Origin of the sequence: Arthrobacter sp. SPG23, assembly GCF_000876655.1 — a bacterium.
In the GTDB taxonomy this organism is placed as follows: Bacteria; Actinomycetota; Actinomycetes; order Actinomycetales; family Micrococcaceae; genus Arthrobacter.
This window is the reverse complement of sequence record NZ_JYCN01000016.1, coordinates 1-57,671: the sequence shown is the minus strand read 5'-3', so window position 1 is coordinate 57,671 and position 57,671 is coordinate 1. Positions and strand designations below refer to the sequence as shown.

The window sequence follows — 57,671 nt, the reverse complement described above, 5'->3', positions numbered from 1 at the left end:
TTCGGGATGAAGGAACGTGCCATGTCCAGGTCGTGGATTGTCATATCCCTGAAGATGCCGCCGGAGCCGGCGATGTAGTCGCGTGGGGCGGGTTCCGGGTCGCGGCTTGTGATGGTGAGCTGCTCGAGCTTGCCGATTTCGCCCGCCTCGACCCGGTTCCGAACGGCGGCGAAGGAAGGATCGAAGCGTCTGTTGAATCCGAGCATGATTGGAACGTTGGAGTCTTTGATCTGTTCGCGGCATGCCAGGACCGTGTCGATGTCCAGGTCGATGGGCTTTTCGCAGAGGACGGCGAGGCCCTTGGCGACCGAGCGTGAAATAAGGTCGACGTGGGTGCTGGTCGGCGAGCCGATGATGACACCGTCGAGTCCGGTTTCGGCGAAGACTTCCTCGGGGTCCTGCACCGCCCGCGCGCCGGTGTCCTCTGCCAGCCGGCGTGCCCCGTCAATGAAGGGATCGGCGATGAGGACGAGGTCGATGTCCGGGTGGGCTGCGATGTTGCGGGCGTGTACCTGCCCGATGCGGCCGGAGCCGAACAGGGCCAGACGCAGGCGTCGGTCTTTAGACATGGTGTGTGAACCTTTCAAGATGGTTGGTGAGGCGAGCCGGGTTGTCAGCGCTGGTGCTGTGCGCCGGGAAAGCAGCCGATCGCGGTTTCGTAAGCCCGTTTGAGGCCTTCGGTGAGGGGGAGGCTGCGGTGTTCTGCCGAGATGATCTCAACGCCCCACGGACCTTGGTACCCGGCGTCGAGGGTCCGCTGGATGAACGTGCGGGTGTCGAAGTCACCCTCGCCGCAGTAGGCGCGGTTGTTGATTGTGTCCTCGAAGAGGGTGCCGACGACGTCCTTGTAGCCGTCGTCGATCTCAACAGCGGCAACCCTTTCCATGGGTACGACGTCCCACAGGTCGTTGTGCGACAGGCCGCCCCTGTAGGTGTGCCAGATGTCGATCATGAGTCCAGCAGCGGGGCTGTCGGACTGGGTGACTACTTTGACCGCTTCCTGTGTGGTGCGCAGGTGGGAGAAGGGCGTCGCCTCCAGTGCCAGGCGGATGCCGGATTCGGCGGCCTCATCTGCGAGGTCGGAGAAGGCGCTGGCAATGGTCGAGAGCGGAAGCGGGTCATCCGCCATGCCGGCGCCGACCTTGATGTGCCGGGCACCCAGGGCGCTGGCTGCCTCGAAAAGCTCTGCACGATGGACGTCGGATTCGGCGCGTTCGGCTCCGGTGGCCCACCAGCCGTTGAGGAACTCGACCTCCACGATGTCGATGCCTGCCTCCCGGATCAAGCGCGAGAGTTCGGCGTACCCGATGGTGTCGCGGGCATGGACCAGGTCTGCGTGGACGAGTCCGACGCCGGACCATCCGGTCTGCGCGATGGAAGCGATGCGCTCGGCGATTGGCAGGGGGCTGCGTTCGTCCGGGCGCCCCGGTGCGGCATCGCCGGCGCTGATCCAACAGGATGCAATCAGCTGCGGTGTCATCGTTTTCTCCTTGGTCATGCTGATTCCACCTCGATGGAGGCTCCCAGCTCTTTCTCTGAGCGGTAGCAGGCGTCGACAATCTGGGCGACGGCCAGTGCATCCGCGACGGGTGCCACAACCGGAGAACCGGTGCGGATACTGTCGACCCAACCGCGCATTTCGGGGTGGAAGTTGCTGATGTTCTCCAGCTCGGGCAGCTCGGAGAACTTATTCGACTCGGTGCGGGCAAACGGGGGCGTGAAGTAGCTTTCGGTCCATTCGGTCCAGCCGGCCTTCCATCCTACACGGTCCTGGTCGACATAGACCCGAAGTTTCTGCGGGAGGATGCCGATCTCGATCATGCCGGCGGTGCCATACACGGAAATACGTGAGCTCTCGAACCACTCAAGACGATCGTGGCCGTCGAAACTGAATGTCACGGACATGTCAGGGTAGTTCAGCAGGACAGCTGCGGAGTCCTCGCGGCTGGTTTCGTCGGAGAGGCGGGCTGACTTGTGCACGCGGGCGTTGACGGAGTCCGGGGCGCCGAACATGTGCACGAGGGAGTCGAGCATGTGGCATCCGATGATCCACAGCGCCCCGCCCATGTCTGCCGGCTGGTTGAGGTGCGCGGTGAGATGTTCGCCCACGAGCGCGGCGCCTCGGGCAGAAACACTGACCACATCCCCGATCACGCCGGCTTCGATCAGCTCCTTCGCCTGGCCGATGGACCGGGCCAGCCGCACGTTGTAGCCCACTTGTACGACCAGGCCGGGCTCGGCCTGCGCTTCGGCCTGGGCAAGCTGCAGAAGGTCCTCGACGGTACCGCCGCCGGGCTTTTCCACGACGACTGATTTCCCGGCCGCCAGCGCCCGGAGTGCATGCGGGACCATGTCTTTGCTTTTGGAGTGAACCATGACCGCGTCGATGCGGTCGTCCTGGAGCACTTCGTCGATGGTCCGGGCCTCCACGCCGTATTTCTCGGTGAAGTATGTCAGGCGCGGGTCGTCGTCGGCAGCGGCGACTACTTCGACTCCTTCAATCTCTCGCAGGGCGCGAACCCTGGCTGAGGCGTGCGGGTGAGTTATTCCCAGAAGTCCTACGACAATCGGTTTCAAGGCATTGTCTCCTGTCGATTGAGCCTGCGGCTCGGTCGGGATGTTGTGTGGTTGTGCTGGTTGGCCAGCGCTGTCTCTGCTCCGGTGGAAGGGAAATACAGGGCGCCAAGTTGGTGTCATCTAATGGACAAGCTGTCCAGATCATGTCATGCCGGGGATGCGCGGTCAACTATGGCGCGAAACACATCGGCGTCATTCGCGGCCGGGAAGGGCGGGGCGCCCAGATAGTCTGACAGCGCCCGCGCTCCCCGGACAACGAGTTCAGCTATAGGATCCCCGTCGGGGGGCGCGAGGAGCCCTTCGCGCATTCCGCTAACCGACAGCGAGGCGGCCACTTCACCGCGGTGGTTGAAGATGGGCGCGCCGACGGCGGCTATGCCCGGGGTCACCTGGTTATCGCTGAGCACGAAGCCATGCTCCTTGATCTCTTCGAGCTCCGCGTAGAACTCAGACCGGGACCGCCCCCGCAGCCATGGTTCGCCGGTATTGGCTGCGATCGCGGCGTATTCCTCCCATGACTCACGCCCCTCAAATGCAAGGAGCGCCCGGGGCGCAGCACCGACGTGCAGCGGAAGTGACTCCCCTAGCTGCAGGACACGGCTGTTAACCCGAATCCCATCGATACGGTCGATGCAAACGGCCCGCGTGCCGCGCCGGATGCACAAGAAGGTTGTCTCGCCGGTTGCTTCATGGATTGCCCGGAGAATCGGGGCTGCAGCCCGCCGGATATCTGCCCGACGGGAGAACTCGCCCGAGAGCGCGACCAGCTTGCTGCCAACGCGGTAGGCCCCACGGTGACCGATCTGTTCCACCCAGCCCGCTTCCGCCAAAGTGGCTAGCATGCGGTAGACCGAACTTACAGGCTCTTCGAGGAGTTCGGTCAACCGGGCCGAGGTGGCGATCCGCTCTTCCGCCAGCGCCGCCATCAGAGCACTGGCCTTGGCGATGACGGCGGGAGTCCGGGGAGCTTCCCGCTCGGACCCCTGCGGCTCTTCCGATCCGGCGGTATCCCTGGCGTCATTGGCGCCATCCTCGGCCGTAAACGCTGTGATGGCCTGCGCGGCGGCATCCAGCGTTTGCCTGGCGATCGCCTCGTGGCCCAGAACACTTCCCCGAAGTCCGGCAACGGCTACGGCGCCCAGCAGGCTGCCGTCGCGTCGGAAGACCGGGACACCAACCGAGGCGACACCTTCTGTTACTTCGCTGTCCTCGACGCTCCACCCGCGCACGGCCGCCTGCTCGATCTTTTTTCTCAGCGCCTCGGCAGTGAGGGGCGTCTGTGATGCGATGCGCCCGTAGGGGCCACTCTGCAGCACGGCTGCCTGAAATTCCGCGGAGGCCGAAGCAAGAAGGGCCTGGGACGCTGCCCCCGCATGAAGCGGAATGGTGCGCCCCGGGGCCAGGTCAAGCAAGGTGACGTCGGAACCTTCAACCTGGTCGAGGCACACCGCTCCGTTCTCGCGCAGGACACAGAAGTACGCGCTCATACCCAACTGCCCGCGCACCCAGCGCAGCTGGGAATGCAGCTCGGCCCGATCGACGAGGGCGTCGGCCGCCGCGTCGCCAAGCTTGAGGATGGCCGTACCGAGTTCAAGCCTGCCGTCGCCCGCCGAACGGACCAGTTTGGCCTGTTCCAACGCAGCAACGATGCGGTAGACGGTTGGCCGCGGCTCCGAGATGACCTTCGCCAATTCCGCCGGCGTCGATTGCCCGATGCGGGCAAGTTCGTCCACCATCTGGCTGGCCTTCTTCAACAACTGAATGGTGCTCATTGACCGACTCTTCCATTGCCCTGCAGGGCGCTAGCGCTTGTACTTCCCGGCCACGCGGCTGGGCCGGACCGTGGTCCGAATCCCTGTTCCATACGGTCGCACCACTTTGCATCACCCTGGGCGCGGCTGACGCTGCCCGAATGTAATGCAGAACACCACTAGCTTTCTTAGGTGGTACTGTGCGAACATGTTGTCCATTGTACAGCACTAGGTGCTGGCCATCACAGACAAAACTTAAGCGCGGCAACTACGACGTGCGGAAGTGGCCCCAAGGGCCACTCGGGCTCCAAAGGAGGAGAACGGTGCAAAAGAAAATTTTCCTGATCGCTGCAACTACTGCGGCTTCACTGGTACTGGCGGGGTGTGCCGGCGGCGGCGCGGGCGGCGGCAACGGATCCAACGGATCTCCCGCAGCGCCCAAAGACACCCGGATCGGCGTTTCCCTGCCGAGCCAGGACGAGGAACGGTGGATCACCGATGGTTCTGCCATCAAGGAGGGCCTCGAAAAGATCGGCTACCAGGTGGATCTGCAGTACGCCAACAACGACATCCCCACCCAGCAGCAACAGGTTGACCAGATGATCACCCAGGGCGCTGACCTTCTGCTCCTGGCGCCTTTGGACGGGACGGCGCTCACCCCTCAGCTCCAGGCAGCTGCCGGCGCAAACATCCCGATCGTCTCCTACGACAGGTTCGTGCGGAACAGCGCTGACGTCGACGTTTACGTCACCTTCGACAACTTCAAGGTCGGCGCCCAGCAGGCAACATCGCTCCTCATTGGCCTGGGCGTACTCAACAAGGATGGTTCGGAGGGCAGCGCGAAGGGCCCGTTCAACATCGAACTGTTCGGCGGCTCGCTGGACGACAACAACGCGACGTTCGTTTTCAACGGAGGCATGTCCGTCCTGCAGAAGTACATCGATAACGGCACGCTCGTCATCACGTCAGGGCAGAACAAGCTCGCCCAGGTCGCCACGGAAAACTGGTCCCAGCAGAAGGCCCAGGAACGCATGGATAACCTGCTGACCGCCAGCTACACAGGCGGGCCCGCGCTCCACGGAGTCCTTACGCCTAACGACAGCGTCGCCCGCGGCGTCATCACCTCGCTGCGCAACGCCGGCTACGGCCCCACCCTTGGCTCCGGGCAGAAGCCCATGCCGGTAACCACCGGCCAGGACGCCGAGGTCGCCTCGGTGAAGCTGATCAACGACGACGTCCAGTTCTCCACTGTCTTCAAAGACACCCGCACGCTTGCCGCGCAGGCGGTAAGTGCCGCAGAGGATCTCCTGGCCGGCAAGGACCCGGAGGTCAACGACACCAAGTCCTACGACAACGGATCCAAGATCGTCCCCTCGTTCCTCGTGCCCATTCAGCCGATCTATAAGGACAACATCAAAACCGCTCTGATCGACAGCGGCTACTACACCGCTGCTGAGGTTGAAGCCGGCCGCCTTCAGTAGCACCCCGGGAGGGGTGCCCAGCATGCGCTGGCGCCTCCCCTCCCCAAACCTTTCCCTTCAAGACCCCTGAATAGGACGGCGTGCCATGGTCGAACACATCCTGGAAATGCAATCCATTACCAAGTCCTTCCCCGGCGTCAAGGCGCTGTCCGGCGTGTCCCTCGCCGTGGAGCGCGGCGAGGTCCATGCGATCTGTGGCGAGAACGGCGCCGGCAAGTCCACTTTGATGAAGGTGCTCTCCGGCGTCTACCCGGCCGGGAGCTACGGCGGCGAGATCCTCTTCAAGGGGCAAACCTGTTCCTTCTCCGGTATCCGGGATTCCGAACACGCCGGCATCGTGATCATCCACCAGGAACTGGCTCTCGTGCCCCACCTGTCCATCGCCGAAAACATCTTCCTCGGCAACGAGCGCCGCGGCAAGTCCGGACTCATCGATTGGCATAGGACAAACGCCGAGGCCGGCGTGCTGCTGGACTCGGTGGGCCTCCGCGAGGAACCCACTACGCCGGTCGGGCAACTTGGTGTCGGCAAACAGCAGCTTGTCGAGATCGCCAAAGCCCTGTCCAAAGAGGTGCAGCTGCTCATCCTCGACGAACCCACGGCAGCTCTGAATGACAACGACTCCGCCCACTTGCTCGGCCTTGTCCGCGACTTGCGCACCCGCGGCATCACGTCGATCATCATCTCCCACAAGCTCAACGAGATCGAAGCGATCGCGGACCACACCACCGTCATCCGCGACGGAAAGACCGTGGAAACACTCGACATGGCTGACCCCGACGTCAATGTCGACCGGATCATCCGGGGAATGGTTGGCCGCGACCTGGAAGCGTTTTACCCCTCCCGAGACTCGAAGCCCGGAGAAGTTGTGCTCCGGGTAGAGGACTGGACAGTAAGACACCCCACCCAGGACCGCCTGGTAGTAGACCAGGCGACCTTCGAAGTCAGGGCCGGAGAGGTTATCGGGATCGCCGGGCTCATGGGGGCAGGGCGCACCGAACTGATGATGAGCATCTTCGGCCGGTCCTATGGCCGCTACATCTCGGGCCGGGTGTTCATGCACGGCAAGGAAACCAGGACCCGCACCGTGGCGGAAGCCATCGAAGCACGGATTGCCTACGCAACCGAAGACCGCAAGGCCTTTGGCCTCAACCTCATCGACGACATCGCACGCAACATTTCCGGCGCCGCACTGGGCAAGCTGTCGAGCTGGGGTTTCGTCAATCATCACGAGGAGGCCGCCGCGGCCGAGTTCGCGATGAAATCGATGAACATCAAGGCTCCGAACGTTAGGTCCATCGTCGGGAAACTCTCGGGCGGCAACCAGCAAAAGGTCGTGCTGTCCAAGTGGCTGCTCACCGACCCCGAGGTATTGATCCTGGATGAGCCGACGCGCGGCATCGATGTTGGCGCCAAGTTCGAGATCTACACGCTGATCAACAGTTTCGTGGACGCCGGGAAAGCAGTGGTGGTCATCTCCTCCGACCTGCTCGAATTGCTCGGCACCTGCGACCGCATCTACGCCCTTTCGACAGGCCGGATCACCGGGGAACTGCCGGCGGCCGATGCCACCGAGGAACGCCTCATGACACTCATGACCAAAGACAAGGAACTCATCGCATGACCATGACAGCCCCCAAGGGATCCCAAAAAGGGAAAGCCTCGCCTCCCGCATCAGTCGTCACCGCAGGCACCAGCGAAATCCGCGAACTGTTCACCCGCAACATGCGCACCAGCGGCATCTACGTCGCACTCGTAGCGCTCGTCGCGCTCTTCGGAGTCTTGACCGGCGGAGCCTCGCTCGGACCGGGAAACATCACCAACATCGTCCTCCAGTACTCGTACATCCTGATCCTGGCGATCGGCATGGTCATCGTGATCATCGCCGGCCACATCGACCTCTCGGTCGGCTCCGTGGTCGCCCTCACCGGAGCTGTCTCGGCGGTGGTCGTCATCCAATACGGCCAGCCATGGTGGGTGGGCGTCATCGCCGCCCTCGTAACAGGCCTGCTCATCGGGGCCTGGCACGGCTACTGGGTGGCCTACGTCGGGATCCCGGCCTTCATCGTCACCCTCGCAGGCATGCTCCTGTTCCGCGGCCTGACCCTGGTGGTGCTGGACAACGTCTCGCTCTCCCCGTTCCCTGCCGAGTACGGCCAGATCGCCTCGGGCTTCCTCAACGGGCTCCTGGGCGGCGCCGGCTACGACGTCTTCACCCTGGTCATCTTCGCCATCGCGGTGGCCGGTTACGCATTCAGCCAGTACCGCACCCGCAAGGCGCTCATCAGCTACAACCAGCTGGTCCCCTCCTTCCCGCTGTTCATCGCGAAAATCGTCGTCGTCGCCGTCGCGGTCATGACCTTCGCCTGGCAGCTGGCCACGGCCCGCGGCATGCCGATCGTCCTGATCATGCTGGCCATCCTGATCCTGGCCTACAGCGTTGTGATGCAGCGAAGCGTCTTCGGTCGCCAGGTGTACGCCATCGGCGGCAACGTGGTCGCGGCCGCCCTCTCAGGCGTCAAGGTCCGCACCGTTAACTTCTGGATTTTCGTGAACATGGGACTCCTCTCGGCCCTGGCCGGCATCGTGTTCTCCTCGCGCTCCAACGGCGCCCAGCCCGGTGCCGGCAACATGTTCGAACTTGATGCGATCGCCGCAGCCTTCATCGGCGGCGCCGCCGTCACCGGCGGCGTCGGCAAAGTGGCCGGGGCCATGGCGGGCGGCCTCATCATGGCCGTCATGAGCAACGGCATGCAGCTGATGGGCATCGACCAGTCCGTGCAGTCCGTGATCAAGGGCCTGGTGCTGCTGCTGGCCGTCGCATTCGACATCTACAACAAGCGCCGCGCCGGCTCACGCTGACCGCCCGCCCCACCCTTTCAGGGACACCCCGCCTGCGCACAATGTTCACCGAAAAGAATCTACAAAGGAGCTCACCCCTATGACTCGCCAGTTTGTTTACGAAGCCCTTCCCATGCGGGTACGGTTCGGCGCCAACTCACTCTCGACCCTCCCCGAGGAACTCGACCAGATCGGGCTCAAGCGGGTCCTGGTCCTCTGCTCCCCCGAACAGGAGGAGACCGGCCAGCGGGTGGCCGAGGCACTGGGTGACCGCTGCGTGGGTGTGCTGCCCGAAGCCGTCATGCATGTCCCCAACGAGGTCGCCCAACGCGCCAGCGACGAGGCTGCAAGGGTCGGCGCCGACGGCTGCGTCGCCGTCGGCGGTGGATCAGCCATCGGACTCGGCAAGGCAATCGCACTCAAGCACGGCCTTCCGATCGTCGCCGTGCCCACCACCTACGCCGGCTCCGAAATGACCCCCGTGTGGGGCCTCACCACCGACGGGCGTAAGGAAACCGGCCGCGACCCCCGGGTACTGCCCCGCAGTGTCGTCTACGACCCCGAACTGACGGCAACACTGCCAGCCTCCATGTCGGTGACCAGCGGCATCAACGCAATCGCACACGCCGTCGAGGCCCTTTATGCCCCGGACGCCACGCCGGTCATCTCGCTGATGGCCGAGGAAGGCGTCAAAGCCCTCGCCGCCGCTCTCCCCGCGATAGTCGCCGATCCCTCCGACCCAGAGGCCAGAAGCAACGCCCTCTACGGATCCTGGCTGTGTGGCGCGTGCCTGGGCGCCACCACGATGTCCCTGCACCACAAGCTGTGCCACGCGCTGGGCGGAACCCTCAACCTTCCGCACGCCCAAACCCACACCGTTGTGCTCCCCCACGCCCTCAGCTTCAACCAGCCCGCAGCACCAGAGGCCACCGCAGCCCTTTCACGGGCGCTGGGCGGCGCAGCCGATCCGGCCGAACGGCTGTGGGAGATCGCCGGCGAGCTTAACGCGCCACGGTCCCTCGCGGAACTTGGCATGCGGGAAGAGGACATCCCCCGAATCGCCGAAGAGGTAACCAGCCGCTCCTACGGCAACCCGCGCCCAATCACGTACGACGACGTCGTGGGAATCCTGAACGCCGCCTGGGCAGGAAAGCCGCCAAGCTCCAACCCCTCCGCCTGAACATCGAACATCCGGAATTCCGTTCCGCAGAACTACCTAGGAGATCGACCTTGCCCACCATGCGGACCATCGCCCCAGGAATCGAAGTATCTCCTCTGGCGCTTGGCACCAACGTTTTCGGCTGGACCGCCGACACCGCGACCTCGCACTCGATCCTCGATGCCTATCTCGATGGTGGCGGGAATTTCCTGGACACCGCCGATTCCTATTCCTTCTGGGGAGAGGGAAATTCCGGCGGCGAGTCCGAAGCCATCATCGGCAAGTGGCTGGCCGGCCGTTCGGACCGGGATGACCTCGTGCTGGCAACAAAGGTCAGTCACCACCCCGAACTCCAGGGGATGGCCCCCCACACAATCCGTGCCGCCGTCGATGGCTCCCTCACCCGCCTCGGTGTCGACACCATCGACATCTACTACGCGCACTTCGATGACCCCGGGACACCCCTGGCCGACAGCATCGCTGCGATGTCCTCGCTCGTGGACGAAGGAAAGGTGCGGTCCATCGGGATCTCCAACTACTCAGCAGAGCGGATCGAGGAATGGCTGAGGATCTCCGAGCGGGAAGGATTCCATACGCCTGTCGCGCTGGAGCCCCAATACAGCCTCATGGAGCGGGGCATCGAAGCAGGCATCCTGCCCTTGGCGATCACCCACCGCCTGGCGGTCATGCCCTACTACTCCCTGGCACACGGCTTCCTGACGGGAAAATATGCCGGCACGGCAACGATCGAGGGTCCTCGAGCCGCCGACGCCTCGAAGTACCTCACGCCTCAAGGACTCAGGGTGCTGGACGTTCTGCGCCTCGTGGCATCGAACCATAATGTCCAGCCCGCCTCCATCGCCCTCGCATGGTTGGCTGCACAACCCGGGGTCGTCGCCCCCATCGCCAGTGCGCGGACCACCGGGCAGGTACCCCCGCTGCTGGAGGCCATGGACATCAGACTCACAGACGCCGAACTTCAGGACCTCGACGACGCATCCCAGCCCCTTGTCCGCGCCTAGAGAACCGACCCATCGCCACCCCTCCCAACAGGCACCACCACCGACGCCCACCACGTACAGCTAGGAACCAATCGTGACCAACCAGACCCGAGTCATTGAAACCGGCTCTCATTCAGGCCCGCACCCCGTCTCCGAGGCCCAGCAAAGGGTCGAGGAGAAATTGGTGCAGAATGTGTTGGACTCCTTCGAAAGGTGCCAGGACCCGAGACTCAAGCAACTCATGCAGTCATTGACCCGGCACATCCACTCCTTCATCCGTGAAGTGCGCCTGACAGAAGCCGAATGGAACGCCGCAATCAGCTTCCTGACGGCGGCCGGCCACATCACTGACGACAAACGGCAGGAATTCATCCTGCTCTCCGACGTGTTCGGAGCATCGATGCAGACGATCGCCGTCAACAACGAAACCATCGACAACGCGACCGAGGCCACAGTTTTTGGCCCTTTCTTCGTCGAGGACGCACCGGAAATCGAGAACGGTGGGGACATCGCCGGCGCCGCTCCCGGCCAGCCATGCTGGGTCGAGGGCAGTGTCAAGGACACCGCCGGCAACCCCATCCCAAATGCGAGAATCGAAGTATGGGAAGCCGACGAGGACGGCTTCTACGACGTGCAGTACTCTGACCAGCGAGTGTCGGGCCGCGCCCATCTCTTCAGCGACGCGGATGGTAACTACCGGTTCTGGGGGCTGACCCCCACCCCATACCCGATCCCCCATGACGGACCGGTGGGGGAAATGCTGGAGGCCGTCGGACGGTCACCCATGCGAGCCTCGCACCTTCACTTCATGGTCACCGCGCCGGGCCTGCGGACATTGGTAACGCACATCTTCGTCCGCGGCGACGAACTGTTGAAGCATGACAGCGTTTTTGGGGTCAAGGAATCCCTCATCAGGAACTTCGAAGAACAGGCACCCGGTACGGCTGCGCCCGACGGACGCGACCTCGGGGGCCTGTCCTGGGCCCGAACCCGCTTCGACATCGTCCTCGCCCCGACCGGGAGCTAGACCGCTGCTCCTGCCACCGGTAAGACCGTGGGTGCGCTGCACCCACGGTCCGGGCAGCGCACAGCTGCCAGTGGTTCACGAGCTGACCGTATTCACCAAGGGAATGACAGTACTTCCTGACTCCCCTTCCCACATACCCGCCGGGCATCACCCGTATACCCCGACCCTGGATAAGGACAGCCACATGCACTCCGATGACAATGGCAGCCCGAGGGTTTCGCTATTCTGCGCCGCCGCACTCAAGTCGGCCGTAGAAAGCCTCGGTCTGGAATCCCTCAGCACCGAAATCGGTGCCACCGTGGACATCATCTACGCCTCAACCAACCTGTTGGTGCAGAGGATCGACGCCGGCGCACTACCGGACGTGATGATCGGCATGTCGGGCTCCCTCCAAGCTCTGGCAACCTCGGGCATTCTGGCGCCCGGCACAATCGTCCCTTTAGCGAAATCCGGAATAGGCATCGCGGCATCCCCCGGCAGGAAACAGCCGGACATCTCCACTGTCAGGACGCTGGCGGGAACCCTGACCGCCGCCGGCTCCGTAGCCTACTCACGCAACAGCCCCAGCGGGCTGTACTTCCAGACCCTGATCACGAAGCTCGGCATTGCCGAGGAGGTAAATTCGCGAGCCACGCTCATCGACCACGGACCCACCGCGGCAGCCGTCATCGACGGACGCGCAGACCTCGCCGTCCAGCAGATAAGCGAACTCCTGCACGTACCCGGCGCACGGGTCATTGGCCCGCTGCCGGACCCCGTCCAGCACTACACCAGCTTCTCAATTGCCCTCGCAGCGCCGGCGGCCGGGAAACCGGCAGCTGAAGCACTCATCCGCTTCCTCACCGGGCCGCGTGCCAGGACCGCCTATGCCGGTGCGGGCCTGGAAGTTTCATAGCTTCCAACACCAAACCCATGGGTGCTCCAATGGGGCATTAAGGGATCGCGGCGAAATGGGCGTAGCGCAGTCGCCCTCGACTGCAAGTCGCATATACTGGACAGGTTGTTCATGAAAGGCGACATCCTGCCCGGTCCCTCGATTCATGTCGCTTGGGGCGCGAGGCAGTTCGATTCGAGGGGTGCAACCATGACGCAGACAGCCAAGCTCATTCAGCTGGTGCTCAAGGCGACACAAGTGGTTGATGAAGCGTCCGCCCTCGGCCCCTCGACTCCGGCGGACCTGGCGAAAGCTGTCGACGAACCGCGGCCGTCCATCTACCGGATCGTCACCGCGCTGGAACAGTCAGGGATTCTCCGCCGCTCCCCGGGCGGCCTCGTTGAATTGGGCATTGGGATCTTGCGGTTTGCGGAGGCGGCAACCGACGCCCTCCTCGACCATGCGGCCCTCAATACCGTGCTCGAGGGCATCCAGTCCGAGCTTGGTCTAACGGCGGCATTCTGGATACCGCGCAACGGCACCGCCGTCTGCTTGGAACAGGTCGACTCCACAGAAGTCGATCTCCACGAGCTTTCATCCGGGCGGATCCTTCCACTCCATGCCGGCGCCGCATCCCATGTGCTGCTGGCATGGCAATCCCCCGAAGTACTCGACGGGCTCCTGGCCCAAGCCCCCTATACGCAATGGGCGTCAAGGACGCCCGTTGACGCCGAGACACTCCGCCAACTGGTCGCCGACACCAAACGCGATGGTTGGCGAATGGAATCCAACGAGGTTGTTGACGGGATCGCGGCCTTGGGATTTCCCGTATTCAACGCGGACGGCAGCATCTTCGGTGCCCTGACAGCAGCGGGTCTGGTCGACCAAGTCGTCAACCAGCAGGAAGAAGCAAAAACCGTTCTCGCGGCTGCCGCGCAGACCCTGACCGATCTCATGGCGGAATTCAAGCCGCTCCCGACCGCCCATGAGTTCAATGCCCCCGCATCGAACGATTCGGTATTGGCCAAGGCCAGCTCCCTCATGGATGCGCTGGCTGTCGAACGCGTCTCAACCTCGGCGAGGCTCGCCGACCTCATAGGCGAACCCATCAGCTCCGTCTACCGCATGTTGGGAACTCTTGTTGAGACCGGTTGGGTAGAACAGCTTGGCCACCGCGGTTCCTATCGAATCGGCAGTAAGATGATCTCCCTCGCGGGGAATCTGTTGAACCAACTGGATTTGCGGCGGGCTGCGCTCCCTGTGCTTCGCGAAATCCACGATGCAACCGGGGAAACGGTATTCCTTTGCATCAGGAGCGGTACCCGTGCTGTATGCATCGAGCGGATAGACGGTAAGCGAGTGAACAGTCGCCGCCTGGCCCTTGGAAGCTCGTTGCCCCTGCATCTCGGCGCCGCACCCCGCGCTTTGTTGGCTTTCGACACCCCCAAGTCCTGGGAAGACTACGCTGCCGTCGTGGGCCAGAGCTCGGACTTCAGTCTCGGCGCGCGTTCCCGAGCAGAATTCTATGGAAAGCTCAAAGAAATCCGCGATGCCGGCTTCGCCCTGAGCGACGACGAAGTAACCATGGGAATGGCCGCCGTCGCTGCCCCAATTTTTGATCACCGCGGCCATGTGATGGCGTCCCTATCGGTCAGCGGCCTACGAGACGGCATCCTCCATCAGCCGGATTCCTCACCTAGCATCATCGACTTGGCCTGCGATGGGGCACGACGGCTTTCAACCTATTTCGGTGCCCCAGAATCATGCATCTAGCGGTCCGCCCCGCCCTACGCCCTGGAAAAAGCGAAACTGCCCCGGCTTTGGTGATATTTGCCGAGGTCCTAAGATGACCACCGCGCTAGTCCAGGAGGAGCTTTTCAAACAAGTTCGCACCAAAGTCGACTTCATCAGGTCGTACCCCGAACCATGAATAAGTGCTGGCCGTCCACGACCAACCAGGCAGAAACGGAACGGCGAACCAGACAGCCCCAGATCCCAGCAGGCGGAGGGCCACTAGTCAGACCCGCGTCCCATACGCCCGAACAGGCCACCGCGCCGCTAGGCACGGACCGCTGCCAGTGTCGGAGGGACCCGCGGAGGGTCAATGTCCATACATTAAAGCAAAAACCCCTCTTACGAGGGTTTATGCCTTCCGGCACCGGGGCCTCGAAGCCTCCTAATGCGCATTATAGGGATACGGACGACGACGGCAGGACGTTCCGGAGCCAGTCCTCCACCGCCGCGTCCCGACCGTCCGGATCGGAATTCCACTCCTGCGTATGCTCCGCGGAAGGGAAAGTGAGCAGCGTTGCCAGCTCAGGGCCCAAAGTCACGCGGGATCAACCAAATCTGGGCTACCCGGAAGAAGAGTCCGGATCCCACACACCTGCACCCTGTCGACGGATCTTACGCCAGCCCCAGGAGGCCCAAAAGACATTCCCACTGAACCCGGAACTTCCTAGGAAACCTACCGATCCCGGCCGCAAAATCATGTCGCCTGAAACATTGAACTTCGTGAAGTTGTAAAGGCAGAACCAGGCGGAAGGGACCAAAATACAGGTCCAAAAGCCGCCCGTGCACAAACGTGTGCACAATGTGCACACCCCCTTTAGCCGGACAGATTAGCCAGGTTAACAACCAAGTCCCGGAGTGGATGTCGAAAGGCTCATTGACCGCTGTGTTGGCCGTTTTAGGTCGGAGTTTAATCGAAAAGAAAGTCGGCTATTAGTCAGGCTGCATTGAATTCCGCCGGGCTGGACCCCAGTCTTTCCACGCCCGTCCTAACCGTCTGACATCCAATGCCAGGGTGCTCCGTGGCTGCACTTTCCAAAGGCGGCCCGGCAGAGGATCTGTCTACAACCTTCGCTGCGGGGATCCAGTTGCCGTCAAGGAAGCCTTGCGCGTCCAGTTCGGCCACTGCGACAGCGAACGCTATCCATGACGTTGGAAGCATTGTCAGTCCCCCTGCCGCAGCCAAAATCTTCACAGCGTCCCTGACGTCGATGCCGCGATGCCCGATTGGCCTGAAGCCGTTCTTGACGAAAGGCGCGCGGAATTGAACCCGAGTCAGTCTGGCCGTGTAGCCCGGCGCCTAGTCGACCAGTTTGACCGAGTAGAAGACCCGGTCGTCCTTGCCGGCGTGTTCATGCCTGAAGTACGACGTTCGTCGAGAAGGTTTTTGTTCGTGATGGCCCTAATGTAAGGCTCGTGTTCATCAAGTTCACTTACCCCAGGCGGAAATTACCCTTGTACCCGATGTTCTTTCAGCAGGCACGGCACCAATTCACTCGGGAAGTGTACCTTTGCAGGGCAGTTCACCAACAGTCCCGAGAGCGCCTTTTCAGGCACATGGGGGCTGAGGCTTTGGCGAACCAGCGGGGATGACCACAGTCGCCCGGCGGCGGGACTCACCATCCGTTCCCGTTATCCAAAAAGGGGGGAGCATTGGCTTTCTGGCGTCTCTTGCGGTCAGTGTTGGCCCGGCGTAACGTCCGCAGCATAAGGGTTGCCTTTGGAGGCCTCCATGCGTGTGCTGCTACGCCATTTCATCACCATGACATCAGTCTTGTCCGTTTGCCTCGGTCTTTCGGCATGCACTGCCACCGAGGCGCCATCCCCCGCGCCGACTACGGAGGCTCGCACGGTCCCACCGCTGCCCACGGTCCCACCGCTGCCGGACAGCGGCGACATCGACCCCGGTACATACCTCGTCACCAGCTTCGCAGAGAATTTCGAGATCACCGTCCCAGACGGCTGGTCGGCAGACGGCGAGGGCCTGGGCAAGGACGACCCGGAACACCCGGATGACATGGCGGTCTTCGTGGGTTGGTGGCCCTCCAACCATGTACCGACGGACGCATGCAGGTGGCAGGGCGCGCTCGTCGAGGTCAATCCATCGGCTCAGGCTTTCGTCGACGCGATGACGGCGCAGACGTCAACGGCCAGCACCCCTCCCGTCGAGGTCATGGTGGGCGATTACCCCGGCGTCGAGTTCGACCACTCCGTCGAGGGCGACGTGGACATCAAAGCCTGCGACAACGGTCAGTTTTGCGTTCACTCAGAATATTCGAACCTATGCACACGCTGGTACTCGAGCACCGCTGAGCGCGAAACCTACCGGGTGGTCAACCTGAACGGCCAGCGCGCTATGTTCTGGGTGGTCCAATTCCACGAATCGATCAATCCGGAGCTGACAAGAGAGGCACGCGCCGTCTTCGACTCGATCGTGTTCAAGGTCCGACAAGTGACCAGCTGATGCGATAGGCGATCCCGCCCCCGGCCGCCGACTCCTTCTCTGCCACACCGGGTTATCTCATCGACAGCCGGTGGTGGAAACTGTCGTCTTCAGAAGTCGTCTGCACTCGCTCCCGCGGAATTCCGTAGTAGTGCAGACGAGTACGGACATGGAGATGTCACAAGTCCCCTGCACGGAATTGCATTCCGCTGATTTCCCAGGTGATGGAGAAGGTGTAATCGGTTGCGCCGTCAAGACCCAGGGTGGCGAGTGCCGTTGATGTGGGGGCAGATCCCCCATTACTTATGTGAACGCCATTAGCATCCATGCTCTGTCCCGAGGCGAGAGTAAACCTCGTTCTGGGCTCCCTACGATTCGCATCTGAACGGATAACAGCCCTCCCGGTTCCCGTGGATTCCGGAATACGGGGTTTCCTGTCCGGACTACGCCCCGATATTCAGAACGAGGAGGGACGTTTGTGACACTGTCAATCGTTTCGCGGGGGCGGGGCAGACGCATCCAATGGGAGCGGCAGAGATGGTATTTTGGCGCCGAAGGGATGGCGGTACTTCACCAGTAGCGTCAATTTCGTCATGCAGGTGCTGAGCGGAGGGCGGCCGGTTCCTAAAATGGCTCCACGGGGGTATTTCTGGAATCCAAGATGATTGGAGGATCCAGCGATGATGGCTTTGGCTGTGGTCTCCACGGCGCAGCTTGCCCTCGGCCTGATCGGGCTCCGGCAGGCGCTCCGGGAGGGGACCACCAACTATGTCTGGAAGCTCAAGGGGACCCCGGGCGCATCAAACGAGACCAGTGGGTGCTGGGAACGGGATTGTCTGCCTCTGGCGTGATGCTGATCCTTCAGGGCGTAGCAACGGCTGGTCTGCTGAGCCGCAGGAGGCGGCGGGCGGCAGCGAAGACCCTCGGCGTCCTCGGCGCCGTAATGTGCGGTGGCTACCCGGTTGAGAAGTCCATCCGCCAGGCGTGGCAGGGGAATTCGCCCGGCAGATCGATCATGCCGCTGACGGCCGCTGCGACCGGGCGTGCTGCGGTGGTGGCCGAGCTGGGCCGTTGTGGAGTGGGACTGGGCTAAACGCTTCTCAGCTGATGTTGTCCATTGGTAGGTTGCTAACCCATTCCTGCCGGCCCGGCCCACGCTCCTGGTGCGCCCGTTCCGCCGCCGCCGCGGTCATCATCCTTCCCGCAGCGCAGACAGCGCTTGTAGAGGCTGCCGTCTTCGGTGTGCTCGACGTGCCATTCGTGGCGAATGTTCAGCTTGCACAGCAGGGCCTGGATCATGGCAATCTCCGATCTTTATTTCCAATAATGGCCCTGACGCGACCGCCGGAGAAGAGGGAAACTGCCGGGTCGGCAGGTACTACGCGTCGCGCGAAAGGTCCCAGGCCAGCGCCCACCATTAAGGGAAAGTTTGTGATGGCCAAAGTCCTAGGTCCTCCACCATCGACGGGTCAACGGACAAGTGAGTCGTTGATGATGGCTCGACTTCTGACATTCCGTGCAGAGGAATTCGACTGCACTGGCGCCCGCGGAATTCCGGGGTAGTGCGGATGAGTATGGACATTGAAGTGTCAGCGGGAAAATCCTCTGGTCCTGCAGCCTGTGTAGGCGTATATTCCGACCATGGCGGAGGATCCTGTTGAGACGAACCCGATGAATTACCGGGTGGCTTTTGAAAATGAACGCGTCCGCGTGCTTGAGTACACCGACTCACCCGGGCATAAGACCACAGAGCATAGTCACCCCGACAGTGTGATGGTTACTGTCAATGGTTTCCGTCGCCGTATTTCTTCCGAGGGAAAGTCCATGGATGTGGAGCTACCCGCCGCTGTCGCCCGGTGGTTGCCTGCCCAGCGCCATTCCGGAGAAAACATCGGGGAAACAGACACGCATACCTTCTTTGTGGAGCTCAAGGAATCCCCGCTGCCTACGAACGATGAGGCGGAGCATCTAGGACCACGGGATTCGTAGGAGTTCCCTGCGAGCCCAATTGGTTCCCTGGTTTTGTTCACTCCCGCTATCCCTTTGACGAGTAGAAGGAACAGTTGATGGCTGTGCCACCACCGACGAGCGATGACCTGCCCCTGGATTCCGATATGCCGACTCCGGGGCACAGTGTTGTCGCAGGGATCTTCTATACCTCCGGCCGGTGGTCGGTTAAGCCGGGTCATGAGGAGGCATTCGTACGGGCGTTTGCGGAATCGGGGGTAAAGGATGTGGATCCTCCAATTCGTGGCCTTCTTCAGCGTCCACGGCTACTTCGCGATCTCAATCAGCCGCGGAGCTATCTCAGCTACGCCGTGTGGGAGAGCCGGGAAGCGATCGAGGAGTTCAGGTCACGGCCAGATTTCCAGGCAATGATCGCACGGATGAAAGAACATCTGGATGACATGCAAATCTCCACACTGGAACTGGTTCGGGGTCAGGAACTAACGACCATAGGGCTGGATTCCTAACAACTACGGCGGGTGTAACCCGCTCCTGACTGAGTCCGACGAACATCGGAAGACCTGCCAGTGGATAGCCCGCGGCCGGCCACGCTCACGGCAGATCGGGACTGCCCCGGCTTTGACAGGCTCCTGTCCGACTGGGACGGCAGTCGGAAGCGTGCAAACGAGTCCGAACATTCCGTGCCGATGAATTCGAAAATGACATCGTCCCCACGGCGGTCTTCCGCAGAAAGACGCCCCTTTGCAGCCGCTCGCCCGGAACTACACGATTCTCAAATCAACCTGTTCTCGAAACCTTTCGTTTTCAAGAACTCCAGTCGAGACCCTCTGGACTGCAAGCTCAGCGACCTAATGATCGGCGCCGGAATTGTGGCCGGCCGGAACATGGACAAGGACCGGGCCTTCCGGCCCTGGGGCCTCGAAGCGTCATAGGCCCGCAGTTACAGCGATACGGACGACGACGGCGGAACGTCCCGGAACCAGTTCCCCACCACCGCGTCCCATCCATCCGAATCGGAATTCCACTCCTGCGTGTCCTCCGCGGAAGGGAAAGTGAGCAGCGTTGCCAGCTCGGGGCACCAAAGTCAGGCGGATCAACCAAACCAGGGCTGCCCGGAAGAGGAGTCCGGATCCCACACACCTGCATTCTGTGCGCCGGCCACAGACGCCCCCGGAGACGTTCCCGCTGAACCCGGTCTTCACGGCGGTTCAAACTTTCTTCAGCTCGTCCATGGCCTGATTGGCCTACGTTCCTAGACCGTCGCGCAGTCAACGAATCTCTCACCGGGCGTTCGACGGTCGGGCGACCGGGCGTCGCAGGGGCGAAATGTCGACGTTGGCCACCGGAACGCGAGCTCCATTTGTGGACCCCTAATTCATTGAATTATCCGACCCTCCCATACACGGCTGACACCCACGGACGTGAGCTCGGCTCCCAGGGATTGATGGATCAGCCGATTACCCAAGCGGGTGGTAGCCGGCCTGCGCTACCACCCGATTGAGCACGAGCCAGCCGTCCGCCGGCGCCCCGGTGGGATGGGTGCGTTTGCTGTGCACCCATCGGTGTTACCAATGCCGGCGGACAGGTGAGTTGCGCTGATGCCCGCGGCCATCTGACGCCCCGTACCGGCGCTCCGGCCCACACCCGGCCGGGTTCCCGATCGGACCAAAGACGCCGTGGCCCCGCAGTTTGCTTATGCGGCATTCGGTCCGATGCGGTACGTCCGCCGGGCGGTTTCGGAGAACAACTTTTGGCGTTCGTCCATGGACATCCGGCGGGTTATTTCGTCAAAGGCCGCGTATAGGGCGGCGAAGCTGGAGTAGAGGCTATCCACCGGGAAGTTGCTTCCGAACATGGTCCGGTCCGATCCGAAGGCGTCGATGGTTTCCAGGACGATCCGGCGGATTGATGCCGTGGTCCAGGAATGATCGTTCGTTCCGAGGGCCGATATCTTCGTGACCACGTTTGGCTGCGCAGCCATCTCGGCCATGCCTTCCCGCCAGCGGTGCAGGGACGCCGCGTCCCGTTCGATCGGCATCCCTGCATGGTCCAGGACGATGAGTGTTTCCGGGTGGGCTGCTGCCAGTTGTGCGGCCTGTTCCAGCTGATCGGGGAAGACCTGCAGGTCAAAGGACAGGCCTAGTGGCGCAAGGTGGGAAAATCCCTTTAGCCATGCCGGGTCGGTTAGCAAGTCGGGCCGGGCGGTGTGCGTGTATCGCGGGTCTGGGTGCCAGTTGAGGATGTCCCGCACCCCCCGCACTGTCGGGAGAGCGGCCAACTGTTCGAGGTGGGCCTGCACGGCTGGATCTGCCAGGGATGCTTTAGCTACCTGAACTGAGGGCTGGCCGTGGGTGTCGTGTATTTGTTCTATCCAGCCGGCTTCCCAGAGCGGGTCAGCTGCGCCGTTTTCGATGTGGACGCAGCCGACCAGTTTGAACCCTCGGGCGTCGGCGAGGTAGTCGTCCGGAAGATAACTTCTTCGAAGCGGACGGTCGTCACCGTGGTAGCGGAAAGGCTGTGCGGGTCTTTCCAGCCACGGGTATGACTGCGAGAAATCGCATAGATGGAAATGCGCGTCGATGATGTCAAGGTCAAGCATTGCCGCCGCCGCCGCCCCACCGCCGCGCGCCCTGCTGTCCCCGGAACAGCGGAAACAACAGGGCATCGGTAGCCGCGACCCATTCACTCATGGCCGCCACCGGTTCCGTCGAGGGACCGACGGCCAGCGGCGGACAGAGCCTCCCTTCAAGAGACCGGACGCCATCAGGTTGTTGCCTCTTTCTTCTCGGACTTCTCGGTGGACCGTTTTTTCAGCAGTGGCCAGCCTTTGCTGCCCTGGTCCAGGGCCACGGCGATGACGACGACGAGCCCGGTGACGATCTGTTCGTAGAAGCTGGGGACGTTGAGCAGCACCAGTCCGTTGGTCAGGGCGCCCAGGATCAGGGCTCCGACGAGGGTCCCGGCGATGCGCCCTTCACCGCCCATCAGGTTGGCTCCGCCGATCACGGCCGAGGCAATGGCGGTCAGCAGGTAGGGGCTCCCGGCGTCGGTCTGTGCCGCGTTAATTCGTGCGACGATGACCAGTCCGCCGACTCCGGCCAGCACGCCGGAGAGGGCGTAGACGGCGATCTTGACCCTGTCGACACGGACGCCGGAGAGCCAGGCAGTTTCTTCGCTGCCGCCGGTGGCGATGACGTTCTGACCGAATACCGTGCGGCGAAGCAGCAGCCAGCAGAGAACTGCCAGGACGGCGACGAGGATGACTGCCACGGGAACTCCCCCGACATAGCTGTTGAGCATGAAGACGAAGTCCTTGGGCACGTTGTAGACGGGGCGGCCGTTGGTGACGACGTACGCGCAGCCCTGGTAGATGCTCATCGTCCCCAGCGTGGCGATGAAAGGCGGCAGCTTGAGTTTGGTGATGAGAACACCGTTGATGGCACCGCAAACCAGGCCGAGGGCGATGCCGGCGAGCAGGGCGAGGAATGGTGAGGTTCCGGCATTAACCATGAGCGTGGCCGAGACGATCCCGACAAAGCTCGCGATGGAGCCTACGGCGAGATCGATCCCGCCCGTGATGATCACGAAGGTGATGCCGAGACCGATAATGGCGTTGACACTGGCGGAGACGGCGATGTCCCTGAGGTTGCCGGCCGTGAGGAAGTTTCCGTTCAGCATTCCGAAGATCAGGAAGATGACAACGGCGGCGATGTAGATGCCGAGTGCCTGGAGGTTCAGGGGCGGTAGAGTGCGGCGGTTCGCCTTGGCGGGGGCGTTATGTTGTTGTTTCACGCCGGTCCCCCGGTGATGTTGGCTTGAAGCTTGTTTGGGCAGGGTGGGCTGGCTCATGTCGTCGTCCTTTCGGCTATGCCCATGGCATTGGCCACGAGGCTGTGTTCGTTGATGTCGTCGCCGGTGTGTTCGGAGACGAATTGACCCTGCCGCATTACTTTGACCCGGTCGCTGAGGGAGATGATTTCGGGAAGGTCGGAGGAGACCACGATCACGGCGCTGCCGGCATGGGCCAGTGCGTCGATGAGCTCGTAGATCTCGACCTTTCCTCCGACATCAACACCCTTGGTGGGTTCGTCAAAGAGGAAGACCTGGGTGTTGCGCCAGGTCCACTTGGCGATGACGATCTTTTGCTGGTTCCCGCCGGAGAACTGGCGGGCGTTCAGACGCACGTTGGCGGGGCGAAGCGACATTCGTGCCGCAGCCTCTTCCGCGGCCGCTATCTGTTTGCGCCTGCTGATCAGCGGCCCGAAGCCGTTGAACTGCCTGTCCGCCGTGAGTGCGACGTTCGCATAGGCCGGAACCTGCAGGACCAGCCCCTGGTGCTTGCGTTCCTCCGGGATGAATGCAATGCCGGCATTGCGGCTGTCCCGGGGCGAACGGATTTTTCTTTTCTTCCCGTCGATGCTCACCGTTCCGGTGCTGCCCTTGTCGGCCCTGATGATGGCACGCAGGAATTCGGTGCGTCCGGAGCCGACCAAGCCGGCGATACCCACGACTTCCCCAGCCCGGACATCCAGGGACAAGGGTTTGCCGCTCGTGGGGTGACTGACGTCGGCGGCGGAGAAGATGACCGGAGCTCGGGATGGCATGGGGTGCTGCCGCTTGAACGCGAGCAGTTCCCGGCCGACCATGTTCCGCACAATGTCCTGTTCGGACGTCTGGCTGATGGCGGTCGTGTAGTTGACGGTGCCGTCGCGCAGGACCACCACTTTGTCGGAGACGCTCATGACTTCGGGCATCTTGTGCGAAACGTAGATGATCCCCACTCCGCGGGTGTGGGCGATCTCCCTGACCCTGGTGAGAACTCCCTCAACGTTATGTTCGAGCATGCTTGTGGTGGGTTCGTCCAGGGCGACGATCTTCGCACCGAAAGCCATGGCCCGGGCGATGGTCAGAGCGTGGCGCTGCGCCGGGCTCAATCCCTGCACGGCCGTCTTGGCATTGAGCGGAAACCCCATCTGGGCGACATCCGCCAGGGCCTGATCAATGTCGGCGCCGGCTTCCCGCCGCTGCCGTGAGGTCCGACCCAGAAGCAGGTTTTGTTCCACGGTCAGCTGCGGCACTATGGCAGGTTCCTGGTGGGCGATCTTCACACCCTCAGACAGTGCCTGCCGTGGTGAGAAATGTGCCCTTTTGATTCCGTCGATGATCACCGAACCGTGGTCGGGGACGAGTGAGCCTCCGAGAATGGCGAGCAAAGTGCTTTTACCGGCCCCGTTTTCCCCGGCCAAGGTGCAGATCTCGCCGCGTTCCAAGGTGAAGCTAACGTCGTTCAGGGCGCGGACACCGGGGAACGACTTGGCAATATTCTGCAATTCAAGCAGTGGTGCAACCATGATCCGTACCGTCCCTCTACGGCATGCCGGTCGGGTACTGCCCGACATTGGCCGAATCGATGATGAACGCAGGAACGTCGACCCAACCCGGAACTTTCTTCCCGGCCAGCAGCCATAGCGCCGCGTCCACACCGCTGGCGCCTTCAGTAGTAGGCTGCTCGCTCACGGTGGCGGTCATGGTCCCCGCCTGGATTTCCTTCTTGGCTTGGGGAATGCCGTCCGTGCCGATCAGCAAGACCTTGCCCGTGAGGTTCTTCGCGGCGATGGCAGCCGAAACACCAAGGGCCATGCCGTCGTTCTGGGAGTAGAACGCCTTAATGTCAGGGTTTGCCGTCAGCATGGCCGAGGCGATCTCCTGCGCTTTCGTCTGATCCCATTTCGCGGTCTGGGACGCAACAAGCTGAAGGTTGGAATGCTTTGCAACACCGGCTTTGAATCCCTCGCCGCGGTTAAGTGCGTTCGAGGATCCAGGATCTCCTTCAATCATGGCAACTTTGCCGCCCTCCGGCAGCTTTGTGGCGATGTAGTCCGCTGCCGTCTGGCCGATGGTCTTGGCATCCGGGCCCACGTAGACCGTGCCGGGGACAGTACCCTTCGCGTCGTTGAGGATGACGACAGGAGTGTTCTTTGCCAAGGCATCGGTGAAGACGGTGTCCAAGCCCGTTGCCGAGATGGGCGAAGCGAGTAGCGCGCTGCAGCCTTGGTTCGCGGCGCTCTTGGCCTTGTCCAGCTGCTCCGTGATCGAGGATTCATCCGTCACGTCGAACGTCTGGTATTTCACGCCGAGTTTCTTCGCTTCGGCTTCAAATCCGTCCCTCTCAAAACCCCAGAATTCGTTGGACAGCGTCCGCGTGATGTAGCAGAGCTTGGTGTCCGCCGACCCTGTAGGTGCCCCCAGACTGCCGGTGAGGTCCTTGATGGGTGTCTTCGCTGCCGCGTCGACGAGGCTTACCAGACCCGCGGCCTGGCCTGACTGCCCTGACTGTCCGGAGGAACCCTCCGGGGTGGCACTGCACGCTGCCAGGAGAGCTACGGCTGCAGTGGCGGCGGCGATCTGGGTGGCTGCCTTGGGAAGTTTACTCATGATCGGTATTCCTTTCGTCTTTGGAAGGCCCGCGCGTGCGGGATTCATGCTCGTGTTTTTGGGCGACGGTCCCTAACGGGAACGCCGCCACGTTTCGCCGTGCGGCTAATGTGCGTTTCGGCTCTTGGTGTCCGTCGTGGACTCAGGCCCGGATGTTCTCAGACGCTTGTGAGGCGGTGATGGGGCCTTTGGCCAGGGGCACGCCCACGACGGTTTCGATGTGCCGGATGTCATCGGAGGTGAGGAAGGATTCGGAACGGCTGCAGACGAGCCGTCCTGCCTCGTTAGCTGCCCGGAGGCTGACAGCGAACGGGTGGTCATTGGCCATCGCCAGCACCATGGTGGCCAGGAAGCTGTCCCCTGCCCCGATGGAGTTCACGACGTGGATCGGGTCGACTCTTTCCTCGACCAGATCGCTCCCGTCCAAGGCCACCACGCCGTCGCCGCCGAGTGTCAGTACGGGCGTCTTGGCTCCGGCTTCGCGCAGGGCCTTAAGCAGCAGCCGCGTGTCAGTGTCCGGCGGGACGTCCAGTACGTGACATGCCTCGCTGCGGTTCATGACCACGACGTCGGCGAGCCGGAGGAGTGTCCTCGCCTCTGCATGCACCGGCGAGAGGTTCAGCACCACGGTTGAACCAAGTTCGCGGAATCGCGCCGCAGCGCGCCGGACGGCGGGAAGCGGGACCTCGAGATTGAGAACCACAAATGCCGGCGGTTCGTGGCTCTCGAGGTAGGCATCGACATCGGCGGGCGAGAAGTTCCCGTTGGCTCCCGGGACAACGACGGTGTCGTACTCTCCCTCCGAGTTGACTCTCACGTGCCCCACGCCTGTGTGCGTCCGATCATCGCAGATGATGCCTTCTGTGGTGATGCCCCGCGCCCGCAGGGTCCCGGCGATGAAATTGCCGAGATCATCCGTTCCGATGCGTCCCACAAGCGTGACCGTCGGGTCCAGCGAGGCGATGCTCATGGCGGCGTTGAGGCTCTTGCCGCCGGCTGCCATTTCGAAGTTTGACCCGGTTGCGTAGCTCGCGGCGCTGCCTTCGGCGCCCACATAGGCGATGAGATCGGCGTTCAGCGACCCGACCACACAGATACTGGCTGAGCTCACCTAGACACCCACGACTTTCGACCACAGGACAGATGATGAGTGCAGCGCGTCGCCGTTCGGCAGGTCCGGATTGTCCCGAACCAGGTCGCGGGCCTTGCCGATGATGGTCTCCATCCTTTCGATGTTCATTTCGCATTCCGAGACGGGGTTTTCTCGTACAGGGTCAGTGTCGAAATAGTACGTTCCCTCATACCCCTCGCGGAGCAGGTAGTACACGAGTTCCAGTGTTTCGGCGAAGTGGATCGACGCTACCACGAGGCCGTCGTCAGCCACGCCGTGCGAATCGTTGAGCTGGAGCCCGAACAGTTTCTGCTCGCGCAAACACATCGCGGCTGACTGGGCCGGATTTTCGCGTGCCATCAGCAGGTGTCCGAAGTCCAGGGTCACCCCGAGGTTCGGGCGGTCACAGTCCTTGATGAGGTTCATGACGGCGCCGGTGGTGTTGAGGATCGTGCGCCCACGTGGCTCGGCAGGCTTGTACTCGATGGAAATGCGGATGTCCTGGTCGACGTCGGCGACGGCCTGCAGGCTTTCCACCATCCAGTTCCAGGACTTCATGTAGTCCATTTGCAGCGGGTACTCGTACCCGTCATGGGCGGGCCACAGAAGAACGTGGTCGGAGCCGAATTCCCGGCACAGGCTGATGGCTTCCTTGACCATTCCGACAGCCGCTTCCCGAAGCGCCGGATCAGGGTTGGTGAACCCTCCGTTGGCGAACTGGGGCGCCGGCCAGCGAAGCTGGATGCCGCGGACGTCAAGGCCGGCGGTGTCCAAGGCGGTCTTGATCTCCTCCACAGAGTCCCGGCCGAAGTGCTCCGGATAGTTCAGCTCAAGCGACGTCAGCCCTTTCACGCTGCCTGCCAGCGCGATCAGGTCGATTACGGAATCTTCGCCGCTGGGGTATTTCTTGCCTTTACCCAAGCCAAAGGAATTGAGTCGGGTGGAGAATTTGATGTCGGTCATTTGTGTTCGCTTTCGATCGAGAAGGCCGCTTGGCCCGCATGGACGGCGATCGAAATTCCTGACGGAACTTCGGCTGAAGTTGGGCTGGTGTTGGAAGTCTATGAGCCATCCGGCCCAGCAGTGGCGGGAAGTTCGGGAATCTTTCAGGACTGAATATTGATTCAGGAGCATGCTCATTGGTCATCGAACCAAGCCCGGCACGACGAAGGCTCCATTGTGGCGGAACGGTGACGGGGTGAGTCGAATGAGGCTATATTCGTATCTGAATGAATATTCACGACCGCTTCGAAGGTGACGAAATATGACGCAGGTCACGCCCCAGTCATCCCTTCTTTCCGCCAGCACGGAGCAGCTTCGGCTGTTCACCAAGATCGCTGTCCTCTACCACGAGGAAGGCCTGTCACAGGGCGAGATCTCCCAGCGTTTGAACCTTTCGCAGGCAAGGGTCTCGCGATATCTCAAGACTGCGGTTGAGCTGGGAATAGTCCGGACATCGATAGTTCAACCCGCCGGCATCTACGTCGGTCTGGAGAAGGCGCTCGAGGAGAAGTACAAACTCCGAGAAGTCGTGGTGGTTGATGTTATGGATGGCGCGTCGCTGGGAATGCGGCTGGGTTCATCCGCGGCGACTTACCTGGAAACCACCATCGACGCAGCTGACTACGTGGGAATCTCCTCATGGAGCACGACGCTCCTGCATACCGTGGAAGCGATGCGCTCACGGCCCAGAAAAATTGCCAATGAGGTGATCCAGCTCATTGGCGGCGTAGGCAGTCCGCAGGCACAGATTCAAGCCACCCGCCTCGTCTCCCACCTCGCAGAACTAACATCAGCCAAGCCCTACTACCTGGGATGCCCAGGACTCGTGGCAAACCCACAAATCCGCGATGCCTTCCTCGGCGACCCGGCCGTCAAAACATCCATCGAAGCCTGGGACCGCCTGACCACGCTGCTCGTCGGCGTGGGGACGTTCCCGGCATCCCCGTTATGGCAGGCAAGCGGGAACGCCCTGAGCAGAACGGAAGAAAAGGAACTTTCCCGGGCTGGCGCCGTCGGCGAAATATGTTTACGGTTCTTCGACATCGACGGCCAGCCAATGAAGCCCGCCATCGAAGAGCGAATGATCTCCATCGAGGCCGAGGCAATGATGCGCGTACCCCGCCGCATCGGCGTCGCCGGGGGCATGCGCAAACTGGACGCCATCCGCGGTGCCATCACAGGAGGATGGATCAATGTCCTGATAACGGACGCCGACGTGGCAAGACAACTCCTGGAACCGCCAAAACTCTAAACGCAGCAGCAACAAGGCATCAGGCTCCTGGGTCGGGCTGAATCACAACGTTTACTGGCGTGCTCCCGTGGTCCCGCAGTCGATACTCCCTCATTGACTGCCGGGCACTGCCACCACAGGCGGAAGGATCTCCCTCGGAAGGACCCGCCTCCATAACACAGCGGGATGCAGCAGCCCCCCTCTTGGTGCAGGTGGCAGGTTCAAATCCCGCTCGAGGCACCGTCGTTTATGACGGCAGAACTCATTGGGTACCGGCCTGCACGGCGTCATGCCGCCTCACTCCCCCACCTACATGAACCACCAGAAGCAACTTCGCTGTTTGTCATTCTGATCCCCCTCATCGCTGGGCGGGTCCTCCACGCAACCAGGGCGCTACGCGCCGGGCTCGATCCAAAGTTTCGTTCGGCGCTCCTCCGTCGCTTATTTCCTCCCGAAACTTTGAATCGCTCCCGGTTCCCCAAGTTGCACTCCGGACCCTCAAACCCAGCGGTGACTCCGTTATCAGAACGACGCCAACATCTGACAGACACATCCGGTGCCCGCAACGGCCGACTACCTCGTCCACGACGCCAATGCCGCCATCGTGATCGTCACCGTGTTCCGCGGAATCCGTCTGTGAGGGGCCCGTCTCTGAGAAGTGCGGCAGCCGCCTACCGCAAGTCTGCGCGGGACGCCTTTCTTAGCGGGAACGGCGGATCAACCAAACCCTAGACCACCCCCGGAAGAAGAGTCCGGATCCCACACACCTGAACTCTGTCGACGGATCGTACGCCTGAGCTGCCGCGGATTCCCCCAACACGTTCCCGCTGACAGGAACGTCCAACGACGCCGACGATCCGGGCCGCAAAGTCATGTCGCCTGAAACAGAGAACTGCATGAACGAGTGAGCCGGAACCCGGAGGAAGGGATAAAAAGGCGGGTCGTAGAGCCGGCCGTGTACAAGATGTGGACAATGTCCACACCCCCTTTGGCCGGACAAACACGCGATGAGCGCACTCTGCCTGGCTCTCAGAAGCAGCCATCCGCGGGAGATCCTCGAAGAAAAATCGTCTTCGTCATGTCGTCACCACAACTTCTGGCCATGAATGAGTGAGGGCCAACAACCGGCCAGCGGCACAACCAGATAGGACGGCACATACCCCAGATTCCAGCAAGCGGAAGGCCCACAGGCCAGGACCCTGGTCCCGCCACACACAACCGAACAGGCAACCGCGGCGCCAGGCCCACACCGCGGCCAGTGTCAGAGGGACCGCCGAGGGAAAATGTCCACACATTAAAGCAAAAACCCCTCCGACGAGGGGTTATGCGTGCCCGAGGTGGGACTCGAACCGGACTCCAGCCCCTGCAAACACTGGGAACTCCCGGAAACATACGCAATCCGGACCGATCCGACCCCAATACGGCCCAGTCCCAAGCCCGAAGTGTGCACAATGTGCACACCCCAAAAATCGCCGTTCTGCCCGGCTCGCAATAGATAAACCGCACCCCCCACTGAGGGAGCGCGGTTTGTCTTTCCGCCGGCAAAAGTGGGACAACGGACGGGTTCGCTCCGTCCCACGTTCTGACCGATGCCTCCCGCGAGGGACCGAACACACAACGATCGGCAGACCCACCCAACAGTGAAAGCCCTCATGTGGCAACACCTCCTTCACCCATCTCATGAGCTTTTGGCCATACACCCGCATGACCAACCACAAGCGGCCACGGCCATACGGCCTCGCACCTGAACCACGGTCAGCCACATAGGAAGCGTGCTGCAAGCCTCACATCCGGAAGGCCCACTCCTGGTTAGATGTGTTGGACCAACAACAACGTGACGAAACCCTTGACCGCCGGCCCAAAACCAGGCTCCGGACCACCGGACGAAACATCCGTTATCGGCGTTCGAAAAAGGGTGGGGGGAGTGCCCTCCGGAAGGGCTGCGTCAGTCACCGCTGTACGAGCACAGGTTGCTGTGATTTCAGCGGCGTCCCTGAGTCGCGCGATAGCAACGTACGCAGGAAAACCGCGAACAGCTAACGGGAAAGCTGCTTGGGGTTGCACGTCAGAAGCCATAGAAATTCCTGAGAGACGACCCCAAGCGTTGGAGCCGTCTCTCATGGACAAATTCACCGGTGCAGCGAACCGACTGGACGCTTAGTCGGCAGCTAGAGAGTCTTGCCTGCGAGTGCGCTGCGGTCTTTGGTGATGTTCTCGGCCGCCGTTTTGATCATCTGCCCGACTGCCTCGAGCATCGCGGAGTTATCGATACCCTTCGCGATGGCGTCGATCTCACTCTTGTTTCGCGCCTTTTCCAGCGCCAGGAGCGTGTTGAGGTCGTCCTGAAGCGCCGCCTCCGCAGTCAAGTTCGGGTCGGCGTTGACCCTCGCCAACACCGTGCACTGGGCCACTAGTGTGATCTGCTTGTTTCCCCAGGCGTTGCTCGCCGCGACGATACCCGAGTTGATAGCGTTGTAGATCGCGAAGTTCAGGTCCCCCACATTGAACTGGCTGAAAGTAACGGAGAGCTTGGTGTCGGTTTCGGAATTCGAGGCGGCGAGGGACAGACCGGACTTCACCAGTCCCCCGAGGGAGCCCACAAGAGCGACGGCTTGACCGTTGGAATCGCCCGAGCTGGTATCGACCTTGATGGCGTCCTGAGCAGTGTTGATCGCCGCGTCGACGACCTTGCCCAGTGCGTCAATGCTGTAGTCGTCTGAGAACTTGGTATAGCTCTCCGAGTTGCTAAAAACGATTTCCGGGGACTTGTTAGCAGCGAGGACGATTCCATTCGTATGGCTGTTAATGTAGGCAATTGCCTCGTTTTCCGAGTTTCCCATTGTGGCCAGGAGCCTTGTGATTTCATCCTGGAGAGCCTGCTCGGCCTCAGCGTGCTGTTTGATGGTGCTTTGAAGACTGGGTCCGTGACACATCTGTTTACCCCCAAAGAATTGCAGCGATTCACTTTTGACCGCCGACCGACCTAACAGTCGCACCAAGATCGCCGGGCGTCAACAGTGCGCCGGCCAATCAAGCCGCCGCTGCTCAAGATGCCAGCGCCCTTTAGCCAAGTGGCTGACCTCCGTGAGCATTATCGGCGCATTAAAATGGCCGTGGGATAGGGAATATCTGCCGACTGTGAAATTCGGAGGTCGAACCGAATCCTGTTAAGGCTTAGGTTCTACAACTTGAATTTGATCTCCCGGGTTAGTTCGACAGTTATGCACTCCGAGCCGTCTGCCGGGCAGGTATTGAGGATGGCGTTCGCCATTGCTTTCCCTACCCTGAAGTAAGCAACTCCAGATCGTCTGGAGACGGAGGCGGTGATGACAATGGTTTGGGGTTCACCCGTGCAGACGAAACTCACCACGCCCTGGCCGCCGAACGCTGACTTTACACCGATCCGCTGGGTGAGCCCCAAATTGAGGACGGGTTGATTATCCGTCGTCGTGGGGCAGGTTAAGGTCACGGAAACCGCCACCTTTGTGCCGTCTGCCACGAGTGTTCCCTGCCCTATATCGAGAAGAACGGTATCTGCGGCTTGAGCGGGAGCAGCTACAAACATAAGGCTGAGTTCGCGGCCACAACTGCCGCCCTGCTGATGTGGTGCTTGATACAAATCCGGTGGGATGATGACCGGCGCCCGATCGTGGATGTGGCCCAGGGGGTCGTGGGCGGTGGTGGTCAGGACCGTGCGGGTGTCTCACCGGCTTGCTGCACTCGAAACAGCGGCACTCAGCTCCCGGCGAAGCAGTCCTAGCGTGGACAAAAGGTCCATTGTCGGCGTACGAGCGTCGTCGGAGAAGAAGGAACGGCGCACCGTTGAAGCCGCTCCCTGCAACGCAACTTCCTTGGTCCGGCGAATCCGCCTTGCCATACCGTAGGTTTGATGGATACGACGACCGCTATCGATGCGCCGCTGCGGCACATATCAGAACCCGAAGCTGCGCGGGCCCATCGTGCGCTCTTCTCGGACCCGTACGTTGTCAAGGAATCGACTGTGAGTGACAGTCCCACTTCTCGAGTGGTCATTCAGGCGCCATTTTTCTCCAACCCCGAATGACACCAGGGCAGCGGGTGTCGTGACCCTCACGCCTGTCAGTTGGCGAAGCTCCGATCAAATAGCGTTTGACCGGAGCTTCGGTCCATTATGGGTACGTTAACCTTGGTGCTTGCTGGGAAGCTCAGCAAGCGAAGAACCTGTCTCGCCCTCATGCCACTCTCTGGGCTCCCATAGCCGCTGGCCGATAGCCGTGAATACGTAAAGTAATTAGGCAGATAGTTGCGCGTGCGGTCTATTTTAGTTGTCCGTAAACTCTCATTGGCAAGAAGCTCCAGGGACATTGCAATCTACAACTGGCCTTCGTTGTACCAAACTTGGCAATGCGCTGCCGGTCGCGCCGTGCGTCACATGACCAGGGGTGCCTTGCGGCTGATGACGCATACAATTGCCAACTCGAATAAGACGCCGCCGCATGATCTGTCTAGTTCAAGTCCGAGGACCCCGCCTGGACGCGGCACTTCGACCGGCAGTTCGACTCCACCGCCGCGATGCTGGAAGTGGTGGAAACGGCTTTCGCCGGTCTGGATGCGCGGTATACAGACGTGCGCAGCGTCGGGATGTTGACGGGGAAGGGGCTGCCCCGTTGACACCCAACCGGATCCGGGATGTACGGCGCGCCCGGCTCCTACACTCGGACCGGAAGGTCGACGACGAGTGGGGCTGGCCGTGGAGGTCCTCGCCGCCCGCGGCCTCAACCAGACCTCGGCGCCGGGCTCGTCTGCGCCAACCGGATCACCGAGGTCCGCAAGCCTTGGACCACCGCTACTCCCCCGACCAGGACCGGCTCCTCGATGAACTGCTACGGCACCAAGCACCTTGACCTCAGCAACGAGCCGGCGACGGCGCCCGCCTCCCCGGCGCGACAGCCTCCTGCGGTGTTTGAAGCAGATCAAACGGTACAGGGTTGACAAAGAAGTAGGGCCAGGGGCCTGCGCGGGAACCGTCCTGTCCAGCGGGACGCGGCTGGTGGATCTCCCGGGAAAACGGAAAAGATCGAGCCATGACTCCCACACGGCATATCGATTTCCTGGCTCCCCGAAAAGGGAATCGACGATGACAGACATCGTCTATTCCGCTTACAACGCAGCCCCTGCCGGGCTCACCGAGGATACCGAAACCGAAGAACGTTGGTATGAAACCCTCAGGTCGGATCCCCGCATCGGCGGTCTCGAACTTCCCGTATTTCGTGGCCAGCTCCATCCAGATGGACTTGCCAGGCTGGTCAGCCTGCTCCATCCCGGATGGTCCAACACCATCAGTGCCATGTCAACGACACTTGTCGCCACAAAGACTGACCCGGGATACGGCTTGGCTTCGGAGGATCGCGACGGCCGCCAACGGGCACTCAGCGACATCGCATCAGCCCTGACCGAGACCCTTCTACTACAGGAACAGCTGGGCTCGGCGTCGGTGCGTGCATTCGCACTGCAGTCAGCTCCGCGCGCCGACCGCTCCAGCCTGTCGGCTTTTACCGACTCGCTCAGGCAAATTGCCGGCTGGGATTGGGGAAATATCGAACTTCTCGTCGAACACTCGGATGCCCTGGTACCCGGCCAGGCGCCGCAAAAGGGCTATCTGAGAATTGAAGAGGAGATGGAGGCTGTCCGTGCGGCGACAGACCCGGAAGGTCCGCGCATCCGTCACCTCCTCAACTGGGGCAGGTCGGCCATCGAGGGACGCAGTGCCGCGACGCCCCTTGAGCACATCGGGAAACTCGGCGACGGGCTGGGTGCCTTCGCCTTCTCCGGTGCCGCGCCGGTCGCTACGGACCGCAGCGCGGAATGGGAGGACGTGCATCTTGGTCTCGCAGAAGACGAGCCAGGATCGCTGCTCAATGCGGACGGCACGCGCAGACTGCTCACCAAGCTTCCGGATGAGCTTTCCTATGTGGGAATCAAGACCGGCGCGCCCGTGGGATCCCGCGGCACGGGACGGCTCCAGCTCGGCCTTTCCATGCTTGACGTCCTTCGCTAAGTCCAACCCAGTACGCGCTGTCCGCAACTGGCTTTCAGGCAGGCTTAGGACCTACGGCTGGGAAACTTTGATCCCTAAGGTTTCCCAGCCCTTGCACGATCTGAACCGTGCGCTTCTTCGAAGGTTGCGAGCCAATCAAAGAAGTCTAAGGGTCATAAGATGACCAAGCCTTCGAGGCGATTGAGTAACGATCGACGCCTAACTACAGCAGGATGCTATTCACCGATGAAATGGACCGAAAGACTGCGTTCCGGAATGCGGGACGGCAAAACGCATTTTCCATAATGACGGCCGGTATAAAGACATGCCGCTCTTGACGTCCCACATGACGGGACGATGACTCCCCTGGATGCCAAAGCGGTATTAGCGTCAGCGCAGGGCCAGAAATTATGGCCGGGGAATTCGTGAGCGTTCTCCTTCGGCGACTACTTACAACCCGCCGTTGCTTTTGTCCGAATCCGCCTTTCGAGAAAGAAAAACAACGATGTTTTCAACTTCTTCCCTCCTAGCTCGGCCGATTAATCGCCGTTCGGTTCTTGCCGGCTCTGCCCTGCTGACGCTTATGGCAGCAACCGGATGCGTACCGAAGCAAGCATCTTCCGGATCCAGCGCGACAGGAAATCTAAGGTTCTCGTTCTGGGGCCCTACGCAGGTACAAGCCAACTACACGAACTTCGTAAAGACGTTCGAGCAGAGCAACTCCGGCATCAAAATGTCCCTTGAGCCGGCAGAATACGCCGCTTATCTGGACCGCATGGCTACCCAGGCCGCTGCCAAACGCCTTCCCGACGTTTTTTGGGTACCGGAAAGCCAGATAGCAACCTACGCCTCACAGAACGTGCTGCTGGACCTCGATTCCCTCGACAAAGGAACGGTGGACTACAGCCAGTTCTCACCCGGCCAAGTTGACTCGTGGCGGATCCTCGGCGGCAAGCAGTACTCCGTGGTGTTCAACCAAATCACCCCGGTCATCCAACTCAACAAGGACGCACTGGCCGACGCCGGCGTCGATACCCCCAACGACGAGGACTGGCACTGGGACGACCTCGGCTCCATCGCGCGGGACTACACCAAGGCGAAAGGCGGCGACTCCTTCGGTATGTCCTACGGAGCCACCGGCCAGCTTCACACAACACAGTGGCTCCGGCAGCATGGAGCCGAGCTCTTTGACAAGGACGGCAAGCTCGGGTTCGACGCTGCAGTCCTCGGTGACTGGTTTGCAATGTGGGAGGGCTGGATCAAGGACGGCGCAGTCATGCCCGCTGCGATTTCCGGTTCCGTCCAGCCCCTTTTCCCCGAGGTTGCGGCCCGGACAGCAATCTACGCAGGGCAGTCCAACCAGTTCACGGATAACCAGGTTGCGAGCAAACAGGAACTCGTCATGCACCTGTTGCCCACCATCCAAGGCGCAGCGGAGGGGCATTCCTTCCTTTGGTACAACAGGCTCTGCATCTCGGCCACAGCAACCGACCCTGCGCTTGCCGGACGGTTCGTGGACTTCTTCATCAACAGCCCTGCGGTGATTGACACGGTGGGAGTGGTGACCGGACCTCCCTCGAACCCGAAGCTCCGCGAGCAGGCGCTGGCAAAGGCCGTACAGGCTAAGTCCACGTCCGACCAGAAGGTCCTGGAAATCCTTGAGCGCGACTTGAAACGCCCCATGCGTTCCCGTGGCGCCAACCCTCCCGGCTCGCTGGGCTGGGCCTCACTTCTTCGACGTGCCGGCGAGAACATCACCACTGGCGGGGTTCCCATCGACCAGGCAGTGAAATCCCTTATGACGGACCTGCAGCGGGGCCTCGATGCAGCCCGGTAAGGGGGCGACGACCCAGGAGCGCCCAGACAGCCGCCCCGCGCCTCCTCCTGAATCCCTTGGGTTCCGATCTAAATCTTCTGTGGCCGCTGGCCCCAAGCCGCGGACACCACGGAAAAAAGGCATCTCGAGCGCTTACGTCTTCCTGACCCCATGGATGCTCGGCCTTGTCTTTATCACCCTCGGGCCGCTTCTTGCTTCCCTGTATCTCTCGTTTACCGACTACGACCTCCTTTCCAGCCCCAATTGGATTGGCTTCGAAAACTATCGTCGTATGTTCACCGAAGATCCGCGCTTCCTGAAGTCCTTGGCGGTGACCTTTACCTACGTTTTCGTCTCGGTGCCCCTGCAGCTGGCCCTGGCGTTGGCGTTGGCATTGGTGCTGAACAAAGGGATCCAGGGACTGGCCCTGTACCGGTCAGCGTTCTACCTGCCGTCTTTGATCGGCGGAAGCGTGGCTGTAGCAATTTTGTGGCGCCAGATTTTTGGCGGCGAAGGGCTAGTCAATGAGTTGCTGGCAACCTTTGGCCTTGAAGGAATGCCGGGCTGGATCTCAAATCCCCAGACGGCGCTCGGAACGCTCATCATCCTGAATGTGTGGACGTTCGGGTCCCCTATGATCATCTTCCTGGCGGGGCTCCGCCAGATCCCGGCTGAACTTTACGAACAGGGTTCAATCGATGGCGTGGGAATGTTCGGCAGGCTTCGTTTTATCACGCTGCCCATGCTTTCGCCGATCATCTTCTTCAACCTGGTTCTGCAGGTGATTGGGTCCTTCCAGGCATTCACCCCGGCCTTCGTAGTGAGCGGCGGAACAGGAGGACCTGTTGATTCGACGTTGTTCTACACGCTCTACCTCTATGAACGCGGATTCATCAACTTTGAGATGGGCTACGCGTCTGCTCTGGGCGCAGTGCTGCTCGTCATCATCGGCGTCCTGACCGCACTCAACTTTTACGCTTCCAAGCGATGGGTTCATTACAATGACTAGCCTACTGACTGCGCCGACCACTGCTGCGAGGCTCTCGTTCAAGCATGCAGGACTCATACTTTTCGGCCTGCTCATGCTTTATCCGCTCCTCTGGATGCTCAAAAGTTCCTTCATCCCGGAGAGCAAGATCTTCGACGACTTCGGGCTGATTCCGGGGGAACTCACTCTGGAAAACTACGTCAAGGGCTGGAACTCGGGCGAAGGCATCGGTTTCACCGGCTATTTCCTGAACACGTTCCTGATCGTTGCCGGATCTCTCATCGGCAACCTGCTGTCCTGTTCCCTGGCCGCCTATGCATTCGCGCGACTCAATTTCAAACTCAAAACGGCGTTCTTTGCGCTGATGCTCGCAGGAATCATGCTCCCCTACCATGTGGTGGCCATCCCGCAATACATTCTTTTCTCCAGCACCGGCTTGGTAGGAACTACGTTCCTGCCCCTGATAATTCCCAAAATCCTGGCCGTCGACGCGTTCTTCGTCTTCTTGATGGTCCAGTTCCTTCGCGGAATACCCCGCGAATTGGATGAAGCTGCATCGATCGACGGCGCAGGTCCCTTTAGGACGTTTTGGGCCGTAATCCTGCCGCTGATGAAACCGGCATTGATTACAACCACAATCTTCACTTTCATTTGGACCTGGAATGACTTCTTTAGCCCGCTGATTTACCTGACCGTTCCGGAGTCCTACACAGTTTCGCTGGGACTGAACAGCCTGGTCGACTCTCAAACCTCCAGCGGACTGGGGCCGTTGTTCGCAATGTCAGTCATCACGCTCGTTCCCGTTTTTCTATTCTTCTTATTCGCACAAAAGCATATTGTCCAAGGAATTGCCACAACCGGCAGCAAGGGCTGACGCTACCCCAAGCCGCCCGCATAGCATTTGCACTCCGCCCTGTGAAGGTCGGAGTGCAAATGCGTGTGGCCCCTCGTTCCCCAACACACCCCAGGAATACGACATCATGAACGAATTAGCCAAGTACCGCGATGCCCCTCGGGTCGTCTCGTTGTATCCCACATAGCCAGCACATTTGGCTGACGCCGCACAACGGGCTGGTTGCACGGTGGCCGGTCTCGGGAGTTCATCGAGCGGTCTGGTGATCACGGAGCGTGTCCCTGTCAATGAGCTGACCCGGCTCCTGGCGCAGCATGCGCACCTGGAGTGGGTGCAACTTCCGTCCGCGGGGGTTGATAACTATGCGGCGGCCATCGGCTCTGCGGCTGGAAGAAAAATAACCTGGACCAGCGCCAAAGGCGCCTACGCCCAGCCTGTTGCAGAACACGCCCTCGCACTGAGTCTGGCCCTGCTGCGGGCCCTGCACGAGCATGCAAGGTCGTCCACCTGGACCACACCCACTAAGGGAGTCTCGTTAGCAGGGTTGGACGTGGTTATTATCGGGGCCGGGGGCATCGCCGTCGAAATAATCAGGCTACTCAAGCCGTTTGGCACCAAGGTCACAGTAGTTCGACGGAAACCACAAGTTGTCGCTGACGCGGCCATCACTGTCGGCACCGAAAGCCTCCTGGAAGTGCTCGCCGGAGCCGACTTGGTGATAGTTGCAGCGGCGCTGACCGCGTCTACATCCGGCCTGCTGGGGGCGGCCGAATTTGCTGCACTAAAGGGAGGAGCGATGGTGGTGAACATTGCCCGCGGAGGTCTGGTTGATTCCGATGCCCTGCTCGAAGCCCTGCGCTCGGAAAGGGTAGCCGGCGCAGCACTGGATGTGACGGATCCCGAGCCCCTTCCGGACGGGCACCCTTTGTGGGATGAACCAAACGTACTGATCACCCCGCACGCGGCGGATACGCCCGGCATGAGAGCTCCGCTCTTGGCAGAGCGGGTGCGGATCAACGCAGCAGCCCACATCAGCGGCGGAAACTTCATCGGCGTCGTGGATATGGTTGCCGGCTACTGAAGCATCGGGCGGGCCGAAACGAGCTTAACCGCCGAGGGCCTGGGCACGGTATCGCAACCGTGCCCAGGCCCTCGGGCTTTGTCGAATCTTGCTGAGGGCGGTCAGGACACCGCGAACACGTCGTTGGATTCCTTGATACGGTCCTCGGCGAGCTCAATGCCGAAGCCCGGGAGGCTAGGCAGCGCAAAGGAGCCTCCTTGTGGAGCCGGGGCATCGACCTCGAAGAAGTGCCGCCCCGGCTCGTGGTGGAAGAGATATTCGACGCGCGGGCAGACTTCCGGCGACTGGCTCGCAACAACATGCAGCGCAGCGCGGATGCCGTGGCCGTGGGGGATCACCTGGACGCCGAAGGTTTCTGCCATCGCGCACATCCGGACAAGTTCGGTGACTCCTCCACACCATTCCGGATCCACTTGGAGGACGCTGAGCAGCCCGCGCTGGAGGAACGGAAGGATATCGTGGCGGTCATAGAGGTGTTCGCCGGTTGCGAGTGGGACGCTGGTTGACGCGCGGAGTTGAGCGAAGGATTCTATGGCACCGGTAGGGAACGGCTCCTCGAGCCAGTCCGGCCGCAGATGCTCAACCCTCGCGCACCAGCGGCGGGCGTAGGCCGGATCCCAGCTCATGAAGGCATCGAACATCAGCTCCGACCGGTATCCCACCGTGGCACGGGTCCGCTCCACGAGGGCAACGTTGCGTTCCATGCCTTCGGCCCCCTGTGCAGGGCCATCGGAGAAGAACCATTTTTGGGCGGTGTAGCCTTCGTTGAGGAGCTCCGCAGCCGTTTGTTCCACCTCGCCCTCGCCGTGGAAGGCACCCAGTGTGCTGGCGTAGGCGGGTACCTGTGTCCTGCCCGAGCCTCCGAGCAGCCGCCATACCGGCAGGCCCAGCAGCCGACCCTTCAGGTCCCATAACGCGTTGTCGACGGCGCTGATGGCAATCTTGCGGTTGCCGTGCCGGGAGTGGCGGTTTCCCCTCTGCAGCATGTCCCAAATAAAGGTACTCGCCAACGCATCAAGGCCAAGCAGGGAGGACGCCATGCCTTCGGCCAGAGGGGCTACGGCCTCCTGGTCAATGGGACCGTAGCGGCCCGTCACACCGGCCGTTGTGCCGATCTCGAGATACAGGCACGACTTACGCTGGGGACCTGCCGGCAACTGCCACCCCTCTGCTGGATGGTATTGGTCATACACGCTGATGGCCCTGGACTGCGGGGGGAACCCTCGACTTGACGGATCGTCGGGAACCAGTGCCGATACCTCGATCATCCGGACCGAGGAGATTCTTGCTTCGATCATGAGTGTGCCTTCCAGGAGAACGTCTAGTTGTCTGCTCTAGCGGGGGCAGCGAGCTTGTCCCGCTCGAAAATCTCAAAGGTTGTGATCTTCATTGTTCTCGCCCCTATGTCCTACAGGTCTATTCCGATGTACTTTTCTTCGAGAAATTCCAAGATCCCCTCGTAGCTTCCTTCCCTGCCCAGTCCGCTTTGCTTCATTCCACCGAACGGGGCGGCCGGGTCGCTGAGAACGGCCCGGTTCACGGCGACCATTCCCGCGTCGATGCGCTGCGCCACGGCAAGTGCCGGAACCTGTTCGCCGTAGACGTAGGCAATCAAGCCGTAGATGGTGTCGTTGGCCATCCGCACGGCATCATCGACGTCGTCGTATTCAATGACGGAGGTCACTGGACCGAAAATCTCGGTTTGAGTGATTGGGCTGTCGTGAGTGACCCCGGTGAGAACTGTCGGTGCATAGAACGCTCCGTGGTCCGATGCTTCACCCCCTGTGAGGATCTGAGCGCCCGACTCCACGGCAGCACTAACCAGCTCCGCAACTTTGTCGCGTTCCTGGACGGAGACCAGGGCTCCTAGCTGGTTGGCCCGGTCGGAGCCAGGCCCTACCCGCCATGTTGCGAGCTCGGTGGCCATCCGTTGGGCGAACTCGTCAGCCAGCGAAGAGTGGACGTAGAAGCGGTTTGCCGCCGTGCATGCCGACCCGCCGTTCCGCATTTTGGCGATCAGCGCACCTTCAACGGCTGCTTTGAGGTCTGCCCCGGGCAGGATGACAAAGGGCGCGTTTCCGCCGAGTTCCATGGAGGCGCTCACCACGTTGTCGGCAGCCTCGTGCAGCAGGACGCGTCCAACTTCGGTGGATCCGGTGAAGCTGACCTTCCGGACCTGGGGGTGGTGCAGCATGCGGGCGACGGCGGGCCCGGTGGGGACCGGTGTTACCAGGTTGACTACTCCGTCAGGGACACCGGCCCGGTGCAGGGCATCCACTACGAAGGCTGCCGTGAGAGGTGTTTCCCGTGCGGGTTTCAGGATCACCGTGCAGCCGGCGGCGAGGGCGGGCGCGATTTTGCGCGTTGCCATCGCAGCAGGGAAGTTCCAGGGCGTGATGAGGAGCGCAACGCCGATGGGCTGGTGTGTGACGACGATGTGTTTGTCGCCGCTGGGCGAGAGCCGGAAATCCCCACGGACGCGGACTGCCTCCTCGGCGAACCAGCGAAAGAACTCGATGGCGTAGGACGCTTCTCCCAGTGCGTCGGCGTAGGACTTGCCGTTTTCGAGCACGATGGTCTCGGCAAGCTGCTCCTTCTCGTCGGTGAGGATCTCAAATGCCCGCCGAAGTATTTCGCCGCGGACCCTCGGGGCTGTGGCCGACCACGCGGGCAGTGCGGCGGCGGCGGCTTCGACCGCGGCATCGCAGTCAGCGTCGTCGGCGATGGCGAAGGACGCCAGTTCTGATCCTGTAGCGGGGTCGATGACGGGGAATCTGTTACCGGTGGACCCGGGAGTCCAGCGCCCACCAATAAAGAGGTCCGAAATGTGGTTCACTTTTTGGTTTCGCTTTCGTTCGAGGCGGCGGTGCGAAGAGGGTTCAGCGCGGTCCGGTCGCCGTCGAAGGCGGCACGGACGATGCGGTGGAGGTTTTCCTCGGTGGGCTCGATCACTGAATTGGTGACGAGCCGGCGCACGCTAAGGGACAGTTCAACGATGCGGGGAAGGTCGGACTCGGTTACGCCCATGGTTGCAAGGTCGGTGGGCAGTCCGATATCGGCCATGATCGCGGCAACTTCGTCGATGGCGTTTTGAGCCGATTCTTCGGTTGTTCCTGCGGCGACGCCTAGGGCTGTGGCCACGTCGGCGAGGCGCTGGGCATCAGTGGCCAGTAATGCCTGCATTACGTATGGCAAAAGCATGCCGGTTCCCAGGCCATGCGCGGTGTGAGTGAGGGCGCCGACCGGGTATTGGATGGCGTGGGAAAGATGGGTCCCAGCAGTCCCGAATGCCATCCCGGCCAGGAGGCTTGCGTACGCCATCCTGGAACGGGCCTCAAAGTCCTGGCCGTCCCGGACTGCGTTTCGCAGTGAAAGCCCGATCAGGCGGATCGCTTCGAGGGCCAGCGATGAACTCAGGAGGTTTTCACCGACGAAGACCGGCAACGTGTCCTGCCAGTTCGGAGAGTGGTTGTTGGAAGTGTAGGCCTCGATAGCGTGCACCAAGGCGTCCGCGCCGGCGCTGGCCGTCACGGCAGGCGGTGCCCCGACCATGAGCCGGGGGTCGACAACAGCAGCCCGGGGAATCAGGTATGGACTCGAGATGCCGACTTTGAGCTCCCGGTCAGGATCTGCAAGGACCGCAACCGGGGTCACCTCGCTGCCCGTGCCGGAGGTGGTTGGTACAGCCACGAGCGGAATCACCGGCCCGGGGACCTGGTTCTCGCCGTAAAACCGATTCAGGGGCGTGCCATGGGCCAGGCCCAACGCGATGAGCTTGGCGAGATCGAGGGCGCTACCACCGCCGAATCCGACAATGACCTGCGGGCGGGCCTGCAACGCCCGGTCGATCGCCTCTTCCACCACGCTGACCGGCAACTCGGGAACCACCTGCGTGTCCACGGTGACGGCCACCTCCAGGACCTCAAGTTCCTTCAACAGTTGTATGAAAGCCTCAGTCGAGGAAAGAAACGGGTCACACACCACCAACGCCCTGTTTCCCAGAGTAGCGACGGTCCTGGCAATACTGGAGCGGCAGCCGTCGCCGAAGGCGATCGAGTCGGGCAGCCGCAGAAGCCCGAACGAATTGGCAATGTCAGTCATGGGATAGTCCTTCCGCATATTTGAGGGCAAGCGCCCAAACTTCGTCATCGATTGGCACGCCATCTGTGGCGCGCCCTTCCCGTGCGCGTCGTGCCCTGTCACCCGGAACGTCCGCCGGGCCGGTCACGCCGCTGTCCCTCACCTGGTCCAGGTAGTCGGTCAGGGCCGGCAACATACCGGTCAGACCCAGCCGTTCCAGGCTCACACTGATCAGAAGGTCGCCCTTTGTGGCAGGGAACTCGCTGTCCAGCGTTCCCACCACCGCCGTCCCGAATGCCGTGGCAGTCAGGGTGCCGACCAGCGCTTCAAGCGCTATCCCCAAGGCATAGCCTTTGGGTCCGCCGAACGGCGAAATTGCTCCGCCCTCGATTGCGGCTGCAGCGTCAATGGTCGGCCTGCCCAAGGCATCCACCGCCCAGCCGGGCTGCAGCGCCCTGCCTGTGGCGGCATAGTCAAGAATTTTGCCCATCGAGACAGACGCCGTGGACATGTCGAGAACCAGCGGCTCCCGCATTGTCGGGACACCGATGCCGATGGGATTGGTTCCCACGCTCGCGCCGATACCTCCCCAAGCGTGAACCAGGGCCTCGCTGGTGGTCAGCAGCACAGCGGCCTGTCCGCGGCGTGCGATCGACTCAACGTAGGGTGCGAGCATCCCTATGTGGCTCGAGTTGGAAATAGCGGCCATTGCTATTCCGGTCTCATCGGCCCTCGACACCACTTCGTTGATGGCCCGGTAGGCCACCACAGGCCCGAAACCGCGATTCCCATCAACACGCATTACTCCCGGGGCTATCCACTCCAGCCGGGGTTCTGCGTCGGGAACGATGAGGCCCCGCCGCATACGTTCGATCAGCACGGCAAGCCGGCGGATGCCGTGGGACGCATGTCCACGCAGTTCGCCTTCCACCAGATTGGCCGCCTGAACGTCGGCGTTTGCTCTCAATGCTCCATTTGCAGTCAAGGCATCGCTGATCACCTTCCGGAGATCGCCGCTCGGCACGACAATTGTCGTCGACGCATTTTCCTCTGCGCTTGTTTTCACTGTTCCCTCCTCTGTATAACTCCTAAGATCATCCACACAGGAAAGGCGGCCTCCCATGCCCCGTCCCGCAGAGCAGGACGCAGGTTCCGGGTCCTCGCTGTCTAGAGGCCTCGCGCTGCTCGATTTGTTCACGTCCCCGGACCAGGTCCTCAGCATCAGTGAAATCGCCCGGCGCTCTGGCGTCCCTAAGTCCACGGCGCACCGGCTGGTTCTCGACCTGATCGAGTGGGGAGCCTTGGAACGCAGCCCCAACGGCGTCAGTTTGGGTGTGCATCTTTTCGAGCTGGGTTCATTGGTTCCGTCCTCCAGCACATTGAGGGACCTGGCCCTGCCGTTCGCCCACAATCTCAACGAGGTCACCAAGCTCACCAGCAACATAGCTATCCGCGAAGGCAACGACGTCCTCTACGTCGAAAAGATCACCACCAGGACGTTGAAAGTTCCGCACTCCCGCGTGGGCGGCCGGGCGAGGATGCACGCCACCGCGCTGGGAAAGGCAATCCTGGCATTCAGCGACCCGGAATTTGTTGACTCCGTCCTGAGCGGTCCGCTGCTGCAGCAGACGGAAAAGACTGTCACCGACCTGCGGAACTGCGTAGGGAGCTAGCCAATATCCGCACCGAGCGCGTTGCGTACGACGTCGAAGAGTCGCGCCTTGGTCTTTTTTGCGTCAGCGCACCTGTCTTCACCGGCCAAGGCGGCCCCGTGGCAGGAGCCATTTCCGTCACCGGCGCCACAGAACTGGCGGTTGCCAAACGCTACGCGCCCGCGGTGCTGGCCACGGCCATGGCACTCAGCAGCGCCATAGGCGCCGCCAAACGCCCGCGCCGGCGCGCCGCCTCCTGAGCACATGCGAAGGTGACGTGGGGCGGAACGATTGCGTTTGTCAGTTTGAAGGGGCAACTGCCGGCCCACAGAGTGGAACGCGACGTCATTGTCGTCCCATCATTCGGGACAGGAACTGCCGCGCCGAAACGAATAGGCGTATTCAAGAGTGAGGCCCCGAATGTGGGGCGCAACACAAAGGAGTGACGTGACAATGACCCCCAGCAACGTAGCCCCCGCTGCGTTCGATGCATTGCAGGACCTGTCGTCGGCCGAGAAACGTGCGACGATTCGGAAAGTAACCCTGCGCCTCGTGCCGATCCTGGCCATCGCATATTTCTTTAACTCGTTGGAAAAGACCAACATCGGGCTCGCCGCTCTCCAGATGAACGAGTCTCTCGGCCTGACCACCGCCGCCTTTGGGCTGGCATCGGGCCTGCTCTTTGTGGGGTACGCCGTCTTCGAAGTACCCAGCAACCTCATCCAGTACAAGGTAGGAGCCCGCAAATGGCTGGCCCGCATCATGATTACCTGGGGAGCGTGTGCAGCAGCAACCGGCTTTGTTAACAGCGAAGCAAGCCTCTACATCCTCCGAATCCTGCTTGGCATCGCCGAAGCCGGGTTCTACCCCGGCGTCATCCTTTACTTCACCCTCTGGGTGCCCAAGCAATACCGCGGAACGATGCTCTCGCTCTTCGTCCTCGGCGGCACCCTATCGTCTGTTATCGGTTCGCCTCTCACCGGCCTGCTGCTCACACCTGACCACTACTTCGGCATCGAATCCTGGCGTGCAATGTTCGTCATCGAAGGCATCCCCGCGATCCTCGTCGGCGTAGTGTGCCTCTTCAAGCTCGTAGACCGCCCAGCCGAAGCAAAGTGGCTGACAGGTCGCGAACGGAACTGGCTCGAAAGCTCCATCGCTGCAGAACACGCCCTCGTGGAATCCAACCACTCCGGCAAGGGCGTGTTGCGGGCTATCGGTGACATTCGCGTCCTGATGCTCTCCCTCATCTACTTCTGCCTGAAATGTGGCCAGTACGCCCTGGCGTTCTTCCTCCCGCTGATGATCGTGGCCTTCCAGACCCAGGCCGGCACCAAGATGTCCACCCTGCAGGTCAGCCTCATGGTGGCCATACCGGCACTCGTCGCCATCGCGCCGGCCATTCTTTGGGCGCGGCACTCGGACAAGACGGGCGAACGATTCTGGCATGCGACCATCCCGGCGATCGTCGGAGCCATCGGGATCTGTGTCTCCGCCGTTCTGCACGAACCCGTGCTTATCATGATCGCCATTTGCTTCGCCATGATCGGCCTTACCTCCCAGAGCGCACCGTTCTACCAAATCCCGGGCTTCTTCCTTACCGGCGCAGCTGCCGCAACTGCATTCGGCCTCATCAACTCCCTCGGCAACCTGGGCGGGTTCGTTGCACCCACCGTGTTCGGAACGCTCAAAGACGCAACAGGGAACTATGTGGCGCCCAGCCTCCTCATGGGCGGATTTCTGATCGTCGCTGCCGTTCTCACGGCACTCCTCCCCAGGATGTTCAAATCCCTCAACCCGAACCAGCATGCCGCACAGCCCGTTGTGGCTTCGAAGTAGAAACCCCAGAGGATTCATATGTATCTCATGCGAATCGGCCAGCCCGGAGCTGAGCGGCCGGTCGTCAGGATCGACGAAAGCCATTACATCGATGTATCGGACGAGGTCAGGGATTTCGATGAGTCCTTCTTCGGCGGAGATGGCCTCGACCGACTCCGAGCACTTGTCGGCCAACGCGAAGACAGGATGACACCATTCACCGGGGAGCGCATCGGAGCACCCATCGCACGGCCCCACCAGATTTTGTGCATCGGCCTGAACTACTCAGACCACGCAGCCGAGGCAGGTCTACCTGTCCCGGAGGAGCCGATCCTGTTCACCAAGGCACCCAATTCGCTCGTGGGTCCCAACGACAATGTAAGGATCCCCCGAGGTTCCACAAAGCTTGACTGGGAGGTCGAACTGGGCATCGTCATCGGAAAACGCACCAGCTACCTGGACTCCCCTGCGGACGCAGCGTCAGCCATCGCAGGCTTCATGGTGGTGAACGACATCAGCGAGCGTGCGTTCCAGATGGAACGCTCCGGGCAATGGAGCAAAGGCAAGTCGGCAGAAACATTCAATCCGGCGGGCCCGTGGCTCGTGACCCCGGAAGAAATCCCCGACATCCTCGACCTGGAGATGCGGCTGGACGTCAACCAAGCCCTCCGGCAAAAGGGCTCCACATCGAAAATGGTCTTCTCCCCCTTGGACATCATTCACCACCTCAGCCAGTTCATGGTCCTGGAACCAGGCGACCTCATCAACACCGGCACGCCGCCCGGCGTGGGCATGGGCTTCAACCCGCCCATCTGGCTGCAGGAAGGCGATGTGATGGATCTGAGCATCACCGGCCTGGGTGCACAACGACAAGTGGTAGTAGCTGCGCGATGAGTCTGTGCGGCAACTTGTCCAAAGAAAACCTCAATCGGACAGACTGGGGCCACCTACGCACTGGCGACCGAGTCACGGTTTGGGAATCTCGACGATTCCACTTCGACGCCACAGTCGACATTCTGACTGAGGACTCCAGCGTCGTCTGGGTTCTCGCTGACTCTGGAGCCGGTCGGCGCGCCTTTGGCTGCAACGAAGACGTCAAGATCAGCAAGGTGAGCGACAACAACTAGGTCTGCCCGACCCCTTTGACCGCATGACTCGTCGACGCCCATATGCCGCCGGGACCTCCTCCACTCGCCGGGAGGTCCCGGCATCCAATTCGACCGGGAACCTGCGCACAGCCAAGACCGAATCGAGAAATCCATCGCCACCACACGCCTCGTGCCCCAGAACCGCAACAGGAATCCTGCACACACAAAATGCCCGATAACTCCGCGACTGTCCGCCCGACTGAGGGTCGCCGCACTGATTCGGGGCGCCGCCGCCGATTATTCCCAATACGCAAACGACTTCCTGAACCTGCTAGCGACGCAGGCTTCTGATCGTCGAGCCAGGAAGTGACAACCGACGGATCGGGAACCGATCAACCATGACGTCCGTAGTGGCAACGGTGAGCGCGAATGTCTCCTAAATCGATCTGGACGTTACGTGCCACAGCCAAATTCCGATCAGGCACGAACAATGACGGGCGACTCTCCGACTCAGCGGCCACCGCACATGCCGTCACCGAAGATGCTTGGACCACGTCGTTGGCTCGTCGAAGAGCATCAACGTGGGGGCATGGCCAGGGAACGGGGCAATCGCCGCCTGCTGCTGACCGCCAGAAAGCTGCGCGAAGTACGCGGATGCTTTCTCCTCAAGACCGACGGACTTCAGAAGGCGGGCTGCCTCCATCCGAAAGCTCATCGCTACAAGTCCAACGCGTGTCTCGTAAGACTGTGCGACGGCACCGAAATCGAGCCCGGTTAGGACACATGGCTACGGGACGCTTCCTCCGATGCTGGCGATAGCAAGGCCCTTGCCTCGGGTCAACGTCTTGCAATCCTTCACTAGAAACACCAGGGAGTGGGAAGCTTCACGCCGCCAGAAGCAACTTCGCTGGTTGTCATTCTGATCCCCATCATCGCTGGGCGGGTCCTCCACGCAACCAGGGCGCTGCGCGCCGGGCTCGATCCAGAGTTTCGCTTCGGCGCTCCTGCGTCGCTTATTTCCTCACGAAACTCTGAACCGCTCCCGGTTCCCCAAGTTGCACTACGGACCCTCAAACCCAGCGCTGACTCCGCTATCAGAACGACGCCGAGATCTGACAGACACATCCGGTGCCGACATCGCCCGACTCCCCTAGCACCCCTGCAGAGGGCGCCGAACCAGTCTGGATATTCACCGCAAAGTGGCAGCCCAGGCGGATGCGGTCCGGGCCAGAGGGCTGGGGCGGTCCTAATCCAGTGAGGAAGCCGCACTGGATTCAGCGGCCACCACGGGTTCCGCGCCCGAGGGGGCGGTGATCTTTTTATCTGGGGCGGGCATCGCGATAACGGCGACGACGGTAAGTACGGCGGCGGCCAGTACGGCTAGGAATACAGCCCCGGAGGCCGAAACGACTGTGTGCGGATCCGTATTGCCGCCCGGAGTGCCTGCGTAGATCGCATTCGCAACCGCGCCGAAAACTGCGACACCGATGGAACTTCCAATCGACCGTGCGAAAAGATTGGTTCCGGTGACAACTCCGCGCTCATTCCAGTCGACGCTGGACTGGGCTGCGATGAGGCTCGGGGTGGCAACCAGCCCCAGCCCGAGCCCTACGATGAAGCAACTCGCCGCCACCAGCAGAACGCTCGGTGGGGAAGCGGTAAGGGCAAGTACCGCCGAACCGATGACCGTGATCGTAATGCCGATCATCGCGGTCTTCCGGAACCCCAGCCTGAGATAGAACCGGCCCGATTGGGACGCACTGATCGGCCAGCCGATCGTCAATGCTGCCAGCGCGAGCCCGGCCAGTACCGGGGAGGTCGAGAGGGCTCCTTCGAGGAACGTGGGAACGTACGAGGTGAGGCCAAGCATGACCGCTCCCACGCCAAAGGAGATCAGTGCCGTCGTCGCCAGCAGCCGCCGTGAGACCACCCACGGCGGCAGGACCGGCTCCGCGGCCCTTCGCTCGACGAGGATGAACACGGCAAACAAGAGTGCTCCGCCGGCGAACACCGCAACGCTGATGGCGGAGGTCCAGCCCCACGCCTGGCCGCCTTCGAGGGCCCCAAGAATGATCAGCGTCAGCGAGCCAGTCAGCAGGCCCGCCCCCAGATAGTCGACCCGGTGCCCGGTTCGCTCGACATTCTCGTGGAACGTCCGGCTCAGCATCCACCCTGCCAATAGGCACAGCGGGATATTCACGAGGAAGATCCCGCGCCACATGCCCAGCGCTGAAAGCACCCCACCGAGCGTCGGGCCAACGACGGAGGACACCGCCCAAACGCTCGCAAGGTAGCCTTGCACCTTCGCCCGCTCAGTCAGCGAATAGATATCGCCAGCGATCGTGATCGCCATCGGCTGGACGGCTCCCGCGCCCAGGCCCTGCAGTACACGGAACGCGATGAGGGCCGGCATGCTCCATGCCACTCCGCAGAGGATCGAACCGAGCAGGAATAGCCCGATGCCAATCAGGATGATCGGTTTACGGCCGACGACATCGGAGAGCTTCGCGTAGACAGGCACGGACACAGCCTGCGCCAACAGGTAGGCAGAAAAGAGCCACGGGAAAGACGCGAAACCGCCAATGTCATGCACAATCGACGGCACCGCCGTCGCGACGATCGTCGAATCGATCGCCACCAAGCCCGTCGACAGCATCAAGGAAATCAGAATGGGACCGCGCTTCGAGCGGAAGCCGACTCCCCCGGCAGGCACTGTCGTCACGTGATCTCATTCCCGTCGTCAATAATTAGCGCTGCGCGCAGACCCAGCCCGACTAGATGCATAACTGCTTGATTCACCGAAATACTCCCGACCCCGCCAAGAATTTCCCAATGAGCGCGGCCGCAACTACCGACCCCACGGAAATAGGCTGTGGACGACGCTGAGGCGCCGACTCCACATTCTGAATTGCACCGGAAGGTTCGAAGATGAGATCGACAGCGGCCGCCCCTTCGGCCGCCGCCGCTCACCGTGCAGTAATGGACAGGTTGGAGAAGAACGCCTCCGTGCCGATGTCAACGAAGAGCCCGATTCCGCCGCGGGCTTCCCGTCCCTTTGTTTTTGGAAGGTCCAGAACCTGGAGGCCATCCACGCTGGCGCGCAACCTTTCGCCCTGCACCTCGATGCGCAAGTGGATCCACTCGTCCGGGCCGATGTCTGCCGAAGACTCGTAGTGACCGTCCGGATACTCCTCGCGAAGGCGTTCGAAGTTCCACTCAGGGTAGGCGAAATACTGCACGGCCCGCTGAGCGCGGGGTCCTGGCGGATCTGCCTTGGCACCGTTGAGGGGCCGGACATAGACAGCTTCAAAGCTCTCCAGGTTCTCCGTGATCCGGTAGGCAAGACCCGCGAACGCCCGAGCATAGTCCGGCGCGCCGCCTGCGAGGCGGCTAAGCACATCCACCTCGATGATGCCGTTCCCGAAGTCCGCCGGAATGTGGACGAACGTGGGCTGGTCGATGAAGTCGACGCCCGGCACCCCCGAGGCGGCCACTTCGGTCAGCTCGACGCGAAGGGCCAGGCGGCCGGCGACCATAACGCTCGCAGCTGTCACGGAGTTCACCGAGGCTCCATCAGGCAGGTCTTCCAGTGCATGCACCGCTTTGACTTCAGATTTCCGACCATTCATTGATGTTCTTTTCCTTACATGTTCATTCTGGGGCGGGTATGCCCACCCACCGTGACTACCAGCTTTCCCGTGACGGAGCCGTCCTCCATGTCCTGATGCGCCTGCACGATGTCCTCGAGGGTATAGACCTTCCCGATCGGGACGATTACCTGTCCCGACGCGACTGCATCCAGGAACTCCTGCAGGACAGCCGGGGGCAGGTCCTCGGCTTCGCCGGTGTAAGCGGTGAGTCGAACTCCACGGGGAATGTAGTCGATGGGGTAGAAATCCGGCACGGTCCACTCATCGGAGAGCATGCCCGTAAAGCACACCGTCCCGTGGACGGCGGTGGCCCGGAGGGTGTCGCGCAACGTCGGCGCTCCAACGAGCTCAACGGCGCCCCCGACTCCATCAGGGAAGATCGTCCGGACGGTCTCAGCGATACTTCCGGTATCGATAAGGGCGTGGTCCGCTCCGACGTCGAGGAGCGCTTGAGCCTTGTTGGGGTTCCTGGTGGTGGCGAGGACCGTGATGCCGCGGCTCTTCGCCAGGACGATTAGGGCAAGACCGATGGACGATGTGCCGCCCCGGATCAACAGGCTGCTGCCCGGGGCGGCATTGACGCCGACCGTCAAAGAGCCGTAGGCGGTCTGCAGCATTTCCGGAACGGCGCCCAGGGTGGCCCAGTCAAGGGTGCTCGCGAAGGGGATGACGCTGGTGGCCGGTACCGAAACGTACTCGGCGTATCCGCCGTCGAACGTCCGCCCCATGCCGCCCATGAGCGCTGCGACCTGGGTCCCGGGGGTAAACTCTCCGCCCGGGGCATCAACAACCACCCCGGCTGCCTCGATGCCTGGAATACGCGGAAAGGACCCGAACGACCCCAGGCCGCGGCGGAAGTGCAGTTCAGAGCGGTTCAGGCCGAAAGCGTGGACCTTGATGAGAACCCACCCCGGCTTGGAAGCCGGCCGGGGTACGTGCCGGATTTTGAGGGCGTCCGGTCCTCCGGGACCGTCGAGGACTACGGCGCGCATCATTTCAGGCATTGTCCTTCACTCCTTGGGCGTCTGCGTCAGCTGTGGTGCGCGGTGGTACTGGAATGGGCTCGGGTTGCTGATTTTGTGACGCTGCTGCGCCCGGGCCGCGTCGGATGGCCGGGATGGCAGCGAGTGCAACGACTGCGATCAGCATCCCGGGCACCAGCTGCCACCCCGTCGATTCCGTGAGCGTCTGCACCGCGTACGGGGCAATGCCGCCAAAGATCGTTGTGGCTACAGTCCCGCCTATGGCCAACGCCGTCAAGCGGCCCCTGACGTCGAACTGCTCCGGGATCGCCGAGGCCCCGACCGCGCTGAGGCTGCCCGCGAGGCACGCAAGTACCACTACGGCCGCCACTGCCGCGCCCACGTTCGGTTGCCCGGCGGCAGCGAACATCGGAAGTGGAAGAAGGACTGCCGCAATGGCTAGGACCAGCAGCGTTGCACGGCGACCGTACCGGTCGGACAGCCAACCCGCTACGGGGGAAGCAAGGACGACGACGACGGCCGCGAGCGTCGCCAGCCCGAGGGCCGAAGATTCGCTCCAGTTCCGGACCGAGATCAGGTACGTCGGCAGATAGATAATGCCCACGTAATAGGCAGCCGAGCACAGTCCCGAAATCATAAACGTACGGACTATGGCCCGCCACTGCCGCCGCAACACACCTGGCAACGGCTGCTGCCGCGTCACCAATCGGCTTTGCAGGAACAACGGCGTTTCCGGCAGCCCGGACCTGAGAGCCAGAATCAGTCCGGCAAGTACCCCGCCCACAATGAACGGGATCCGCCAGCCCCACTCCTCGACCTGCGGTGCGGACAAGGCAGTCACTGTCAGAGCCGAAACACCGGCAGCCAGCAACGCGCCAACTTCGCTGGCAGAAGCCGCCAACGAGGTGACCAGGCCGCGATTCCTGGCACGGCTGCTCTCGAGGAGGTAGGTCATGACTCCCGTGTATTCGCCGCCAACGGAGAACGCCATGAGGCATCGCAGGGCAAGGAGCCACACTGCTGCCGATTCGCCGACCTGGGCATAGGTTGGCAATGCGGCCATCCCCGCTGTGGCCAGGAACATCAACGCCATGGACGCCAGAAGGACCGGGCGCCTGCCCCAACGGTCCCCCACATAGCCGAACACCAGGCCACCAACGGGCCTCAGTAAATAGGAGACAGCAAACGTCGCCAGTGTCAGGAGGACGCCCGTCGGGCTGTCCCCGAAGAAGACCCGGGACAGCACCGAGCTCAGGTAGAGGAACAGCGTGAAGTCGTACCACTCCACAACTGTCGAGACCACGGCAATGGCAAGACGGCCACGGGAAATGGCCGGTTTGGGTGTACCGGAGACAGGCGATGACGGCATAAGGGTCCTTCGAAGACGAACGGGACAGCCAGCATATACCTCGAAACGAGGTATATGCGAGTAGATACCTCGTTTCGACACATACATGTCATGTAGCATGGCGTTCGTGCTGGAACTGATGATCTTGGGTTTCCTGGCGGAGGGCCCGCTCCACGGCTACGAACTGCGCCGGAAAATGAACGAGTTGTACGGTTTCGCCCGTGAAATCAGCGACGGCAGCCTGTACCCCGCCATTCAGCGGCTGATTAAATCAGGGTCAGTTGTCCGCCGCATCGAGAGCGGCCGGGCCGCCCAGCGCCACACGCTCGAACTGACGCCTGATGGCAGGAAAGACCTCGAGGGCCGACTGCGCGGCGCAGCGGCAGGCGACATTACTGACCTCGGACGATTCATGGTCATCCTTGCGTTCCTGTCCCAACTTCCCGATTTGGAGGATCAGCACGCGGTACTTCGACGGCGCCTTCAGTTCCTGGAGGCCCCGGCAAGCTTCTTCTACGAAAATGGCCGGCCCCTGCGCAAGGCGGAAATCGACGACGTCTACCGCAAGGGAATGGTCACCATCGGCCAGGCCGCAAGCCGCGCCGAAGTCGCCTGGATCGGGCAGACTCTGGGGACCTGATAGCGGTTGCTGCCTGCGCCCGGACCGCAGCTATCCATCCTGGCCCTTGATAAACGCTTCGATATCTTCGGGCTCCAGAGGGACGCCAGGAAACTCCACGATCGTGGCCAGCGGCATACTGAGCACGTTGACGCGTCCAGCATCGTCACCCAGCAGGTCCCCGATGCGGCCGCGGAACCCGCCACGGGCTTCCGCGGTCGCCCGCAGTCCAGGACCGGCGACCGGGTGATCGTAGAAATCGCCGAATGTGGACCAGCTGTCGAGGCGCACCGGGCGCGGCACGCCTGCGATCTCGATGTCCGCTGAAATCCTGAGGTCGCGGGATGATGCCCCGACATGGACCGTGGCGTCGCCGCCTTCGTATGCCCAGCCGGTAAGCCGTCCATGCCAATGCTCAAGGTCGGCACGGCGCACCTCGATCCGGACGACTTCGGAGGCACCGGCGTCGAGACGAACCTTCCGCCAGCCACGCAGCTCCCGGAGCGGAGTCTGGACGGAACTGCCATGGTCGGTGACGTACACCTGGACCACGTCCGATCCTTCTCGTGTGCCGGTGTTGGTGAGGCGGACCTCCACGTCGAAAGCAGTCTTATCCTCGAGCGTACGCGGAGTCACATTGAGGTCGGAGTAGCTGAACGTTGTGTACGAAAGGCCGTGTCCGAACGGGTAATCCACGGCCAGATCCCGGGCATCGTAGTAGCGGTATCCGACGTGGACGCCTTCACCGTAGCGGACCGTTCCTCCCTCCCCCGGGAAGGAGAGGTACGACGGAGTATCTTCGATCCGCAGCGGCACCGACTCAGCTAGGCGGCCGCCAGGTTCAGAATCTCCGAGAAGGATATCGGCAACTGTGTCGCCGTGAGCCTGGCCGGTCAGCCAGAATTCGACGACGGCGTTCACCGACGTGCGCCAAGCCGCCGTGGTGACCGCGGAGCCGTTGCTGAGGGCCACCACCTTTGGTGTGTCGACCGCCCGCATGTCAGAGAGGAGCGCAAGCTGGTCATCGGGCAAATCGATGGATGCTCGGTCCACGCCCTCTGCCTCGTAACCCCCTGGCAGCCCCAGAAAAAACAAAACTATGTCCGCCCGCTGCGCCGCTTCTACTGCGTCCGAACGCATCATCGGCGACGAGCCAACCCGATTAAGACTGTAGCCGGGCGAGAACTCCACCGCTCCCCCTGCTGCTTCCACCCGAGTGGTCAGCGCGTCAAGCCCGGAAACAGTGAGGGAGGCGTTGACGCGTGAGCTGCCGGCGCCCTGATAGCGCGGGGTCCGGGCAAGCTCGCCAACCACCGCGACGCGAAGTCCTGCGGATACGTCGAGGGGCAGCGTTCCATCGTTTGCCAACAGTACGGTGGACTGAGCCGCGGCAGCACGTACCAGTTCGTGGTGCGCATTAGTATCGACTGCAGCTACGGGGTTATTCATTTTCGTCCGCTGGGCCAGGAGCATCAGCCGCTCTGCGACACGGTCGAATGCCGCGCGGTCAATCCGCCCCTCGGCGAAGGCCAGACCAACACGCGGATCGTCCGGTCGACCAGGCATGCGAACATCGAGGCCAGCGTCAACCGCCGCCACGGGATCGTGGACGGCGCCCCAATCTGACACGACGACGCCGTCGTAGTCCCATTCCCCTCGCAGCACGTCGGTGAGTAGCCAGCGATTCTCCGAGGCATAGACACCGTTGATTCGGTTGTATGCGGACATGATCGACCACGGGCTGGACTCGCGGAGGGCGACCTGGAAGGCGCGCAGGTACACCTCACGCAGCGTCCGTTCATCAACCTCGGCGCTGATGCGGAGACGATCAGTTTCCTGATTGTTTACTGCGAAATGCTTAAGGCACGCACCGACACCTTCACTTTGGATACCGCGAACGGCCGCAGCCGCGAGCACGCCAGCGAGGAACGGATCTTCGGAATAGTACTCGAAATTGCGTCCGCAAAGCGGGCTGCGCTTGATGTTCAGGCCCGGTCCGAGCACAACATCGACGCCGGCAGTGCGAGCTTCGCGCCCAAGAGCAGCCCCGACGGACTGCACGAGTTCAGGGTCCCAGGACGAGGCGAGCGTGACGGCCGGCGGGAAGCACGTGGCAGGGGCGCTCCGTTCGAGTCCGAGGTGGTCAGGGTTTTCGTCGTCCTGAACCCGAAGGCCGTGGGGCCCGTCAGCGAAACGCAAAGACCTCAGGCCGATCCACGGCGCTTCCGGCGTCGTCCAGTAGTCGGCCCCTGTCGTCAGGGACACTGCGGAAAAGGGCATTGTGTCGGTCATCGAAACTCCTTGAATGAACAGATATAAACCGTTGCGGCGCTGGTTAGCGGCCGGCGAGGGAGCCGCCGATGCCGCCGACGCTGAAGTACTTGTTCAGGGTGGCGAAGACGATGACGGGCGGGAGCATCATGACCACGGCGAGGGCCATGACGGAGGTCCAGTCCGTGGCGTTCTGCTGGAAGAAGGACTGGACGCCCATGGGGAGAGTGAAGATCTCGTTGGAGCGAAGGAAGACGATGGCCACGAGGTAATCGTTCCAGGCCAGCAGGAAGGCGAAGATCGCTGTGGAGAGGATGCCGGGCAGGCTGTTGCGGAGGACCACTTTGGTGAAGGATCCGAAGACAGAGCAGCCGTCGATCCACGAGGCTTCCTCGAGGCTGATGGGGATCGAGTCGAAGTAGGCTGCCATCATCCAGGTGGCCACGGTCATGGTGGAGCCCACGTAGATGATGGTGATGCCCAGCAGGTTGTCCACCAGGCCCATGCCGGCGAAGAGGATGAACAGCGGGACCACCGACGTGATGATGGGCAGGGACTGCATCACGAACAGCAGCAGGGAGTAGCCGGAGACCGCCTTGCTGCGGCCGCGGGAGAGGACGTAGCCGGCGGGGGCGGCGACGGCCACGGGACACCAACACGGTGGAAAGGGTGGTGATGAGGCTGTTCTGCAGCCAGGTGGCCGCGAGGGTTCCGTC

General features: G+C 61.9%; 45 protein-coding genes and 3 pseudogenes (1 of these 48 running past the window's edge). 24 read left to right on the top strand and 24 right to left on the bottom strand.

The annotated features are described in order from the left end of the window. The 4 genes from iolG to TV39_RS09510 all read right to left on the bottom strand — a co-directional run. On the bottom strand, window positions 1–569 hold the 5' portion of the coding sequence (gene iolG, locus TV39_RS09525; RefSeq protein WP_043480968.1) for an inositol 2-dehydrogenase. 445 nt of this gene lie to the left of the window's left edge; only the first 569 of its 1,014 coding nucleotides appear in the window; the start codon lies at window positions 567–569; its stop codon lies beyond the left edge, outside the window. A gap of 44 nt (window positions 570–613) precedes the next feature. After that, window positions 614–1,480, bottom strand: coding sequence for a sugar phosphate isomerase/epimerase family protein (locus TV39_RS09520; protein ID WP_043481089.1), 867 nt, complete (start codon window positions 1,478–1,480; stop codon window positions 614–616). 14 nt (window positions 1,481–1,494) lie between these two features. Beyond that, the gene (locus TV39_RS09515) at window positions 1,495–2,577 is read right to left on the bottom strand and encodes a Gfo/Idh/MocA family protein (protein WP_200890991.1); all 1,083 of its coding nucleotides are present in this window, start codon (window positions 2,575–2,577) and stop codon (window positions 1,495–1,497) included. 146 nt (window positions 2,578–2,723) lie between these two features. Further along, the gene (locus tag TV39_RS09510) at window positions 2,724–4,349 is read right to left on the bottom strand and encodes an IclR family transcriptional regulator (RefSeq protein WP_043480965.1); all 1,626 of its coding nucleotides are present in this window, start codon (window positions 4,347–4,349) and stop codon (window positions 2,724–2,726) included. A 302-nt stretch (window positions 4,350–4,651) separates the two neighbouring features. Here TV39_RS09510 and chvE point away from each other — a divergent pair, with 302 nt between their 5' ends. The 11 genes from chvE (at window position 4,652) to TV39_RS09460 (ending at window position 18,038) form a co-directional block, all read left to right on the top strand. Beyond that, window positions 4,652–5,809 carry a multiple monosaccharide ABC transporter substrate-binding protein gene (gene chvE, locus TV39_RS09505; RefSeq protein WP_043480963.1) on the top strand — a complete coding sequence of 386 codons (1,158 nt, stop codon included), beginning with the start codon at window positions 4,652–4,654 and terminating at the stop codon, window positions 5,807–5,809. A gap of 85 nt (window positions 5,810–5,894) precedes the next feature. Then, window positions 5,895–7,433, top strand: a complete 1,539-nt coding sequence (gene mmsA, locus TV39_RS09500; RefSeq protein WP_043480960.1) for a multiple monosaccharide ABC transporter ATP-binding protein — start codon at window positions 5,895–5,897, stop codon at window positions 7,431–7,433. A 101-nt stretch (window positions 7,434–7,534) separates the two neighbouring features. Then, on the top strand, window positions 7,535–8,671 hold the full coding sequence (gene mmsB / locus TV39_RS09495) for a multiple monosaccharide ABC transporter permease (RefSeq protein ID WP_235347336.1): 1,137 nt from the start codon (window positions 7,535–7,537) through the stop codon (window positions 8,669–8,671). A 79-nt stretch (window positions 8,672–8,750) separates the two neighbouring features. Beyond that, window positions 8,751–9,830: a maleylacetate reductase gene (locus TV39_RS09490; RefSeq protein WP_043480955.1), complete on the top strand. Its 1,080-nt coding sequence runs from the start codon at window positions 8,751–8,753 to the stop codon at window positions 9,828–9,830. A 59-nt stretch (window positions 9,831–9,889) separates the two neighbouring features. Next, a complete protein-coding gene (locus tag TV39_RS09485; RefSeq protein ID WP_082049640.1) occupies window positions 9,890–10,831 on the top strand; it encodes an aldo/keto reductase in 942 nt (313 codons plus the stop codon). A 94-nt stretch (window positions 10,832–10,925) separates the two neighbouring features. After that, window positions 10,926–11,837 carry an intradiol ring-cleavage dioxygenase gene (locus TV39_RS09480; protein ID WP_043481083.1) on the top strand — a complete coding sequence of 304 codons (912 nt, stop codon included), beginning with the start codon at window positions 10,926–10,928 and terminating at the stop codon, window positions 11,835–11,837. Between the two features lie 184 nt (window positions 11,838–12,021). Beyond that, window positions 12,022–12,732 carry a substrate-binding domain-containing protein gene (locus TV39_RS09475; RefSeq protein WP_043480952.1) on the top strand — a complete coding sequence of 237 codons (711 nt, stop codon included), beginning with the start codon at window positions 12,022–12,024 and terminating at the stop codon, window positions 12,730–12,732. Window positions 12,733–12,921: 189 nt separating this feature from the next. Beyond that, entirely contained in the window at window positions 12,922–14,484 is a 1,563-nt protein-coding gene (locus TV39_RS09470; RefSeq protein WP_043481080.1) for an IclR family transcriptional regulator, read from the top strand. Between the two features lie 1,750 nt (window positions 14,485–16,234). Continuing rightward, window positions 16,235–16,966, top strand: a complete 732-nt coding sequence (locus tag TV39_RS09465) for a hypothetical protein (protein ID WP_043480950.1) — start codon at window positions 16,235–16,237, stop codon at window positions 16,964–16,966. Between the two features lie 659 nt (window positions 16,967–17,625). Further along, window positions 17,626–17,796, top strand: a complete 171-nt coding sequence (locus TV39_RS22255) for a hypothetical protein (RefSeq protein ID WP_160292498.1) — start codon at window positions 17,626–17,628, stop codon at window positions 17,794–17,796. Continuing rightward, window positions 17,778–18,038: a hypothetical protein gene (locus TV39_RS09460; protein ID WP_144406377.1), complete on the top strand. Its 261-nt coding sequence runs from the start codon at window positions 17,778–17,780 to the stop codon at window positions 18,036–18,038. Before TV39_RS22255 ends, TV39_RS09460 begins: the two co-directional genes overlap by 19 nt. A 35-nt stretch (window positions 18,039–18,073) precedes the next feature. On the opposite strand, the gene TV39_RS22385 is transcribed toward TV39_RS09460, so the two are convergent. After that, window positions 18,074–18,244 (bottom strand): hypothetical protein, encoded by a 171-nt coding sequence (locus tag TV39_RS22385; protein WP_200890990.1) that lies wholly within the window; start codon window positions 18,242–18,244, stop codon window positions 18,074–18,076. 342 nt (window positions 18,245–18,586) lie between these two features. Between TV39_RS22385 and TV39_RS21680 the strand changes: the two genes are divergently transcribed. Next, window positions 18,587–18,934, top strand: a complete 348-nt coding sequence (locus tag TV39_RS21680; protein WP_082049638.1) for a cytoplasmic protein — start codon at window positions 18,587–18,589, stop codon at window positions 18,932–18,934. Window positions 18,935–19,011: 77 nt separating this feature from the next. Beyond that, window positions 19,012–19,419, top strand: coding sequence for an antibiotic biosynthesis monooxygenase family protein (locus tag TV39_RS09455; RefSeq protein WP_043480947.1), 408 nt, complete (start codon window positions 19,012–19,014; stop codon window positions 19,417–19,419). A 1,187-nt stretch (window positions 19,420–20,606) separates the two neighbouring features. On the opposite strand, the gene TV39_RS09450 is transcribed toward TV39_RS09455, so the two are convergent. The 6 genes from TV39_RS09450 to TV39_RS09425 form a co-directional block, all read right to left on the bottom strand. Then, on the bottom strand, window positions 20,607–21,512 hold the full coding sequence (locus tag TV39_RS09450) for an amidohydrolase family protein (RefSeq protein WP_043480944.1): 906 nt from the start codon (window positions 21,510–21,512) through the stop codon (window positions 20,607–20,609). 164 nt (window positions 21,513–21,676) lie between these two features. After that, window positions 21,677–22,705, bottom strand: coding sequence for an ABC transporter permease (locus tag TV39_RS09445; protein WP_043481078.1), 1,029 nt, complete (start codon window positions 22,703–22,705; stop codon window positions 21,677–21,679). A 53-nt stretch (window positions 22,706–22,758) separates the two neighbouring features. Then, on the bottom strand, window positions 22,759–24,264 hold the full coding sequence (locus tag TV39_RS09440; protein ID WP_043480942.1) for a sugar ABC transporter ATP-binding protein: 1,506 nt from the start codon (window positions 24,262–24,264) through the stop codon (window positions 22,759–22,761). A gap of 16 nt (window positions 24,265–24,280) precedes the next feature. Beyond that, window positions 24,281–25,348 (bottom strand): sugar ABC transporter substrate-binding protein, encoded by a 1,068-nt coding sequence (locus tag TV39_RS09435; RefSeq protein ID WP_043480940.1) that lies wholly within the window; start codon window positions 25,346–25,348, stop codon window positions 24,281–24,283. Window positions 25,349–25,490: 142 nt separating this feature from the next. Beyond that, window positions 25,491–26,459, bottom strand: coding sequence for a PfkB family carbohydrate kinase (locus tag TV39_RS21385; RefSeq protein ID WP_052500547.1), 969 nt, complete (start codon window positions 26,457–26,459; stop codon window positions 25,491–25,493). Beyond that, entirely contained in the window at window positions 26,460–27,422 is a 963-nt protein-coding gene (locus tag TV39_RS09425) for a sugar phosphate isomerase/epimerase family protein (protein WP_043480938.1), read from the bottom strand. Window positions 27,423–27,723: 301 nt separating this feature from the next. On the opposite strand from TV39_RS09425, the gene TV39_RS09420 reads away from it, so the two are divergent. Beyond that, window positions 27,724–28,713, top strand: coding sequence for a sugar-binding transcriptional regulator (locus tag TV39_RS09420; protein WP_043480937.1), 990 nt, complete (start codon window positions 27,724–27,726; stop codon window positions 28,711–28,713). A 2,147-nt stretch (window positions 28,714–30,860) separates the two neighbouring features. Here TV39_RS09420 and TV39_RS09415 read toward each other — a convergent pair. Then, complete coding sequence (locus TV39_RS09415; RefSeq protein ID WP_043480935.1) at window positions 30,861–31,532, bottom strand: hypothetical protein; 672 nt, start codon at window positions 31,530–31,532, stop codon at window positions 30,861–30,863. Between the two features lie 341 nt (window positions 31,533–31,873). Continuing rightward, window positions 31,874–32,311 carry a hypothetical protein gene (locus TV39_RS09410; protein ID WP_082049626.1) on the bottom strand — a complete coding sequence of 146 codons (438 nt, stop codon included), beginning with the start codon at window positions 32,309–32,311 and terminating at the stop codon, window positions 31,874–31,876. A gap of 869 nt (window positions 32,312–33,180) precedes the next feature. On the opposite strand from TV39_RS09410, the pseudogene TV39_RS22545 reads away from it, so the two are divergent. The 6 genes and pseudogenes from TV39_RS22545 to TV39_RS09385 form a co-directional block, all read left to right on the top strand. Next, window positions 33,181–33,667, top strand: a pseudogene (locus tag TV39_RS22545) ((p)ppGpp synthetase); the annotation flags it as partial. Between the two features lie 141 nt (window positions 33,668–33,808). Further along, window positions 33,809–34,729: a DUF4862 family protein gene (locus tag TV39_RS22065; RefSeq protein ID WP_052500546.1), complete on the top strand. Its 921-nt coding sequence runs from the start codon at window positions 33,809–33,811 to the stop codon at window positions 34,727–34,729. 484 nt (window positions 34,730–35,213) lie between these two features. Beyond that, window positions 35,214–36,545 (top strand): ABC transporter substrate-binding protein, encoded by a 1,332-nt coding sequence (locus TV39_RS09400; protein ID WP_082049624.1) that lies wholly within the window; start codon window positions 35,214–35,216, stop codon window positions 36,543–36,545. 79 nt (window positions 36,546–36,624) lie between these two features. Continuing rightward, on the top strand, window positions 36,625–37,533 hold the full coding sequence (locus tag TV39_RS09395; protein ID WP_043480929.1) for a carbohydrate ABC transporter permease: 909 nt from the start codon (window positions 36,625–36,627) through the stop codon (window positions 37,531–37,533). Further along, window positions 37,526–38,386 (top strand): carbohydrate ABC transporter permease, encoded by an 861-nt coding sequence (locus TV39_RS09390; RefSeq protein ID WP_043480928.1) that lies wholly within the window; start codon window positions 37,526–37,528, stop codon window positions 38,384–38,386. Before TV39_RS09395 ends, TV39_RS09390 begins: the two co-directional genes overlap by 8 nt. A gap of 241 nt (window positions 38,387–38,627) precedes the next feature. Further along, window positions 38,628–39,446, top strand: a complete 819-nt coding sequence (locus tag TV39_RS09385) for an NAD(P)-dependent oxidoreductase (protein ID WP_235347327.1) — start codon at window positions 38,628–38,630, stop codon at window positions 39,444–39,446. Window positions 39,447–39,547: 101 nt separating this feature from the next. Here TV39_RS09385 and TV39_RS09380 read toward each other — a convergent pair whose 3' ends face one another. The 4 genes from TV39_RS09380 to TV39_RS09365 all read right to left on the bottom strand — a co-directional run bounded on the left by TV39_RS09380 (window position 39,548) and on the right by TV39_RS09365 (window position 44,592). Then, window positions 39,548–40,744 carry an enolase C-terminal domain-like protein gene (locus TV39_RS09380; RefSeq protein WP_043480924.1) on the bottom strand — a complete coding sequence of 399 codons (1,197 nt, stop codon included), beginning with the start codon at window positions 40,742–40,744 and terminating at the stop codon, window positions 39,548–39,550. Between the two features lie 110 nt (window positions 40,745–40,854). Further along, on the bottom strand, window positions 40,855–42,282 hold the full coding sequence (locus TV39_RS09375) for an NAD-dependent succinate-semialdehyde dehydrogenase (protein ID WP_043480922.1): 1,428 nt from the start codon (window positions 42,280–42,282) through the stop codon (window positions 40,855–40,857). After that, window positions 42,279–43,547, bottom strand: a complete 1,269-nt coding sequence (locus tag TV39_RS09370; protein WP_043480921.1) for an iron-containing alcohol dehydrogenase — start codon at window positions 43,545–43,547, stop codon at window positions 42,279–42,281. Before TV39_RS09370 ends, TV39_RS09375 begins: the two co-directional genes overlap by 4 nt. Continuing rightward, window positions 43,540–44,592 carry an Ldh family oxidoreductase gene (locus tag TV39_RS09365; protein ID WP_200890989.1) on the bottom strand — a complete coding sequence of 351 codons (1,053 nt, stop codon included), beginning with the start codon at window positions 44,590–44,592 and terminating at the stop codon, window positions 43,540–43,542. The genes TV39_RS09370 and TV39_RS09365 overlap by 8 nt, the downstream gene beginning before the upstream one ends. A gap of 55 nt (window positions 44,593–44,647) precedes the next feature. On the opposite strand from TV39_RS09365, the pseudogene TV39_RS09360 reads away from it, so the two are divergent. From TV39_RS09360 to TV39_RS09350, 3 genes and pseudogenes are all read left to right on the top strand, one after another. Beyond that, window positions 44,648–45,438: pseudogene (locus TV39_RS09360) on the top strand (IclR family transcriptional regulator). A gap of 193 nt (window positions 45,439–45,631) precedes the next feature. Continuing rightward, window positions 45,632–47,017, top strand: a complete 1,386-nt coding sequence (locus tag TV39_RS09355; protein ID WP_043480919.1) for an MFS transporter — start codon at window positions 45,632–45,634, stop codon at window positions 47,015–47,017. An 18-nt stretch (window positions 47,018–47,035) separates the two neighbouring features. Continuing rightward, complete coding sequence (locus TV39_RS09350; protein ID WP_043480917.1) at window positions 47,036–47,890, top strand: fumarylacetoacetate hydrolase family protein; 855 nt, start codon at window positions 47,036–47,038, stop codon at window positions 47,888–47,890. A 726-nt stretch (window positions 47,891–48,616) separates the two neighbouring features. Here TV39_RS09350 and TV39_RS22790 read toward each other — a convergent pair. The 5 genes from TV39_RS22790 to TV39_RS09330 all read right to left on the bottom strand — a co-directional run bounded on the left by TV39_RS22790 (window position 48,617) and on the right by TV39_RS09330 (window position 54,086). Continuing rightward, window positions 48,617–48,787: a hypothetical protein gene (locus TV39_RS22790; protein ID WP_442853490.1), complete on the bottom strand. Its 171-nt coding sequence runs from the start codon at window positions 48,785–48,787 to the stop codon at window positions 48,617–48,619. 543 nt (window positions 48,788–49,330) lie between these two features. Continuing rightward, on the bottom strand, window positions 49,331–50,740 hold the full coding sequence (locus tag TV39_RS09345; RefSeq protein WP_235347334.1) for an MFS transporter: 1,410 nt from the start codon (window positions 50,738–50,740) through the stop codon (window positions 49,331–49,333). 310 nt (window positions 50,741–51,050) lie between these two features. Then, entirely contained in the window at window positions 51,051–51,647 is a 597-nt protein-coding gene (locus TV39_RS09340; protein ID WP_160292497.1) for a family 16 glycoside hydrolase, read from the bottom strand. A gap of 80 nt (window positions 51,648–51,727) precedes the next feature. After that, on the bottom strand, window positions 51,728–52,738 hold the full coding sequence (locus TV39_RS09335; protein ID WP_043480912.1) for a zinc-binding alcohol dehydrogenase family protein: 1,011 nt from the start codon (window positions 52,736–52,738) through the stop codon (window positions 51,728–51,730). Next, the gene (locus TV39_RS09330; protein ID WP_082049612.1) at window positions 52,731–54,086 is read right to left on the bottom strand and encodes an MFS transporter; all 1,356 of its coding nucleotides are present in this window, start codon (window positions 54,084–54,086) and stop codon (window positions 52,731–52,733) included. Before TV39_RS09330 ends, TV39_RS09335 begins: the two co-directional genes overlap by 8 nt. A 106-nt stretch (window positions 54,087–54,192) precedes the next feature. Between TV39_RS09330 and TV39_RS09325 the strand changes: the two genes are divergently transcribed. Beyond that, window positions 54,193–54,705: a PadR family transcriptional regulator gene (locus tag TV39_RS09325; protein ID WP_043481066.1), complete on the top strand. Its 513-nt coding sequence runs from the start codon at window positions 54,193–54,195 to the stop codon at window positions 54,703–54,705. Between the two features lie 30 nt (window positions 54,706–54,735). Here TV39_RS09325 and TV39_RS09320 read toward each other — a convergent pair whose 3' ends face one another. Continuing rightward, complete coding sequence (locus TV39_RS09320) at window positions 54,736–56,976, bottom strand: beta-glucosidase (protein WP_043480910.1); 2,241 nt, start codon at window positions 56,974–56,976, stop codon at window positions 54,736–54,738. Between the two features lie 43 nt (window positions 56,977–57,019). Beyond that, a pseudogene (locus TV39_RS09315) lies at window positions 57,020–57,671 on the bottom strand (carbohydrate ABC transporter permease); the annotation flags it as partial.

Coding starts and splice junctions, on each gene's coding strand:
- TV39_RS09520 (WP_043481089.1), bottom strand. CDS start 1,480: ATGACACCGCAGCTGATTGCATCCTGTTGGATCAGCGCCGGCGATGCC.
- TV39_RS09510 (WP_043480965.1), bottom strand. CDS start 4,349: ATGAGCACCATTCAGTTGTTGAAGAAGGCCAGCCAGATGGTGGACGAA.
- mmsA (WP_043480960.1), top strand. CDS start 5,895: ATGGTCGAACACATCCTGGAAATGCAATCCATTACCAAGTCCTTCCCC.
- mmsB (WP_235347336.1), top strand. CDS start 7,535: ATGCGCACCAGCGGCATCTACGTCGCACTCGTAGCGCTCGTCGCGCTC.
- TV39_RS09490 (WP_043480955.1), top strand. CDS start 8,751: ATGACTCGCCAGTTTGTTTACGAAGCCCTTCCCATGCGGGTACGGTTC.
- TV39_RS09485 (WP_082049640.1), top strand. CDS start 9,890: ATGCGGACCATCGCCCCAGGAATCGAAGTATCTCCTCTGGCGCTTGGC.
- TV39_RS09475 (WP_043480952.1), top strand. CDS start 12,022: ATGCACTCCGATGACAATGGCAGCCCGAGGGTTTCGCTATTCTGCGCC.
- TV39_RS09470 (WP_043481080.1), top strand. CDS start 12,922: ATGACGCAGACAGCCAAGCTCATTCAGCTGGTGCTCAAGGCGACACAA.
- TV39_RS09465 (WP_043480950.1), top strand. CDS start 16,235: ATGCGTGTGCTGCTACGCCATTTCATCACCATGACATCAGTCTTGTCC.
- TV39_RS22255 (WP_160292498.1), top strand. CDS start 17,626: ATGATGGCTTTGGCTGTGGTCTCCACGGCGCAGCTTGCCCTCGGCCTG.
- TV39_RS22385 (WP_200890990.1), bottom strand. CDS start 18,244: ATGATCCAGGCCCTGCTGTGCAAGCTGAACATTCGCCACGAATGGCAC.
- TV39_RS21680 (WP_082049638.1), top strand. CDS start 18,587: ATGGCGGAGGATCCTGTTGAGACGAACCCGATGAATTACCGGGTGGCT.
- TV39_RS09455 (WP_043480947.1), top strand. CDS start 19,012: ATGGCTGTGCCACCACCGACGAGCGATGACCTGCCCCTGGATTCCGAT.
- TV39_RS09450 (WP_043480944.1), bottom strand. CDS start 21,512: ATGCTTGACCTTGACATCATCGACGCGCATTTCCATCTATGCGATTTC.
- TV39_RS09440 (WP_043480942.1), bottom strand. CDS start 24,264: ATGGTTGCACCACTGCTTGAATTGCAGAATATTGCCAAGTCGTTCCCC.
- TV39_RS09435 (WP_043480940.1), bottom strand. CDS start 25,348: ATGAGTAAACTTCCCAAGGCAGCCACCCAGATCGCCGCCGCCACTGCA.
- TV39_RS09425 (WP_043480938.1), bottom strand. CDS start 27,422: ATGACCGACATCAAATTCTCCACCCGACTCAATTCCTTTGGCTTGGGT.
- TV39_RS09420 (WP_043480937.1), top strand. CDS start 27,724: ATGACGCAGGTCACGCCCCAGTCATCCCTTCTTTCCGCCAGCACGGAG.
- TV39_RS09415 (WP_043480935.1), bottom strand. CDS start 31,532: ATGGGAAACTCGGAAAACGAGGCAATTGCCTACATTAACAGCCATACG.
- TV39_RS22065 (WP_052500546.1), top strand. CDS start 33,809: ATGACAGACATCGTCTATTCCGCTTACAACGCAGCCCCTGCCGGGCTC.
- TV39_RS09400 (WP_082049624.1), top strand. CDS start 35,214: ATGTTTTCAACTTCTTCCCTCCTAGCTCGGCCGATTAATCGCCGTTCG.
- TV39_RS09390 (WP_043480928.1), top strand. CDS start 37,526: ATGACTAGCCTACTGACTGCGCCGACCACTGCTGCGAGGCTCTCGTTC.
- TV39_RS09380 (WP_043480924.1), bottom strand. CDS start 40,744: ATGATCGAAGCAAGAATCTCCTCGGTCCGGATGATCGAGGTATCGGCA.
- TV39_RS09370 (WP_043480921.1), bottom strand. CDS start 43,547: ATGACTGACATTGCCAATTCGTTCGGGCTTCTGCGGCTGCCCGACTCG.
- TV39_RS09355 (WP_043480919.1), top strand. CDS start 45,632: ATGACCCCCAGCAACGTAGCCCCCGCTGCGTTCGATGCATTGCAGGAC.
- TV39_RS09350 (WP_043480917.1), top strand. CDS start 47,036: ATGTATCTCATGCGAATCGGCCAGCCCGGAGCTGAGCGGCCGGTCGTC.
- TV39_RS22790 (WP_442853490.1), bottom strand. CDS start 48,787: ATGGAGGCAGCCCGCCTTCTGAAGTCCGTCGGTCTTGAGGAGAAAGCA.
- TV39_RS09345 (WP_235347334.1), bottom strand. CDS start 50,740: ATGCTGTCGACGGGCTTGGTGGCGATCGATTCGACGATCGTCGCGACG.
- TV39_RS09335 (WP_043480912.1), bottom strand. CDS start 52,738: ATGCCTGAAATGATGCGCGCCGTAGTCCTCGACGGTCCCGGAGGACCG.
- TV39_RS09330 (WP_082049612.1), bottom strand. CDS start 54,086: ATGCCGTCATCGCCTGTCTCCGGTACACCCAAACCGGCCATTTCCCGT.
- TV39_RS09320 (WP_043480910.1), bottom strand. CDS start 56,976: ATGACCGACACAATGCCCTTTTCCGCAGTGTCCCTGACGACAGGGGCC.